The sequence below is a fragment of the Streptomyces sp. NPDC005774 genome, from assembly GCF_042871645.1.
GTDB lineage: Bacteria > Actinomycetota > Actinomycetes > Streptomycetales > Streptomycetaceae > Streptomyces > Streptomyces pratens.
Genome location: NZ_JBIAIV010000005.1, coordinates 168,368 through 225,620, shown reverse-complemented (window position 1 = coordinate 225,620; position 57,253 = coordinate 168,368). Strand labels below are relative to the sequence as shown.

The following is a 57,253-nucleotide window of genomic DNA, read 5'->3' as shown; positions in this document are numbered from 1 at the left end:
TGCGCCTCATCGGCGTACACGCACCCCACCCGTGGCAGCCGGGGCATGACCAGTGGCCCGAAACGGGCCGGTACCGCCACCGCGTCGCAGCCCATCGGCGCCGTCATCCCGTCGGGAACGGGCAGGCGCAGGAGCGGTGCGGCCGGGGGGTGCAGCTCGCGCTGGAGTCGTACCAGCGTGTTCAGGCTCAGGGTCCGGGCGCCGGTCACGCCCACCCCCCGTCCCGGCGGTACTGGCGCGGGGCCGTGTGCTGACAGGGGGGAGGTGCGGGCGAAGCGGTCGGGGCCGTTTCGCGGTGGTGCCGCTGCTCGGGCTCCTCGCCCTCGTCCTGGTCGCCGGCCGGGCCCGGCTTGGGACGCTCGCCCCAGCCGAGGTCGTTCTGCGGCCCGTCGGAGGGGCGCGGTGTGTCGGCCTTGCGGGGCAGCTCGGCCCAGACCAGCAGCCCGGGGCCCTGCTCGTGGGCGCCCCAGGCGTGACACATGGCGTCGACGAGGAGCAGGCCCCTGCCGTGCTCCTCCTCCGGCTGCTGCCGGGTGTTCGCACGGGGCCGGCCGGGGGCGCAGCCCTCGTCCCGTACGGCGATGCGCACCAGGTCGTCGCCGTCGTGCAGCTCGCAGACTATGTGGCTGCTCGCCGTGTGCACGATGGCGTTGGTGACGAGTTCGGAGACGACCAGAGCCGCTGTGTCGCAGGTGTCCTCGCACACCGACCAGCCGGTCAGCCGGGCCCTTGTCAGGCGTCTGGCCTGCGCGGGAGAACCCGGGTGGGCGGCCAGTTCGAAGCGGAACCGGCGCTGGACAACAGCCCTTGCGGGGTCGGCGGCTCCCTGAGCGGGGCCGAGACCGAAGGGGCGCGCAGCGGCGTCTGTTCCTAAGGGCACGGACGGAATCACGCTTGCCACTATCGCCCCGCCGTGCACACTTGGCAAGTGTCACTCTGGAAAATCCAGAGTGCTGTGTGACGGTCTGGGCGGCCGTGGCACACTGCTCGCAACAGCATCCCGCGCGGCGCCAGTTGAGGTCATCGAAGAAACATTCGATTGATCTCGGATTGGCGCCGCAGGGCTGTCAGGGCTGTCAGAGCCCTCGGCTTCGGGAACGTCAGGAAGTCCTTTTCGTGGAGGTGGAGCGTGAGCGAACCGCGGTCCGCGCCGACGGTCGGCCAGGTCGTCCTCGGCCGGCGCCTGCTGGATCTGCGGGAAAGCGCCGGCCTCAAACGTGAAGAGGCCGCACGCGTCCTGCGCGTCGCCCCCGCCACGGTCCGGCGCATGGAGATGGCCGAGGTCGCGCTCAAGATTCCGTACCTCCAGCTTCTGCTGAAGGCATACGGGGTCTCCGACAGCGAGGCCGACGCCTTCGTACAGCTGGCGGAGGACGCCAACCGGCCCGGCTGGTGGCAGCGCTTCCACGAGATCCTGCCCGGCTGGTTCTCGATGTACGTCAGCCTCGAGGGCGCGGCTACGCTCATCCGCAGTTACGAGCCCCACTTCGTCCCCGGTCTGCTGCAGACCGAGGACTACGCACGCGGCGTGCTGCACTCGGGCGCCATCGGGCAGACCCGGCCCGAGGACATCGAGGGGCACGTCGCCCTGCGCATGCAACGGCAGGATCTGCTCACCCGTGACGACGCGCCCCGGCTGTGGGTCGTCATGGACGAGACGGCGCTGCGCCGCCCGGTCGGCGGCCCGGAGGTGATGCGTGCCCAGATCGACAGACTCCTCGAGGCCACGAAGCTGTCCAACGTGACGCTGCAGATCGCCCCGTTCGCCAGTGGGCCGCACCCCGGCACGTACGGGCCGTTCGTGCTGTTCCGATTCGGCATGCCCGAACTGCCGGACATGGTCTACAGCGAGTACCTGACCGGCGCCGTCTACCTGGACGCGCGCACCGAGGTGGCGACCCACCTCGAGGTCATGGACCGCATGGCGGCGCAGGCCGCTACAGCACATCGCACGAAGGTGATCCTCAGGGATCTCCGCAAGGAGCTGTGAATGAACCACATCAAACCTCTGTCCCTGTCCTTGTCCTCCCCCCTGCCGGTGCCCCCGTTCCGGGCCCGCACCGGGGGGATCTACAACGGCATGCCCGCGCGCGAGCTGGGCAGCGAGGGCTGGCACAAGCCGTGGAGCGGTGGCAACGGCGGCAACTGCCTGGAGGCGATGAAGCTCGACGACGGCCGGATCGCCGTACGGCAGTCCACCGACCCGGACGGACCGGCGCTCATCTACACCTCGGCCGAGATGACGGCCTTCATCGAAGGAGCCAAAGCGGGAGAGGCGGATTTCCTGCTGTCCTGACCCCTGCCGACCGTCCTACCGTTGCTTCCCGGCGTACACCCGATGTTGCCTGTTCCCCTTTCGTCTCCCTTCTCCCTACCGACTCCCCGCTGAGTACGCATTCCCGTCCCGCGCGCAGCACTCCGTTCCGGGTGTCCCCGCCCGCTCCGCTCACCACACCGGCTCGGCACTGAAATTGATCACTAACAGTTGCAGACACTTATGGAGTTCGTCATGACCGGGCAGCAGCACCCCGTCGAGATCGACACGAGCAAGCCGCACACCGCGCGGATGTACGACTGGTACCTCGGAGGCAAGGACAACTACCCCGTCGACGAGGCCATGGGCCGGCAGATGCTCGCCCTCGACCCGAGGGTGCCCGTGATGGCACGGGTGAACCGCTCCTTCATGCAGCGCGCCACGCGCTGGCTCGCCGGCCAGGGCGTACGCCAGTTCCTCGACATCGGCACCGGCATCCCCACCGAGCCGAACCTCCACCAGGTAGCCCAGGAGATCGCACCCGACGCGCGCGTCGTCTACTGCGACAACGATCCGATCGTGCTGGCCCACGCCGGCGCGCTGCTGCGCGGCACCGACGAGGGCGTGACCGAGTACCTCCAAGCCGATGTGCGCGATCCGGAGAGCATCCTGGAGGGTGCGCGGAAGATCCTCGACTTCGACCGGCCGGTCGCGCTCTCCCTCATCGCGCTGCTGCACTTCATCTCCGACGAGGACGGCGCCCACGAACTGGTCGGCCGACTGCTGGCCGATCTGCCCTCCGGCAGCTACCTGGTGGTCTCCCACGCGACGCCCGACTTCACCCCCGAGGAATCGAAGGCGGCCACCGAGAAGCTCAAGGCCGCGGGCGTCACGCTGGCCCTGCGCTCCCGCGAGGAGTTCACCCGCCTCTTCGCCGGCCTCGAGCTGGTCGAACCCGGTGTCCAGGTGCCCCAGCTGTGGCACCCCGAACTGGGCGAGCCCGTGCCCGGCCAGGACGACGGGGTGATCCCGGGATACGGGGCGGTGGGGCGCAAGGCGTAGGCCCCGGGGAGTCCGGGGAGTCCGGGCGGTCCGAGGGGCGGGCGTTCCCCGTCGGTGCGCGTCACGCCGTCATCGGACGGTCGTACGGGCCGATGGGGGCCGGGAGCCGGGTGGTGCCGTCGGTCAGATGACGGTCGACGGCCGCCGCCACCGCCCGGCCCTCGGCGATCGCCCACACGATCAGCGACTGCCCGCGGGCGGCGTCACCGGCCGCGAACACACCCGGCACGTTCGTGGCGAAGCCGGCGTCGCGCGCGATCGTGCCGCGCGGCTCCAGTTCCAGGCCGAGCCCGGCGACGAGCCCGTCCCTCCGGTCGGGCCCGGAGAAGCCGAGCGCGAGGAGGACGAGACCGGCGGGCAGGACACGCTCGGTGCCCGGCCGGGCGCGGCGCTCCACGTCCACCCCGACCAGGTGCAACGCCCGGACCCGCCCGTCCGTGTCGCCGGTGAGACGCAGAGCGGACGCCGCGAACAGTCGTGCGTCGGAGTCCTCGGCCGCCTCCGGTGCCGTCCGCAACACGCCGGCCTCCTCGTGCGCGGGGGACAGCCGGTACAGCTTCGGGTACGTCGGCCAGGGCTCGGCGTCCTCGTCGCGCTCGTCGCCCGGCCGGTCGTAGATGTCCAGCTGCGTCACCGACGCGGCCCCCTCCCGCACGGCCGTGCCCAGGCAGTCGGCGCCCGTGTCACCGCCCCCGACGATGATGACATCGCGGCCCGCGGCGGACAGCGGGGACGTCTCCAGGTCCCCCTCGCACACCCGGTTGGCCAGCGGAAGATACTCCATGGCTTGGTGAACACCGGTCAGTTCCCGTCCGGGAACGTCCAGTTCCCGCCACGCGGTCGCGCCCGTAGAAATCACCACGGCGTCGTAACGCGCCCGCAGTTCGGCAGCGTCGACATCGCGCCCGACCGTCGTGGACGTACGGAACTTCGTCCCCTCGGCCCGCATCTGCTCGATGCGCCGCTCCAGATGACGCTTCTCCATCTTGAACGCGGGGATGCCGTACCGCATCAGCCCGCCGATCCGGTCGTCCCGCTCGTACACGGCGACCGTGTGCCCCGCCCGGGTCAGCTGCTGGGCCGCGGCCAGTCCGGTGGGACCCGAGCCGATCACGGCAACCGTCCGGCCGGAGAGCCGGTCCGGCGGGGCCGGCCCGGCGAAGCCCTCCTCCCAGGCCCGGTCGGCTATGGCGCACTCGACGTTCTTGATGGTCACGGCGGGCTGGTTGATGGCGAGCACGCATCCCGCCTCGCAGGGCGCCGGACACAGTCTGCCGGTGAACTCGGGGAAGTTGTTGGTCGCGTGCAGCCGCTCCGCCGCGGCCCGCCAGTCGTCGCGCGCGACCAACTCGTTCCACTCGGGGATCAGATTGCCCAGCGGACAGGCCTCGTGGCAGAAGGGGACACCGCAGTCCATGCAGCGGTCGGCCTGCGGACCGACGAGGGGCAGCAGCGCGCCGGGGACGTAGACCTCGTCCCAGTCCCGGACCCGTTCCCCGATGGGCCTGCGCGGCCAGTCCTGGCGCGGCGTGGTCAGGAACCCCTTGGGATCGGCCATGGCCGTCTTCCTTGCGTTCTTCCTTGCGTGCGCGAGGGACAGGCCATTCGTGTTCGGACGGCACTCCTCGGGGGCCGGGAGCCTTCACCCCCGGCGTCTCTTGATCTCTCCGGACCTGGCGCTCTCCGGACTCCGGTGTTCTCCGGCCACGATACGACTGCTCGCGCCCGCCCGCAGGCCCGTCGGCGGTGCCTTCCATGCCGTCCGTGCTTTCCGCGCGTCGTCAGGTGAGGGCCAGTGCGTACGCCACCGCGGCACCCGCCGAGGCGACCGTGCGCACGTGGTTCCACCGCGTCCACTCGCGCACGTACGCGGTGCAGTACGCGGCGGCCTCAGCGGTGCCCGGATCGAGCCCGGCCAGCGCGTCGTTGCGCGGCACGTTCGCGACCACGGTGACCCCGAACCCGCCGAACAGGTACAGCGTGCTGCCGGCCAGCAGCCACGCCGCGCCCTCGTCCGGCCCTGCCACCAAGGTCGTCACGGCGATCGCCGCGCACAGCAGCGCCGAGCCGAGGAACACCAGCATGAAGGGCGCCCGCACCGCGGCCACGTTGACCGACTGCATCGCCGCCACGCCCCGCGCGGGCGGCAACGCCGCGAGCCCTCTCATCACGAACGTCGAGAAGGCGCAGAAGACTCCCGCCACCAGACCGGTTCCGAGTACGCCCAGCACCGTCAGCACGAAGTACGGTCCATCCATCACGTTGTCGGCTCCCGCCCGTCCCCGGCCGGACATCCTCCCGCCGGTCACTGTCACCACCAGTGAAGCCGGACCCGGACCCGGCGCCCATGGCCGAGCGTCGCGGGGCCCTGCGCGGTAGTCCAGCCGGCCCGCGCATCATGGCAGTGTGCGATTCGAAGCGATCACCTGGGACCGGCTCGGCGACCTCCTCGCCGAGCGTGTGGCGACGCTGAAGACGTCCGACGACGGCCCCTGGCCGCGCGTCGCCTTCGACGGCGCCCCGGCCGCCCGCCCCGAAGATCTCGCCGAACGGGTCGCCGAGGCCCTGCGCGTCCGCGGGTGCCCCTCCCTCGTCGTGGGCGCGGAGGGCTTCCTGCGCCCCGCCTCGGTCCGGCTGGAGTACGGCCACCAGGACGTGGAGTCGTACTACGACGGCTGGTACGACACCGGCGCCCTCCGGCGCGAGGTGTTCGGCCCCCTCGAACCGGGCGGGAACGGACGGGTCCTGCCCGACCTGTGGGACCCCGTCACCGACCGGGCCACCCGCAGCCCCTACGTCCCGCTCCCACCCGGCGGGGTACTGCTGCTGCACGGCCCGCTCCTCCTGCGGCACTGGTTCCCCTTCGATCTGAGCGTCCACGTCTCGCTCTCCCCGGGCGCCCTGCGCCGCCGCACCCCCGAGTCCGGGCACTGGACCCTGCCCGCCTTCGAGCGCTACGCGCGGGAGACCGGCCCGGCCGGCACCGCCGACGTCCTGGTACGCGCCGACGACCCCCGCCACCCGGCGTGGCACGGCTGAGAGCCCCGAACAAAATGGGAGCCCGATCAGCTCGTGGCGTCATGGGGGTCCCCCCTGCTCGAGCGGAGCCGAGAGCTTGGGGGAGCGTGCGATCGCAAGGCGCCGGAAGGTCCTCGATGGGGGGAGGAGTCACTAGGGCCTTCCGGCAACGCGGCCGGGGGTCCCCCCTGCTCGCAGAGCTTGGGGGAGTGCGTGCCAGGCGCCGCGAGCCGGGCGCCCATTTCGTTCGGGGCTCTGAGACCGGGCGAAGGTGCGGGGCCCCGATCGCACGGCGACAATGAAGGACGCCGGTACTCGCGGTGCGACCCGCGCCGCGCCGGCCGTCCGGCACCGGGAGGTACCTCATGACCACCGCCGGAGACATCATGCACCGCGGCGCCCAGTGGATCCCCGCCCACGAGACGCTCGACCGCGCCGCCCAGCTGATGCGCGAGCTGAACGTCGGCGCGCTGCCCATCAGCGACGAGAACGAGCGCCTCTGCGGCATCCTCACAGACCGCGACATCGTCGTCGGCTGTGTCGCCATGGGCCACGATCCGACCAGGGTCACCGCAGGGGAGATGGCCAAGGGCACACCGCGCTGGATCGAGGCGGACGCCGACGTCGGCGAGGTCCTCCGGGAGATGCAGACCCACCGCATCCGCCGGCTCCCCGTCGTCGACGACAAGCGCCTGGTCGGCATGATCAGCGAGGCCGATCTCGCCCAGCACCTGACGGACGACCAGCTCGCCACCTGGGCCGAGAGCGTCTACGCCAGGGTCCCGTCCGGCTGAACACGGACCGTGCCGCGCCCCGGCTGGTTCCCGGCTGTGGAGGAACGGGCAACGGGCCGGAGCGTCAACCACGCCGGACAAGCCGGGCAACTGGGATGATCGCGGCGTGACGCGAAGCGACGGGTACCTGCTCGAACATCAGTAGACCGAGGCGCACCAGCAGAACGGGGCGGCGGGACACCTCGACGCCCTCGCCGACCTGTTCGACCCCACCACGTTCCGGAATCTCGAAGCGGTCGGCGTCGGCGCCGGCTGGCGCTGCTGGGAGATCGGCGCCGGCTCCGTGGTGTCCTGGCTGGCCAAGAAGGTCGGACCGACCGGCAAGGTGCTGGTCACGGGTGCCGACACCACCCGGCTCGCCCCGGCCGCCCGTCCGCCGGTGGAGGCGCGCATCCACGACATCGGCGCGGAGGAGCCGCCGACGGGCGGTTTCGACCTGGTGCACGCACGGCTCCCGCTTCTCGGCGTGGCGGACCGCGAACGTGCGGTGCGGTCCATGGTCAGCGCCCTGCGCTGCCGCGGGCGCCTCCTGGTCGAGGACACCGACCCCGCTCTGCAGCCCCTGGCCTGCCCGGACGAGTACGGCCCCCCCGAGCAGCGGCTTGCGAACCGGCTGCGGCAGAGCCTGCGCAAGCTCCTCGACGACCGCGGGGCCGACCTCGCCCGCGGCCGCGCACTCCCACGTCTGCTGCGGGAGACCGGCCTGAGCGAGGTACGGGCCGACGCCTACTTCCCGATCGCCGCCCCCGCCTGCGCGGCCCTGGAGTCCGCCACCGTCCGCCTGGCCCGGGACCGGCTCGTCACCGCGGGCGTCACCACCGCCCAGGACATCGACCGCCACCTCGCCGACGTCGCCGCCGGCATCCTGGACCTGGCAACGGCCCCGATGATCTCGGCCCGGGGACGCAAGCTCTGGAACCTCTCCGGCGGGCGGAGAACGGGGGCGGGGCGGCGGAGGTCGGCCGAGGCCGTCAGGCCGGTGGTGGCGGGCGGCCTCCCACCTGGCGCACCGCCAGCGCACCCGCCCTGCATCCCGCCGCCGCCGCATGTTCCGGATCGGCGCCCGCCATGAGGGTGGTGAGGAACGCACCCGTGAAGGCGTCGCCGGCGCCCGTGCTGTCCCGGGGTGTCGTCGCCACGGCGGGAACGCGGGCGCACACCTGGCCGGACCGGGCCAGCAGCGCGCCCCCGGCCCCCTGCTTGGCCACGACCAGCGGGACCCGCCGGCTCAGCCGCGCCGCCGCGTCGGCCGCCTCCGGCAACCCCGTGAGCAGGCACGCCTCGTCACGACTGGGCAGCAGGATGTCGACGCCCTCGACGAGGGACAGGAAGCGGCCGGCACCCAGCTGCGTGAGGAAACCGGCCGACGCCGGATCCAGGCTCACCGGCACCCCCCGCACGCGTGCCGCCTTCAGCGCCACCGCCACGAACGCCCGGCCCGGTTCGCTGAACAGCAGATACCCCGACAGATGCAGCCGGGCCACCCCGTCCAGCAATACGTCCGACCAGTCACCGGGTTCGAGCCGCAGTGAGGCCCCACTGTCGGTGAGGAAGGTCCGCTCGGCCGCCGCGTCCTCGTCGACCAGGCAGATCACGGTCCCGGTCGGCGCCTGCGGATCGACCACCAGCAGGGGACGTACTCCGCAGGCGGTCAGCTCCCGTGCGTGCCACGCCGCCGCGTCCTCGCCCACTCGTCCGAGCAGCCGCACCTCCGCGTCGCCCCAGCACGCCGCCCAGCAGGCCACATTGGCCCCCGCGCCACCGGGCACCGTCCGGATCGCCGCCGCGGTGTCCGTACCCGGGGCGAGCGACCCCCGGTGCCGGGCGACCACATCGGTGATGACGTCACCGACGACCAGCAGCGCCCCGGGCCGCGCCCCGGACCGGGCTCCGGCCCCCGCGCCGGAGTGAGCGCCGGTCGCCCCCGCCGCATGGCCCGCCCCGGCAGCGCTGCCGCCTCCGTCACCCGGGATCGACGCCGTCACGCCACCTCACGCCCCGGTCCAGGCCGTCGCGATGCGGGCCGCCAGCCGTACGTTGCCCCGGACCGCCGCCAGATTGGCGGCGAGGGAGGCGCCGTCGGTGTGCCGCACCAGGTGGCCGAGCAGGAACGGAGTGACCGCCTGACCGGTGACGCCTTCCTCCTCGCACGCCCGCAGCGCCTCGTCGAGCACCCGGGCGTGCAGCCCGGGATCCAACTGCTCCTTCACGGGAACGGGGTTGGCCACGATCAGCGCCGACCCGGGCCCGCCGAGGGCGTCCTGCGCCCGCATCACCTCCGCCACCTGCTCCGGCGTGTCCAGCCGCCAGTCCACGGGGTGCCCCGAGTCCGACAGATAGAAGCCGGGGAAGCGGTCCGTGCCGTACCCGGCGACCGCGACCCCCAGGGTCTCCAGCCGCTGCAGCGTCGCCGGTACGTCCAGGATCGACTTCACGCCCGCGCACACCACGGTGATCCTGGTCCGCGCCAGCAGCCCGAGATCGGCGGACTCGTCCTGGGTCACCGTCCACTCGCGGTGCACCCCGCCGAGTCCGCCGGTCGCGAACACCCGTACGCCCGCGAGCGCGGCCAGCAGGGCGGTGGCCGACACCGTGGTGGCACCGCTCGCCCCGGACGCCACCGCGAGCGGCAGGTCGCGATGACCGAGCTTGCGGACGCCGTCCTCATGGGCCACCCGCTCCAGCTGCTCCCTGTCCAGGCCGACCCGGGGCCGCCCGTCCAGCACGGCGACCGTGGCGGGGACGGCGCCCTCCTGCCGTACCGCCGCCTCCAGCTCCGTCGCCACCCGGAGATTTCGCGGCCGGGGCAGCCCGTGCGCGATGATCGTGGACTCCAGAGCCACCACCGGCCGACGGGCGGCGAGCGCCTCCCGCACCTCTTCGGACACCGTCAGGATCACGAGCCGTCTCCCGTCTGTCGCTCCTCCCTCATCCCTGGCGGGCCGGGCGGCCGGTCAAACCCCTTGCGAGCCACCGCGGGTCTCACGGAGCCTGGGGCACATGACGGAGAACACAGCACGTCTCGACCACGTCGTCCTCTGGGTGCGCGATCCGGTCGCGGCCGCCGGCTTCTACGAGAAGGCGGTCGGCCTGGAACCGGTCAGACTCACCGACTTCTCCGTGGGCGAGGCGCCCTTCCCCTCGGTACGGGTCAACGAGGAGACCATCCTCGACCTCATGCCGTTCGCCATGGCGGAACGCATGACGATGCTGCCCGGCGCCGCCGAAGCCTCCGGCCACCCCGTCAATCACGTCTGTCTGTCGCTGTCCGCCGACGACTTCGACGCTCTCCGCAGCCGTCTCGAGGAACAGTCCGTACCCATGACGGACCTCTCGCACGATTCCTTCGGCGCCCGCGGCCTCGCCAGGCGCAGCTTCTACTTCCGGGACCCCGACGGGAATGTGTTCGAGGCACGGCACTACGACTGACCACCTGTCAGAACAAGGGCTCCGGCAGCACACCCTCCAGGGCGAGCAGCCGGCGCTTGGTCTCCAGCCCGCCCCCGAACCCACCGATGCCGCCGTCCCTCTCCACGACCCGGTGACAGGGCACGACCACCGGCAGGGGGTTCGCTCCCATCGCCGTGCCGACGGCCTGGGCGCCTTCCGGCCGGCCGACCCGGCCGGCCAGATCGCCGTACCCCACGACCGTGCCGTACGGCACGCCGGAGGCCAGCTCGCTCAGGACCTCCCGGTGGAAGCCGGAGATCAGCGACCAGTCCAGAGGCAGGTCGAAATCGCGCCGCTCGCCCGCGAAGTACGCCTCGACCTGGCGTATCGCCTCGGTGAGCAGAGGGGAGCCGGGCTCCCCGACGGGCTCGGTGCCGAGCCGGGACGCCAGTCGTTCCAGCGCGCTGTCGCGCACCTCGTCCGTGGCGTGGAACACGATGTTGACCAGACCCTCACGGGTCGCGGCCAGCAGCAGCGGGCCGATGCCCGTCTCGACGACCGCCCACACGACCCGCCGCTCGTACCGCCCATGGCTGTCCATGCGCCCCACCGTACGGCCCGCCACCGACAACGCCGGACGCGAAGAGCGAGGGGCCGGAGGCGATCGGGCGCAAGGGGGGCACGAAGGGGCGGGGAGAGATCAGCCGCCCACCGCGTCCCGCACCACGTCGGGCTTGTTGCTGATGATCCCGTCGACCCCGAATCCGGCGGCCCGCCGGGCCGCGGCCGCGTCGTCCACCGTCCAGGTGAGGACCTCCAGAGGTGTGCTGTGCGGTCCCCGGAAGCCCTGGACGGCGGTGACGTAACCGGCGGACAAGGAGGTGTGCGAGGGGTTGATCTGGTCGGCGAAGTCCGCGTACACGGGCAGGTCCTTCACGGGAGGCGCACCGATGAAGCCGGTCTTCACCCCGGGCTTCAGCTCGTGAACCGTCCGCACGCTGTCTGCGCTGAAGCTCTGCACGACCAGCCGGTTGCTCAGATGCGCGCGGTCGAGCCACCCCTCATTGCTCAGGACCTTCAGGGTCTCGCCCTCGATGCCGGGGTACAGCTGAGGGTTCTTGATCTCCAGGAGCAGTTTCTGGCCGTGCTGCTCGAGCCGTCGGACGAACTGCTCCAGCGTCGGCACGCGCGTGTCCGCGAACGCGGGACCGAACCAGCTGCCCGCGTCCAGCCGGGCGATCTCCGCGGCGGTGAAGTCCTTCACCTTCCAGGGCGACCGGCCGGGGAAGATCTCCTCGACGTCCGTGGTCCGCGCCAGGCTGTCGTCGTGCAGGACGACGAGTTCACCGTCGCGGGTGCGCTGGACGTCGTTCTCCACCCAGTCGACGCCGAGCTCCGCCGCCTTGTCGGCGGCCGGGAGAGTGTTCTCGGGTGCGTACCCGGAGGCGCCCCGGTGGGCGACGACCAGGGGGAGTGTGTCACTGCCGGTGGCACGCGCGGGGGAGAGGGTGAGAAGGAGAGCGGCGGTTCCCAGGAGTGAGGTGATCGAGGCGGCAACGGTGCGTGCGTGCATGCGTACTCCTCGCGTCGAGCGGGCCGGGCCGTCGAGCGGGTCGGGCCATCGGCGGGAAGGCGGATCCTCGCCGGACGGCCGGATCCTCACCGGTCGGTCGGTGCCGGATGGTCGGATTATCACCCGGTCGGAATGTCACGGACAGCTCAACTCTGACATCAGAGAGTTGACGAAGGGCGGGCGCAGGATGACCACAAATTGAACAGGCCCGTCCCAACTGCGCACACTGGTGCCGCACAAGTGGGGCAAGGATGTGTTTCTTTTCCGGATGGCCGTTCGGCCATTCCGGTGAGGTCATACTCTCTGCGTCAACCCTGACCGCCAACGCGGTTCTGGGAGGGGGTTCACAACCGAAATTCCGGGACGCAAAGAGTGGAAGGACAGCCGCGCATGCAGAGCACGGTCGACGGATTCAGTTACGGTCTGGTCACACCGGTGGTGGCCTTCCTCATGGCCTGCCTCGGCGGCGCCCTGGGGCTGAGATGTGCCACCCGGCCGCTCGTCGTGGCCGGGTCGTGGCGCCCCGGCTGGCTCGCCCTGGGCTCGGCGGCCATCGGATCCGGCATATGGACGATGCACTTCATAGCGATGATGGGCTTCACGATCGAGAGCACGCCGATCCACTACGACCGCCTGATGACGTTCGCCAGTCTGGCCGTCGCCGTCGTCATGGTGGGGATCGGGATCTTCATCGTCGGCTACCGGGGTGCCACCGGAACGGCCCTGTTCACCGGCGGCACCATCACCGGCCTCGGTATCGCCTCCATGCACTACCTGGGCATGGCCAGCATGAGCCTCGACGGACAGCTGGAGTACAACACCTTCACCGTCGCCGCGTCCGTCGCCATCGCGATGGCCGCCGCGACCGCCGCCCTGTGGGCGGCCGCGCAGGCCAAGGGTTTCCTGTGGAGCGTGGGCGCGAGCGTCGTCATGGGTCTCGCGGTCACCGGCATGCACTACACCGGCATGGCCGCCCTGGAGGTCCACGTCCACGGGACGGCCGCCCCCTCCACGGGAGAATCCGCGGCCACGCTGCTCGCCCCCATGATGCTCGGCCCGCTCGCCCTCCTGGTCCTGGCCGGCATCGTGGTGATCTTCGACCCGTTGATGATCACGGGCCGGCCCGGCCCGGCACCCGTCGAGCACAAACCCGGCATTCCCGCCCACCCCCGGCGCCACTCCTCCCCGACGCGCCCGACACGCCTGCGCGCCCGCGGCCCCGTCGAGCACCGCGCCCGCACCCCGCAGAAACGCTGACCGGGACCCGTTGTCAGTAGGGGGTCGTACGGTGGGTGGCATGCGGCCCGTTTCCCAGATCGAACGCACGGTGGCGCCCTTCGAGGTCGTCAGCTCCTACCAGCCCAGCGGCGACCAGCCGACGGCCATCGCCGACCTCGCCCGGCGCATCGAAGCCGGCGAGAGGAACGTCGTCCTCCTGGGCGCGACCGGCACCGGCAAGTCCGCCACCACCGCGTGGATGATCGAGAAGCTCCAGCGGCCCACCCTGGTCATGGCGCCGAACAAGACTCTGGCCGCCCAGCTGGCCAACGAGTTCCGTGAACTGCTCCCGAACAACGCGGTCGAATACTTCGTCTCGTACTACGACTACTACCAGCCCGAGGCGTACGTCCCGCAGTCGGACACCTACATCGAGAAGGACTCCTCGGTCAACGAGGAGGTCGAGCGGCTGCGCCACTCCGCCACCAACTCCCTGCTCACCCGCCGCGACGTCATCGTGGTCGCCTCCGTCTCCTGCATCTACGGCCTCGGCACCCCGCAGGAGTACGTGGACCGCATGGTGCCGCTCCGCGTCGGCGAGGAATTCGACCGGGACGAGTTGCTGCGCCGTTTCGTGGACATCCAGTACACGCGCAACGACCTGGCCTTCACCCGGGGTACCTTCCGCGTCCGCGGCGACACCATCGAGATCTTCCCGGTCTACGAGGAGCTCGCCGTCCGCATCGAGATGTTCGGCGACGAGATCGAGGCGCTCTCCACGCTCCACCCGGTCACCGGCGAGATCATCAGCGACGACCAGCAGCTGTACGTCTTCCCGGCCTCCCACTACGTCGCCGGCCCCGAACGCATGGAGCGGGCCGTGGGCGACATCGAGAGGGAACTCACCGGGCGCCTCGCCGAGCTGGAGAAGCAGGGCAAGCTCCTGGAGGCCCAGCGTTTGCGGATGCGCACCACCTACGACCTCGAGATGCTCCGCCAGATCGGCAGCTGCTCCGGCGTCGAGAACTACTCGATGCACTTCGACGGCCGCCTGCCCGGCTCCCCGCCGAACACCCTGATGGATTACTTCCCGGAGGACTTCCTCCTGGTCATCGACGAGTCGCACGTCACCGTGCCGCAGATCGGCGCCATGTACGAGGGCGACGCCTCCCGCAAGCGCACCCTCGTCGACCACGGCTTCCGGCTCCCCTCCGCCCTGGACAACCGCCCGCTGAAGTGGGAGGAGTTCCAAAAGCGCATCGGCCAGGCCGTGTACCTGTCGGCCACCCCCGGCCAGTACGAGCTCTCCCGCTCGGACGGCGTCGTCGAGCAGATCATCCGCCCCACCGGCCTGGTCGACCCCGAGGTCGTCGTCAAGCCCACCGAGGGCCAGATCGACGACCTGGTGCACGAGATCCGCTCGCGCGTCGAGAAGGACGAGCGCGTTTTGGTGACCACGCTCACCAAGAAGATGGCCGAGGACCTCACCGACTACTTCCTCGAACTCGGCATCCAGGTGCGCTACCTCCACAGCGACGTCGACACCCTGCGCCGCGTCGAGCTGCTCCGGGAGCTGCGCAGCGGCGAGTACGACGTCCTCGTCGGCATCAACCTGCTGCGTGAGGGACTCGACCTGCCCGAGGTGTCCCTGGTCGCGATCCTCGACGCCGACAAGGAGGGCTTCCTGCGCTCCGGCACCTCCCTGATCCAGACCATCGGCCGTGCCGCGCGCAACGTCTCCGGCCAGGTCCACATGTACGCGGACAAGATCACCCCGGCGATGGAGAAGGCCATCGACGAGACCAACCGCCGCCGGGAGAAGCAGGTCGCCTACAACCGGGCGAAGGGCATCGACCCCCAGCCGCTCCGCAAGAAGATCAACGACATCGTCTCGCAGATCGCCCGCGAGGACATCGACACCGAGCAGTTGCTGGGCTCCGGCTACCGCCAGGCCAAGAAGGACGGCGGCGGGACCAAGGCCCCCGTGCCCGCACTCGGCACCAAGGCGGCCAAGGGCGCGAAGGGCAGGGCCAAGGGTGCCGAGCCGGTACCCACCGACCGGCCCGCGGCGGAGCTCGCCGAGCAGATCGAGGAGCTCACCGCGCGGATGCGGGCCGCCGCCGCGGACCTCCAGTTCGAGATCGCGGCCCGGCTGCGCGACGAGGTCTCCGAGATGAAGAAGGAGTTGCGGCAGATGCGGGAGGTGGGTCTGTCCTGACGGCGTCGTGTTCCGGCCCGGCGCCCGTCCGGCACGGGCTGTGTTGCAAGACCGACACAAAGTGCGAACCGGGGTGCGGCACCGTCGGTGCTCCTGCGTAGGGTTCTGGTCATCCGCGGTTTCGCGGCAACAGGGGAAAGTCCGAGAGGGGAATCAGCGCGTGACCGTCAACATGACCAAGGGTCAGGCCATCAGTCTGCAGAAGAACGACGGCGGCAGCCTGACCGCGGTCCGTATGGGTCTCGGCTGGCAGGCGGCCCCCCGCCGCGGCCTGTTCGGCTCGCGTACCCGGGAGATCGACCTGGACGCCTCCGCCGTCCTGTTCGCGGACAAGCAGCCGGTCGACGTCGTCTTCTTCCGCCACCTGGTGAGTGACGACGGCTCCGTGCGACACACCGGCGACAACCTCGTCGGCGGCGTCGGCCAGGGCGGCGACGACGAGGCCATCCTCGTCGACCTGTCCCGTGTCCCGGTCCACATCGACCAGATCGTCTTCACCGTGAACTCCTTCACGGGCCAGACCTTCCAGGAGGTGCAGAACGCGTTCTGCCGTCTCGTCGACGAGACCAACGGGGAGGAACTCGCCCGCTACACGCTGGCCGGCGGCGGCTCCTACACGGCCCAGCTCATGGCGAAGGTCCACCGCTCGGGCACGGGCTGGACGATGACGGCCCTCGGCAACCCGGCCAACGGCCGCACCTTCCAGGACCTCATGCCGGCGATCCTGCCGGTGCTCTGAGCGTCCGCAGCCCCGCAGCACCCGTAGCGCCGGCCGGCCCCGTCGGGGCCGGTGAGCGGCGCCCGGAGCGTCACCTGTGACGCGGTGAGCGGCAGGTCGCCGGCGGCACGTCACACACGGCAGAACACGAGCGACACGCGAAGCACGCGACACAGCGACACGCGAAGCACGCGACACAGCGACACGCGAAGCACGCGACACAGGGGGACGAGGGCGATGACGGCTGAGCTGGTGCGGGGACAGAACCACCCCCTCTCCCAGTCCCGTCTCGAGATCCGGATCTCAGCCGGCACGCCGGTCGTGACCGTGGCCGCGCTCGGCGACGAGGACGGCAGGATCCACGGGGCGGAGTGGGTGGCCCACCCGGGCGCGCCCACCCGGCCCGGCCTGGAGGTGTCGCGGCAGGCCGCGTCCGACCACCGGCTCGCGGTGGACCTGGACGCCCTGGCCGACGCGGTCCACCGCGTCGGCGTGCTGCTCGCCCTGCCCGCCGTCGCCGGCCAGGGCCCCACCCGCTTCGGCGCCGTCGCCGCGCCCTTCGTCGCGGTCACCGGGCTGGACGGCACCGAAGTGGCCAGCTACACCATCACCGGCCTGGAAGCCGAAACAGCCGTCATCGCCCTCGAGCTCTACCGGCGCCAGGGAGCCTGGAAGGTGCGCGCGGTCGGCCAGGGGTACGCCGGCGGCCTGGCCGAACTCTTCACCGACCAGGCACTGCCCCAGGCGCAGCAGCTCGCGGGCCACATCGAGGAAGCGGTCACCAGGGGCCTCGCCCGCTCCGTGCAGGTGCCACCGCCCCGCCCCTCCGAGAGCGACCGCTCACACCAGGCGACCGCCCCGGCCCGCCACCCCGACCAGAGCGCCGACACCGCGCCCCAGGGCGCCCCCGGCCCCGTGCCGCCCGCGTACGGCGGCCGGCCGGCCGGATCGCCGGGCCAGGGCGGACCGCAGCCGGCGTATCCCGGCGGAGCCGAGGATCCGTCCGCGGCGACGGCCGGCGGTCCGATCGACTACAGCCACCCCCGCCGGCGGAACGCGGCCCCGCCACCGCCCCCGCCGACCGCGCCCCCGGCCCCGCCGGGACAGCCCGCGCAGCCCGTCGCGGGCGACGCGACCGGCTGGTCCATGGAGGAGCGGCTCTACAACCAGGTCTGGGGCATGTTCGAGGACCTGGCCCGCACCGCCGCCGCCTACCGCAGCGCCGTCGACTTCGCCGAGTCCCGCATGGACAAGGAGCTGGAGCAGGTCCTGTCCGACCCGCGCAGCCGGGTCGGCGGCCAGGCCGACGCCGCGCGCGAGGCGGCCAGGGCCCGGCAGGCCCAGCTCGTCGACCGGGCGAGGGAGGCCCTCGACCGTGACCTCACCCAGCTCGTCGCCGAGGCCGAGGTCGTCGAACCCGCCCTGCCCCCGGCGTACGCCCGCTGGGACAACCCCGTCTGGCACGCCTACCGGGTGCCGATGGAGATTCCCATGGCGCTGCGCCTGGGCGACCTCCGGCTGCCCGAGGCCGACCGGATCCGCATCCCCATGCTGCTCCGGCTGCCGCTGGAGCGCGGCCTGTGGATCGACAGCGGCCGTACCGACACCCTGGACGAGTCGTTCACCGATACCCATGACATGCGGCGTCTCGCCATGGAGACGGCGGTGACCCATGCGGCACGCCTGCTCGCCGTCTACCCGGCGGGCGAGTTCACCGTGCACGTCGTCGACCCGGCTGGATCGGGCGCGCAGTCGTTGATACCGCTGACGCGGAGCGGTGTACTGGCGGCCCCGCCCGCCCGGGGCGCGGCGGGCGTCGCGGACGTCCTGGGCCGGCTCACGCAGCGGGTCGACCTGGTGCAGATGGCGTTGCGCGGCGGAGCCGCCGACGCGCTGCCGTCCGGCTTCGACACTTCCCAGCAGCTACTGATCGTCAACGACTTCCCGCACGGTTTCGACGACCGTGCCGTGAACCAGTTGCGTTACCTCGCCGACGAGGGCCCGTCCGTCGGCGTCCACCTGATGATGGTCGCCGACCGTGAGGAGTCCGCCGGGTACGGTCCGCTGCTCGACCCTCTGTGGCGCTCCCTGCTGCGGCTGACGCCGGTGGCCGACAGTCATCTGGCCGATCCGTGGGTCGGCCACGCCTGGACGTACGAGCCCCCGCTCGTGCCCCCGGGGAGCCAGGTCCTCCAGCAGGTGCTCACCCGGGTCGCCGAGGCCCGCCGGACATGGCGCCCCTGACCGCGAACCCGTGACCGTGCGTCCGTAAACGCCGCGGTGGCGTCCCATCTCCTGGACCATGCCCGCGTAAGACCGCCTTCCACCTGGCGCTTTGGGATTTCTTTTACCTCGCTCTTTACCAATCCTTGGTGATGGGGGTAAAGTTTTGCACACGGAGGGGAGTACTCCCCGTCTGTGCGGCGACCTCGTCAATACGGATCAGGCCTGATCCCGGGGCGTCGGCCCATAGGTCTGTTCCGGCGCTCACAAGTGCTGAAGACCTGGGTGGAAGAGACCTCCGGCAGCGACGACGCTGACATTTTCCGTGAGACGTATCTGCCGGAGGCGCAGTGGATGTTTCCTCGACCCTTTGGGTCCTTACTGTCCTGGGGCTTGTCGCCCTCATCTCGATCGACTTCTTCATCGGCCGCAAGCCGCACGATGTTTCCATCAAGGAAGCCGGGATCTGGACCATCGTCTGGATCGCCCTCGCCGTGATTTTCGGGCTCGGCCTGCTGGTCTTCGGCGGGGGGCAACCCGCGGGAGAGTTCTTCGCCGGCTATATCACCGAGAAGTCACTGAGCGTAGACAACCTGTTCGTCTTCGTCCTGATCATGGCGAAGTTCGCGGTGCCGTCGCAGTACCAGCAGCGGGTGCTCCTCGTCGGTGTGCTCATTGCCCTGGTGCTGCGGACGATCTTCATCGTCGCGGGCGCCGCGATCATCGCCAGCTTCTCGTGGGTCTTCTACATCTTCGGTGCCTTCCTGATCTACACGGCCTGGAAGCTCATCCAGGAGGCCCGTGCCGACGAGGAGGACGAGGAGTTCGAGGAGAACAAGCTCCTCAAGGCCGCCGAGCGCAGGTTCGGCGTGGCCGACCGGTACCACGGCACCAAGCTGTGGATCGAGCAGAACGGCAAGCGGGTCATGACCCCGATGCTGGTCGTGATGCTCGCCATCGGCACCACGGACGTGCTCTTCGCGCTCGACTCGATCCCCGCGATCTTCGGTCTGACGCAGGATCCGTACATCGTGTTCACCGCTAACGCGTTCGCCCTCATGGGTCTGCGGCAGCTGTACTTCCTCATCGGCGGTCTGCTGCGGAAGCTGGTCCACCTGTCCTACGGACTGTCGATCATTCTCGGCTTCATCGGTGTGAAGCTGGTGCTGCACGCGCTGCACGAGTCCGGGGTCCATGTTCCGGAGATCAGCATCCCGGTGTCGCTGGGCGTCATCTGTGGCGTCCTGATCGTCACGACGATCACCAGCCTCAGGGCCTCCAAGAAGCAGGCCCTGAAGGACCAGGCCGAGGCTGGCCGGGACGAGGGCACCGCCAAGGACAGCATCGACGCCTGACCCGTCCGTCCGGAAAGGGACAGGCAACCCCCGGGAGCGGGCGCGACGCGGAGTCGCGTACCGCTCCCTGCATCTGTCCGTCTCGTGCCGGACCACCACAACCGGTAAAAGGGCGGCCGGTCATGCTCGTCGCCGTCCGTCAAGGGCCGTCCCTCCGGTCAGTAGAGGAGATCATGCGCGACAACGACAACCTCGGAACGACAAGGCACACGCAAGGGATCGGAGCCGCCGGACAGCGGCGGGACCGCTCGCACGAACTGATATCCGGTGATGGTGTGGATGTGAAAATGATCAGCACGACGAGCGAGTCCACAGAGCGTCGAGTGACCGAAGGCCAGGGTTCCTTCACGTCTGAGAGCCGCGCATGATCGGTTGGTTCAGAACGATCGGCGAGCGGTGGACGAACCTGGTGCCCGTGCTCGCGGTGGTCCTCCTGGCCCTGACCTGGGGAAGCGAACTGTCCGGCGCGGTCATCGCCGTGGCGGTCGTGGTGCTGGCGGCCGCCGTGCTGGCCGCGGTGCACCATGCGGAGGTGGTGGCCCACCGGGTCGGTGAACCCTTCGGCTCACTGGTCCTCGCGGTCGCCGTCACGATCATCGAGGTCGCGCTGATCGTCACCCTGATGATCGACGGCGGGTCCGATACCGCCTCCCTGGCCAGGGACACCGTTTTCGCGGCCGTGATGATCACCTGTAACGGCATCCTCGGCCTGAGTCTCCTGGTCGGCTCGCTGCGGCACGGCACGGCCACCTTCAATCCGGAAGGCGCCGGCGCGGCGCTCGCCACGGTGGCCACACTGGCGGGCCTCACCCTGGTGCTGCCGACGTTCACCACCAGCAAGCCGGGCCCGGAATTCTCCGGGGTGCAGCTCACCTTCGCCGCGGTCACCTCGCTGATCCTCTACGGCTTGTTCGTCGCGACACAGACCGTCCGGCACCGTGACTACTTCCTGCCCGTGGTCAAGCCCGGCAAGCCCAAGCCGGTCGTGGACCCGGAGGACGACCACGCGGACGCGCCCTCCACCCGCACCGCCATGATCAGCCTCGGGCTGCTCGGCCTGGCCCTGGTCGGAGTGGTCGGCCTGGCCAAAGGCGTCTCGCCCGCCATCGAGTCCGGTGTCAAGTCGGCCGGGCTGCCCCACGCCGTCGTCGGTGTGATCATCGCGCTGCTGGTCCTGCTTCCCGAGACCATCGCCGCAGTGCGCGCGGCGCATCGCAACCGGGTGCAGACCAGTGTGAATCTCGCGCTCGGCTCGGCGATGGCCAGCATCGGCCTGACCATCCCCGCGGTCGCGATAGCCTCCCTCTGGCTCTCCGGCCCACTCGTCCTGGGTCTCGGCAACACCCATCTGGTGCTGCTCACCCTGACGGTGGTGGTCGGCGCCCTGACCGTTCGCCCCGGCCGGGCCACACCACTCCAGGGCGGGGTGCACCTGGTGATCCTCGCGGCCTATCTCGAACTGGCGATCAACCCGTAGTACCGACTTCGGAAACCGCCTCCGGGCGGGGACGTGTCCGGCGCAGACCCATGCTCCGGCACACCCCCACCCGGAGGCGGTTCCGTTGGCTCACCGGGCCCGGGTGGCTCACGGGGTCCGGGACAATCGCCTGCGGGACCGTGATAGACCGGTCCGAGCGGCGTCCCGGTGACGGCCGCCGCAACCCCCGACCTTTTCCGAACGGACCGGAGGAACTGTGCACCGCAGCCTGGCCGATGCCCCGATCATGATTCTCAACGGCCCCAATCTGAACCTGCTCGGGCAGCGTCAGCCGGAGATCTACGGCTCCGAGACGCTCACCGACGTGGAGGCACTGTGCGCCGGGGCGGCAGGCGCCCACGGAGGCACGGTGGACCTGCGGCAGTCCAATCACGAGGGCGAGCTGGTGGACTGGATCCACGAGGCGAGGCTGAACCACTGCGGCATCGTGATCAACCCCGGTGCCTACTCGCACACCTCCGTCGCTATCCTGGACGCCCTCAACACCTGCGACGGCCTGCCCGTGGTGGAGGTCCACATCTCCAACATCCACCGGCGGGAGTCCTTCCGGCACCACTCCTACGTCTCGCTGCGGGCCGACGGGGTCATCGCGGGATGCGGGGTGCAGGGGTACGTGTTCGCGGTGGAGCGGATCGCGGCGCTGGCCGGCGCCGGACGGGCACGGGCGTAAGCCCCGCCTCCTGAAATCCACCCCGGAGGACAGGGCTCACCCGGGCCGGTACCGGTGCCGTGCAGCCGGCCGCCGCTCACCAGCCCCGCGCGCGCCACTCGGGCAGCTGCGGGCGCTCGGCGCCCAGCGTGGTGTCGTTGCCGTGCCCGGGGTAGACCCAGGTCTCGTCGGGGAGCACGTCGAAGATCTTCGTCTCGACGTCATGGATCAGGGCGGCGAACGCCTCCGGGTCCTTGTGGGTGTTGCCCACACCGCCCGGGAACAGGCAGTCCCCGGTGAACACATGGGGATGCCCGTGCGGATCGTCGTAGACGAGGGCGATCGAGCCGGGCGTGTGGCCGACGAGATGGCGCGCGGTGAGTTCCACCCGCCCCACCCGGATCGTGTCGCCGTCGTCGACCAGGACGTCCGTCGGCACCGGAATGCCCTCGGCGTCCTCCCGGCCCGCGTGGGTGCGGGCCCCGGTGGCCGCCACCACCCGGGCAAGCGCCTGCCAGTGGTCGCCGTGCCGGTGCGTGGTGACGACGGACGCGATGCCGTCGTCACCGATCGTGCCCAGCAGGGTGTCCGCGTCGTTGGCCGCGTCGATCAGCAGCTGCTCGTCGGTGGCCCGGCAGCGCAGGAGATAGGCGTTGTTGTTCATGGGCCCGACGGCGGCCTTGGTGATCATCAGGTCCTTGAGTTCGTGCACATCGGCCGGTCCGCCGACCGTCACACGCCCGCTGTACGTCATGGCGGCCAGCCTATAGCGGGGGAAGGGCGGGCAGGGCGCCGGACGTCACCGTCAGCCCCGAGCCGTCACGGCGCCCGGCGAGCCAGCCGAGCAGCTCGGCGGCCGGACCCTCGACCGCGACCGGGTCGCCCGGCGCCCCACCGCCCGTGGTCCAGGTCCGGCCGTCGGCGGTGCTCAGCCGCGTCGTGGGCACATCCCGGTGGCCGCTGAACCGCGCCTTCAGGAAGCGGATCTCCCGCTCGGTGAAATCCGCCGGCAGATCCTCCAGATCGTAACCGATGCCGAGGTCCACGTGGTGCAGCTCCACCTCGACCCAGCGCCGGAAGGGCAGCCGCTCCGCCCGGTCGGTGACCCCGTTGCGCAGCTCCACCGTGCGCGACCAGTCTGCCGGGACCGTGCCCATCTCCTGGAAACGGGCCGCGCTCTCCCGTACGTCGGCGAGCTGGACGTCGAGGGGGCGCGGGGCGTCCCGCTCGATGTCGGCCTCCCGAGCGGCGGCGGAGACGTACATCGGGCGCCCCTCCAGGACGTTCACCAAGGCGTCCGCGTTGCGCGCGAGGTGAGCCAGTACATGTCCACGGGTCCAGCCCGGAAGCCGTGACGCCTGCGTCACAGCGGCGTTGTCCAGTGCGGCGACAGCGCGGAGCAGCCGTTCGGTCGCGCCGTGTACGGACGCCAGGTCATGGGCGTGATCAATCATGGTGCCGACCCTAGCCCCGTCACACCTTCGGGTGAAGGTGGTGAAGGAAGGCCGTAAATCGAATACACGTGCTATAAACTCGGGCGCGGCGTCGGGCATGCTGGAGAGCCGGGGATTGTTGTCAACCCGTGAATCCGACCGGCGTTGTCAGTGGCTCGCCCTAGTGTGAGAAGACACGGGGGCCTTGCCCCTGTCACCCCTCTCAGAAAGGTGCGGACCCGCGTGGCCGACCGTCTCATCGTCCGTGGAGCGCGCGAGCACAACCTCAAGAATGTCTCGCTCGACCTCCCGCGCGACTCGCTCATCGTCTTCACGGGCCTGTCGGGGTCGGGCAAGTCCTCGCTGGCCTTCGACACGATCTTCGCCGAGGGACAGCGGCGCTACGTGGAGTCGCTCTCCTCGTACGCCCGGCAGTTCCTCGGCCAGATGGACAAACCGGACGTCGACTTCATCGAAGGACTGTCCCCGGCCGTCTCCATCGACCAGAAGTCGACCTCGCGCAACCCGCGCTCCACCGTCGGCACCATCACCGAGGTCTACGACTACCTGCGGCTGCTCTTCGCGCGCATCGGCAAGCCGCACTGCCCCCAGTGCTCCCGGCCCATCTCGCGTCAGTCGCCGCAGGCCATCGTCGACCGGGTGCTGGAGCTGCCGGAGGGCAGTCGCTTCCAGGTGCTGTCACCGCTGGTACAGGAGCGCAAGGGCGAGTTCGTCGAGCTCTTCGCCGACCTCCAGAGCAAGGGCTACTCCCGTGCGCGGGTGGACGGCGAGACCATCCAGCTCGCGACCCCGCCCACACTGAAGAAGCAGGAGAAGCACACCATCGAGGTGGTCGTCGACCGCCTCACGGTGAAGGACAGCGCCAAGCGCCGCCTCACCGACTCCGTCGAGACCGCGCTCGGCCTGTCCGGCGGCATGGTCGTGCTCGACTTCGTCGACCTCCCCGAGGACGACCCCGAGCGCGAGCGCATGTTCTCCGAGCACCTGTACTGCCCGTACGACGACCTGTCCTTCGAGGAGCTGGAGCCCCGCTCCTTCTCCTTCAACTCGCCCTTCGGCGCCTGCCCCGAATGCTCCGGCATCGGCACGCGCATGGAGGTCGACCCGGAGCTGATCGTCCCCGACCCGGACAAGAGCCTCGACGAGGGTGCCATCCACCCCTGGTCGCACGGGCACACCAAGGACTACTTCGCCCGGCTGATCGGAGCCCTCGCCGACGCGCTGGGCTTCCGCACGGACATCCCCTTCGCCGGCCTGCCGCAGCGCGCCAAGAAGGCCCTGCTCCACGGCCACAAGACCCAGGTCGAGGTCCGCTACCGCAACCGGTACGGCCGCGAGCGCCGGTACACGACGGCCTTCGAGGGCGCCCTCCCCTTTGTCAAGCGCAGGCACAGCGAGGCCGAGAGCGATGCCGGTCGCGAGCGCCTGGAGGGCTACATGCGCGAGGTCGCCTGCCCCTCGTGCGAAGGCACCCGCCTCAAGCCGGTCATCCTCGCCGTCACGGTCCTGGGGAAGTCGATCGCCGAGGTCTCGGCCATGTCCATCAGCGAGTGCGCGGACTTCCTGGGCGCGATGAAACTCTCCGCCCGCGACAAGAAGATCGCCGAGCGAGTGCTGAAGGAGGTCAACGAGCGGCTGCGCTTCCTGGTCGACGTCGGCCTCGACTACCTCTCGCTGAACCGCGCGGCGGGCACCCTCTCCGGCGGCGAGGCCCAGCGCATCCGCCTGGCCACCCAGATCGGCTCCGGCCTCGTCGGCGTCCTCTACGTCCTCGACGAACCGTCCATCGGCCTGCACCAGCGCGACAACCACCGGCTGATCGAGACTCTGATCAGGCTCCGCGACATGGGCAACACGCTCATCGTCGTCGAGCACGACGAGGACACCATCAAGGTCGCCGACTGGATCGTCGACATCGGCCCGGGCGCCGGTGAGCACGGCGGCAAGGTCGTGCACAGCGGAGACCTGAAGGAGCTGCTCGAGAACACCGAGTCGCAGACCGGCCAGTACCTGTCCGGCCGGAAGGCCATCCCGCTGCCGGACGTCCGCCGTCCGCTCGACCCGTCGCGCCTCCTCACGGTGCACGGCGCCCGTGAGAACAACCTGCGGGACATCGAGGTGTCCTTCCCCCTCGGCGTGTTCACCGCGGTCACGGGAGTCTCCGGCTCCGGCAAGTCCACGCTGGTCAACGACATCCTGTACACCCACCTGGCCCGCGAACTGAACGGCGCCCGCAGCGTCCCCGGCCGCCACACCCGCGTGGACGGCGACGACCTGGTCGACAAGGTCGTGCACGTCGACCAGTCGCCCATCGGCCGCACCCCGCGCTCCAACCCGGCGACGTACACCGGCGTCTTCGACCACGTCCGCAAGCTGTTCGCCGAGACGGCCGAGGCGAAGGTCCGCGGCTACCTGCCCGGCCGCTTCTCCTTCAACGTCAAGGGCGGCCGCTGCGAGAACTGCGCGGGCGACGGCACCATCAAGATCGAGATGAACTTCCTCCCGGACGTGTACGTCCCGTGCGAGGTCTGCCACGGCGCCCGCTACAACCGGGAGACCCTGGAGGTCCACTACAAGGGCAAGTCCGTCGCCGACGTCCTGAACATGCCGATCGAGGAGGCCATGCACTTCTTCGAGGCCGTCCCGTCGATCTCCCGTCACATGAAGACGCTGTACGACGTCGGCCTGGGGTACGTCCGGCTCGGCCAGGCGGCCACCACCCTCTCGGGCGGCGAGGCCCAGCGGGTGAAACTCGCGAGCGAGCTGCAGCGGCGCTCCACCGGCCGCACGGTCTACGTCCTGGACGAACCGACCACCGGCCTGCACTTCGAGGACATCAGCAAGCTGCTGACCGTCCTGTCCGGCCTGGTCGACAAGGGCAACACGGTCATCGTCATCGAGCACAACCTCGACGTGATCAAGACCGCCGACTGGGTCGTCGACATGGGCCCCGAGGGCGGTTCCGGCGGCGGCCTGCTCGTCGCGGAGGGCACGCCCGAGCAGGTTGCCGGGGTCCCGGCCAGCCACACCGGCAAGTTTTTGCGGGACGTCCTCGGCGCGGACCGGATCAGCGACGCCGCCCCGGTGCGGGCCCCGCGCAAGACGACGGTGAAGAAGGCCCCGGTGAAGAAGACGGCAGCCAGGACCACCGCAGTCAAGGCCGCCGGGAAGGGGACGGTCCGGACGGCCAAGGCCTGACCTGCCCAACCCGGCACGAACGACCCGGCGGACCCGGATCCGTCCGGTCGGACCGTGCGAAGGCGATGGACGAGCCGTGCTCCGCGGGAGAACCCCGCGGAGCACGGGTCGAAGGCTCACGGCACTTACCGTCGCGTGCGGTCTGTCCGGCGGATCACACCTCGAACGGGGCCCAGCCGTCCAGTTCGTGGGCGTACGGCGGCTCCGCGCCCGCGCGTGAGCAGGTGATCGCCGCCGCGCGCGCCGCGAAGCCGAGCAGCTCCCGCCAGCCGTCCGCGCCCAGCGCGGCCGCCCCCTGCCCGCTGAGCGCGCCCCGGGCCGCCAGGCCGTGCAGCAGCGCCGCGTTGACGGTGTCGCCCGCGCCGATCGTGTCCACCACCTCGACCCGCTCACCCGGCACGGAGCACTCGCCGCCCTCCCGGGTGAACACGGTCAGCCCGTCACCGCCCCGGGTGACCACGACCGCCGCCGGACCGGCCGCCAGCCACCGCGAGGGCGTGCCGCCGAGCCACCGGGCGTCCTCCTCGGACAGCTTCAGCAGCGACACCGACGGCAGCCAGTTCAGGAACCGGGCCCGGTAGGCGTCGGGGTCCGGGATCAGCCCCGGCCGGATGTTGGGATCCAACGCGGTGAACACACCGCGCGCGTGGGCGGTGCGCATCAGCTCCTCGTACTCGGTCGCCCCCGGCTCCAGTACGAGGGAGCAGGTGCCGAAGGACACCGCACGGGTGTCGGCCGGCAGCGCGGCCGGCACCGTGAACAGCCGGTCCGCCGTCCCCTCCACGTAGAAGGAGTAGACCGCCGAGCCGTCCGCCGCGACCGTGGCGGCGGCGAGCGTCGTCGGCTCGTCACCGCGCTGCACCGACGACACCACCACGCCGGTCTCCCGCAGCCGGTCCAGCAGCGCCTCGCCGAAGGCGTCGCGGGACACCCGGGAGCAGAAGGCGGTGGGGGAGCCGAGACGGCCCAGCGCCACCGCGGTGTTGTAGGGGCCGCCGCCGAGCGCCGGCGTCAGCGCCGCGAGCGCACCCGCGCCCTGCGGTACCAGGTCGATCAGTGCCTCACCGGCTACGACGATCACGAGGAGTCCCTTTCGCGGGTTGTCGGGTTGCTGGGTTACCGGCTTGTCGGGTTGCCGGTCACCGGGTCTGCTGTGGTGGGTCTGCGGTGTGTGCCGAGGCCGTAGGGGCTACGGGGACTGGACAGGCCGCTCCGGGAGGTCCTGCGGGTCCGGGCAGCCACAGGACGTGCGGTGCACGAAGGTGCAGGAGAGCCGCTCGGTCCGAGCGGGCCGGTCCGGCGCGGCGAGCCGGTCCAGGAGCATCTGGACGGCACGGGCGCCGATGTCCCTGCTGGGCTGGGCGATCGCGGTGAGCCGGGGGGAGAACAGGTCCGCCCAGGCGAAGTCGTCGAAGCAGCACAGCGCGATGTCCCCGGGCACGGAGAGCCCGTGGGCGCGCAGGGCGCGCAGCGCGCCGATCGTCATGGCGTTGTTCCCGGTGACCAGCGCGGTCGGGGGAGCGCCGAGGGAGAGCAGGTCACCGGTGGCCCGTTCGGCGCCGGCCGACTCGGAGTCGCCGTGCACCAGGAGCCGTGCGTCGAACGGCAGCCCCGCACCCGCGAGGCCCTGCCGGTACCCGGTGATCCGCTCGGCGGTGGTGCTGAACCCGGGCCGCCCCGCGACCAGGGCGATCCGGCGGTGGCCGAGCCCGGCGAGGTGCGTGACCAGCCGGGCCGTCGGCTCCGTGTTCTCGGCGCAGACCTGGTCGAAGCGCGGGCCGTCCTCCCCGGGGCCCTCGACCACCCGGTCGAGGAACACGGCCGGTACACGATGGCGCCCGAGGTAGGCGAGCAGCCCGCGCGGCTGCGAGGAGGACGCGACGATCATGCCCTCCACCCGCCGCTCGTGCAGCAGCTGCACGACCTTGCGCTCGTGCTCGGGGTCGTCGTGCGGATCGGCGATGAGCAGGCTGTAGCCGTACTCCAGGGCGGCTGCCTCGACGCCCTGGAGGATTTCGGTGAAGTACGGGTTGCTGATCGCCGAGACCGCGAGCCCGATCGAGCGGGTCCGGGAGGTCACCAGCGAGCGGGCCAGGGTGTTCGGGGTGTAGCCGAGCTCCTCGACGGCGTCCAGGACCGCCTGGCGGGTGTGCGGGAGGACCGGCCGTGTGCCGTTCAGGACGTGCGAGACGGTCGCGACCGAGACCCCGGCGCACCGCGCCACGTCCGTCATGGTCGCCATCGCCCACTCCCTTCGCGTACCGGCCGACGCGGATGTCCCGCCGCGGCTCCGTGACGGGGAAGCTATCCCATCCGGCGGCAGACGTAAACGTTTGCGCAAGCGTTTACGTTTCTCGCGCGCACCGTGCCCCGGCCCACCGACCTCACCCGCTCCCCGCCCGGCGACCGGAGGGATCACCCCCGATAAGGTCGCCACGTACCGCCGTCCGACCAGTGGAGATCCCATGTCCGGCCGATCCGCCGCGAGCCGCCGTACCGTTCTGAGAGGCATGGCCCTCACCCCTGTGGCCGGACTCGGCCTCACCGCCTGCGGGGGAGGCGAGGAGAGGCCCTCGCCGCCGACCGGGCCCGTCGAACTCGGCGCGGAGAGCGAGGTCGCCCGGGGGAGCAGCAGGCTGTACTGGGACCACAACGTCGTCGTCAGCCGGGACGACGAGGGCTCCTTCACGGCGTACAGCACCCTCTGCACGCACGCGAGCTGCCCCATCAACCAGCTGAAGGGGACGAAGCTGATCTGCCCGTGCCACGGGAGCGAGTTCGACGCCACCACCGGCAAGGTGCTGCGCGAGCCGGCGGTGGCACCGCTGACACGGCTCTCCGTCGAGGTTCAGAACGGCACGATCATCGCGAAGCCGCAGACCTGAGCCGCAGGACTGAGCCGCAGGACTGAGGTCCGGCTCCGAGCCGGGCCTCAGTCCCAGTCCCAGCCGATCCCCACGTACCCCGAGCGCACGCGCGGCTCGACCAGGTGCACCGAGCGGTGCAGAGCACTGACCGCCAGCTCCTGACGGCCGCCGCGCGGTGCCGCCGCGGAGTGCTGGGTGAACCGGTGGCAGCGCGCCGGGAGCGCCCCGGCGTCGAAGCACACCTGGAGCGCGTACTGGCCGCCGGGGGAATCCGTCCCGTGCAGGTACTCGCGCGAGACGCCGGCCGTGCCGTCCTCGACGGCGTACCGGAACAGGAACGTGTCACCGGCCCGCAGCCGCGTGTCGAAGAGCAGCTCGGCCGCGAGCACACCGGTGTCCTGCTGCCAGCGGACGCGGCCGGTGCGGCAGTTCTCCAGGGAGTGCACGGTCATCCGGGCCGGTGCGGAACCGGGGTCGCCGTGGTGGACGGCCACGAAGCGGTCGATGCCGTCCCGGTGCGCGCACACGATGTGGTGGGACTCACGTTCCGCCAGCTCCCGGTGCGCCCCGATCCGGACCCGCTCGTGGTGTCCCAGGGTCTGCAGCCCACTGTCCCGTGGGGCGTCGAGCTCGGCCAGCAGCCCCGCGAGGACGCCCGAGGCCTCGAGCAGCGAGCGGTAGGAACGGCCCGCGGGGCGGTCGTCCGGCGTCTGCTCGTCGGACTCGGCGAGCAGACGGATCAGCGACTCCTCCGGCAACTCCAGAATCTCCTCCAGTGCCCGTACGGCCCGCAGCGACTCCGCGCGCTGCGGGCGACGGGCGCCCTGTTGCCAGTAACTGAGACTGGTGACCCCCACCTTCACGCCGTGGCGCGACAGATGGTGCTGCACCCGTTGCAGCGGCAGGCCGCGGGCGGCTATCGCGGCCCGCAGGGCGACATGGAAGGGGCCGCCGCGCAGGGCCGAGTCCAGTTTCGCGGTGGTGTCCGTGTCCGTGTGCGGTGTGGCGTGCGGCATGCAGGGGCCTTTCTCTGAATGTCCACAACGGCTGGTCAGGCCGTTCGCTCGGCGCACCCCGGGACCCTCCCCCGTCGGCGCGGACGGGTCTTCACATCCGTACGCCGCCGTTCAGGGCCCCGAGTTCCCCCGCATTGAAGCGTGTTGACCAATTCCCGACAACACCTGACGCCCAACAAGCGGACACCGCGCAGTGCGCACGCGTGGTACACACACGTCGGGGGCCGTGCCGACCCGAAGGCCGGCACGGCCCCTGACACCCTGCTGCGAAGGGCTTCCCTGCGACTTGCCCGAGACTTCCCTGCGACTTCCCCGTGATTCCCTACGACTGGCCGGACGTGTCCTGGCCGCTCCTCGGACGCGGACCCAGACGCTTGGCGCGCACGATGTCGGGGTCGCGTGGGTCGAGGGAGTCGAGGAGAGCGGCCGTCTCGTCCGCGTACCGGCGGGCGCGGGCGGCCGGCCGTCGTGATTTCTCGATCCGTGTCTGTCGCATTGTCCGACCAGCCCTCCGACTCGTGACCGCGTCCGCATACTGCTGGCATCCCGCCCGAGGGCCGGACCCCCCACATTCCCGCTTCCCACCGGTCATAACCGTTCCGGAGCAATGCCCGGCCGGTGGCCGCACGGCCCCGCCGTGGTGTCGGTCCCCGCCAGTAGGGTGTGAGACATGGCCGACCCCTCCAGCTACCGCCCCAAACCGGGTGAGATCCCCGACTCGCCGGGGGTCTACCGGTTCCGTGACGAGCACCGCCGGGTGATCTACGTCGGAAAGGCGAAGAGCCTGCGCCAGCGCCTGGCGAACTACTTCCAGGACCTCGCCGGGCTCCACCCGCGCACCCGCACCATGGTCACCACGGCCGTCTCCGTGGAGTGGACGGTGGTGTCCACGGAGGTCGAGGCGCTCCAGCTGGAGTACTCCTGGATCAAGGAGTACGACCCCCGTTTCAACGTCAAGTACCGGGACGACAAGAGCTACCCGTACCTCGCGGTGACGATGAACGAGGAGTTCCCGCGCGTGCAGGTGATGCGCGGTCACAAGAAGAAGGGTGTCCGGTACTTCGGTCCGTACGGGCACGCGTGGGCGATCCGCGACACCGTGGACCTGTTGCTGCGGGTGTTCCCGGTGCGCACCTGCTCGGCCGGTGTCTTCAAGAACGCCGCCCGCACGGGCCGCCCCTGCCTGCTCGGCTACATCGGCAAGTGCTCGGCGCCCTGCGTGGACCGGATCTCCGCCGAGGAGCACCGCGAACTCGCGGAGGAGTTCTGCGATTTCATGACCGGCCGCACCGGCACCCATCTGCGTCGCCTGGAACAGCGGATGACCGAGGCGGCCGAGGAGATGGAGTACGAGCGGGCCGCCCGCCTGCGGGACGACATCGGGGCGCTGAAGAAGGCCATGGAGAAGAGCGCGGTGGTACTCACCGACGCCACCGACGCCGACCTGATCGCGGTCGCCGAGGACGAGCTGGAAGCGGCCGTCCAGATCTTCCACGTGCGCGGCGGACGCGTGCGCGGCCAGCGGGGCTGGGTCACCGACAAGGTGGAGGAGATCACCACCGGCGCCCTCGTGGAGCACGCCCTGCAGCAGCTGTACGGCGAGGAGACCGGCGACGCCGTCCCGAAGGAGGTCCTGGTCCCCGCGCTGCCCGACCCGGTGGAGCCGGTCCAGCAGTGGCTCACCGGGCGGCGAGGCTCGGGCGTCTCGCTGCGGGTCCCGCAGCGCGGGGACAAGCGGGCCCTGATGGAGACCGTGGAGCGCAATGCCCAGCAGGCCCTCGTCCTGCACAAGACCAAGCGCGCCTCCGATCTGACCACACGCTCGCGCGCGCTGGAGGAGATCGCCGAGGCCCTCGGCCTGGACAGTGCCCCGCTGCGGATCGAGTGCTACGACATCTCGCACCTCCAGGGCGACGACGTGGTGGCCTCCATGGTCGCCTTCGAGGACGGGCTGGCCCGCAAGAGCGAGTACCGCCGTTTCCAGATCAAGAGCTTCGCCGGCCAGGACGACGTCCGGTCCATGCACGAGGTGATCACCCGCCGCTTCCGGCGCTATCTCGCCGACAAGGAGCGGACCGGCGAGTGGAGCGACGGCGAGGAGCCCGGTGCCGGTGCCGGGACCGAGGCCGGCGGTGAGGCGACCGGTGTGGACGGGACCCCGGGCCCGGACGGCACCGCCGGCGCCGAGGGTGTCCCCGGCCCGGACGGCACCGCCGGCGGTCCCGCCGTACCCTCCGCGAGCACGCTCACCGAGGACGACGGCCGCCCCAAGCGCTTCGCCTACCCGCCCCAACTGGTGGTCGTCGACGGCGGGGCCCCCCAGGTCGCGGCGGCCCGCCGGGCCCTGGACGAGCTCGGTATCGACGACATCGCGGTGTGCGGCCTCGCCAAGCGGCTGGAGGAGGTGTGGCTGCCGGACGACGACGACCCGGTGGTGCTGCCCCGCACCAGCGAGGGCCTCTACCTGCTTCAGCGCGTCCGGGACGAGGCGCACCGCTTCGCCATCGGTTATCAGCGCGTCAAGCGGGCCAAACGCTTCCGGTCCGGTCCGCTGGACGACGTGCCCGGCCTCGGCGAGACCCGCAAGCAGGCGCTGATCAAGCACTTCGGCTCGGTGAGGAAACTACGGGCGGCGACCGTCGAGCAGATCTGCGACGTGCCCGGCATAGGCCGCAAGACGGCCGAGACGATCATCGCGGCTCTTGCCGGAGCGGTCCCCGCCGGTCCCGCCGTGAACACGGCGACGGGCGAGATCATGGATGACATGGATGACATGGTTGATATGGATGGCATGGACGACGTGGAAGAACCCGGGAAGTCCGGGGCTTCTCCCGGGGAGCCCGTGTCCACGGGCGCCCCGGACGACCGACGGGGGCTGGAGAGATGACCGAGCACGAGACACGCCAGGACACTGGTCAGGAAGCGGCCCGGGAGAAGGGCGCGGATAAGGTCCGGGGCCCCGGCCAGGACGCAGGTCCCGGGACGCGGCAGGGCGACGGCGACGGAACAGGTGACGGAGCACAGGTGAGTACGGGCAAGGAAACAACCGGGGCCTCCGAGGCGGCGACCCCCGAGCTGGTGATCATTTCCGGCATGTCCGGGGCGGGCCGCTCCACGGCCGCGAAGTGTCTGGAGGACCTGGGCTGGTTCGTCGTCGACAACCTCCCGCCCGCGCTGATCCCCACCATGGTGGAGCTCGGCGCCCGCTCCCAGGGCAATGTGGCCCGGATCGCGGTCGTCGTCGACGTCCGCGGCCGGCGCTTCTTCGACAACCTCCGTGAATCCCTCGCCGACCTCGACACCCGGGGCGTCACCCGGCGGATCGTCTTCCTGGAGTCCTCCGAGGAAGCCCTGGTGCGCCGCTTCGAGTCGGTGCGCCGCCCGCACCCCCTCCAGGGCGACGGCCGCATCGTCGACGGCATCGCCGCCGAGCGCGAACTGCTGCGCGAACTGCGCGGCGACGCCGACCTGGTGATAGACACCTCCAGCCTCAACGTGCACGAACTGCGCGCCAAGATGGACGCCCAGTTCGCCGGCGACGAGGAGCCCGAACTGCGGGCCACCGTGATGTCCTTCGGCTTCAAGTACGGCCTCCCGGTCGACGCCGACCTGGTCGTGGACATGCGGTTCCTGCCCAACCCGCACTGGGTCCCGGAACTGCGCCCGTTCACCGGCCGCCACGAGGAGGTGGCGGCGTACGTCCTCAACCAGCCCGGCGCCAAGGAGTTCCTCGACCGGTACGCCGAGCTGCTGCGGCTGATCGCCGCGGGCTACCGCCGTGAGGGCAAGCGCTATGTGACCATCGCCGTCGGCTGCACCGGCGGCAAGCACCGCTCGGTCGCCATGTCGGAGAAGCTCGCCGCCCGACTCGCCGCGGAGGGCGTGGAGACGGTGGTCGTCCACCGGGACATGGGACGGGAATGACCGCACGTACCCCGCGGCTGTACCGGCTGCGCCGGGCGATGCCCGAAGGGCGCGCCGGACGGCCGGCCGAGATCCGCGGCGCCAGACCGCGACGCCGGGGTACCCAGCCCAAGGTGGTCGCCCTCGGCGGCGGCATGGGGCTGTCCGCCTCGCTCGCCGCGCTGCGCCGGATCACCGGTGACCTCACCGCCGTCGTCACCGTGGCCGACGACGGCGGCTCCAGCGGACGGCTCCGCGACGAACTGGGCGTACTGCCGCCCGGCGATCTGCGCAAGGCGCTGGCCGCGCTGTGCGGCGACGACGAATGGGGCCAGACCTGGTCCCGGGTCATCCAGCACCGCTTCCAGTCCAAGGGGGAGCTGCACGAACACGCGGTCGGCAATCTGCTGATCGTCGCGCTGTGGGAGCAGCTCGGCGACCATGTCCAGGCCCTGGACCTGGTGGGCCGGCTGCTCGGCGCGCACGGGCGGGTGCTGCCCATGTCCGCCGTACCGCTGGAGCTCCAGGCCCGGGTTCTGGGCCATGACCCGCAGCGCCCCATGGCCGTGGAGACCGTCTGCGGGCAGGCGACCGTCGCCCTCACCCCCGGCGAGGTGCAGTCCGTGCACCTCGTGCCGAACGACCCGCCCGCCGTCCCCGAGGCGGTCGAGGCGGTCCTGGACGCCGACTGGGTGGTGCTGGGCCCCGGCTCCTGGTTCTCCTCTGTCATCCCGCACCTCTTGGTGCCTGAACTGCTGGACGCGCTCATCCGGACCAAGGCGCGCCGGGTGCTCTCCCTGAACCTCGCCCCGCAGCCCGGAGAAACCGAGGGCTTCTCCCCGCAGCGTCATGTGGAGGTTTTGGGACGACACGCCCCTAAACTCGCCCTGGACGTGGTGCTGGCCGACGAGGCCGCCGTGCCCGACCGCGACTTGCTGACCGACGCCGCCAAGCGGCTCGGCGCCGCGGTCGAGCTGGCGCCGGTGGCCCGGCCCGACGGAAGCCCCCGGCACGATCCGGAGCTGCTGGCCGCCGCGTACGACCGTATTTTTCGGATGCATGGAAGGATCGGCCCATGGCGATGACGGCAGCGGTGAAGGACGAGGTTTCCCGGCTCCCCGTCACGCGGACCTGCTGCAGAAAGGCGGAGGTCTCCGCCGTTCTGCGGTTCGCCGGCGGCCTCCACCTGGTGAGCGGACGCATTGTGATCGAGGCGGAGCTGGACACGGCGATGGCCGCCCGCCGCCTCAAGCGGGACATCATGGAGATCTTCGGACACAGCTCCGAACTGATCGTGATGGCACCGGGCGGGCTGCGCCGCGGCTCGCGCTACGTCGTCCGGGTGGTCGCGGGCGGCGACCAGCTGGCCCGCCAGACCGGTCTGGTGGACGGACGGGGCCGCCCCATCCGCGGTCTGCCCCCGCAGGTGGTCTCGGGGGCCACCTGCGACGCCGAGGCGGCCTGGCGCGGAGCGTTCCTGGCGCACGGTTCCCTCACCGAGCCGGGTCGGTCCTGCTCGCTGGAGGTGACCTGCCCCGGCCCGGAGGCCGCGCTCGCCCTGGTCGGCGCCGCCCGCCGTCTGCACATCCCCTCCAAGGCACGTGAGGTCCGCGGCGTGGACCGGGTCGTCGTCCGTGACGGCGACGCCATCGGCGCCATGCTCACCCGGCTGGGTGCGCACGACTCGGTGCTGGCCTGGGAGGAGCGCCGGATGCGCCGCGAGGTGCGCGCCACGGCGAACCGGCTGGCCAACTTCGACGACGCCAACCTGCGCCGCTCGGCCCGCGCGGCGGTCGCCGCCGGCGCCCGGGTGCAGCGCGCCCTGGAGATCCTCGCCGACGACGTTCCCGAGCACCTCGCCGCGGCCGGGCGGCTGCGCATGGAGCACAAGCAGGCCTCACTGGAGGAACTGGGCGCGCTGGCCGACCCGCCGCTGACCAAGGACGCCGTGGCCGGGCGGATCCGCCGGCTGCTCGCAATGGCCGACAAGCGCGCCGCCGACCTCGGCCTCCCGAGCACGGAGGCCAACATCGGCGAGGAACTCGCCGACAACCTCGTCGGCTGACGCCCTCCCGCACGGAGCAGCCTCGCCGGCCACCCGGCCACCCGGCCACCCGGCCACCCGGCCATCCGGCCCATCCGGCCCGGTCGGTCGCCGGCGCCCCGCCGAGGGGGCTCTGCCGGGTCCCGCCGTCAAGGCTTCCCGACGCCCTGCCGACGAACTTCCGTCGCCGGACGAACCTCCACCGCCAAGCCCTCCGGCGTCCCCGCTCACGGATCGGCCGCAGTCGGCCGCAGGCCGGTCGGTGAGAAGGCGGGCGGGAGGTTCATCCGCGGGCTCCGGCACGGCGAGGGAACACCGGCAAAATCTTCCGCCCCTGGTCAAGTCGCCCTTGTGGACGGGCCGGACGGGGCCCCGGGTCTGGGCGGTCCGTACCCTACTGGCGGGTAAGGGTCGGCCTGTCGGGTATGGCCCGACTCGATGTCACGGGTGTGGCGCCGGAGAGGTAGGGTCGGGGGTGGTCGGGGACATCCCATACAGCTCGTCGGCGACTTGTGCCGGCGTACCAACGAGGAGATCGGTTCGTGACGATCCGCGTAGGCATCAACGGGTTTGGCCGCATCGGCCGGAACTATTTCCGCGCATTGCTGGAGCAGGGCGCAGACATCGAGATCGTGGCCGTCAATGACCTGGGTGACACCGCGACCACTGCCCACCTGTTGAAGTACGACACCATTCTGGGCCGCCTCAAGCAGGAGGTCTCCCACACCGCCGACACGATCACCGTCGACGGCAAGACGCTCAAGGTGCTTTCCGAGCGCAACCCCGCGGACATTCCCTGGGGCGAGCTGGGCGTCGACATCGTGATCGAGTCGACCGGCATCTTCACGAAGAAGGCCGACGCCGAGAAGCACATCGCCGGTGGCGCCAAGAAGGTCATCATCTCGGCTCCGGCCAAGGATGAGGACGTCACCATCGTCCTGGGCGTCAACCAGGACCAGTACGACCCGGCGAACCACCACGTCATTTCCAACGCCTCCTGCACCACCAACTGTGTGGCGCCGATGGCGAAGGTGCTCGACGAGAACTTCGGCATCGTCAAGGGTCTGATGACGACGGTGCACGCGTACACGAACGACCAGCGCATCCTGGACTTCCCGCACAAGGACCTGCGCCGCGCCCGTGCCGCCGCCGAGAACATCATCCCGACGACGACCGGTGCCGCGAAGGCAACCGCCCTGGTGCTGCCGCAGCTCGAGGGCAAGCTGGACGGCATCGCGATGCGCGTCCCGGTCCCGACCGGCTCGGTCACCGACCTGGTCGTCGAGCTCGGCCGCGAGGTCACCAAGGAAGAGGTCAACGCCGCCTTCCAGAAGGCCGCCGAGGGCGAGCTCAAGGGTCTCCTCGAGTACACGGAGGACCCGATCGTCTCCTCCGACATCGTCAACGCCCCGGCGTCCTGCACGTTCGACTCGTCCCTGACCATGGTCCAGGACGGCACGAGCGTGAAGATCATCGGCTGGTACGACAACGAGTGGGGCTACTCCAACCGCCTCGTCGACCTCACGGTCTTCGTCGGCAACCAGCTCTGATCGTGGAGCGGACCGCCTGATATGAGTGCAGGGCTCGGCCGGCGCGCCAACGCGCTGTCCGAGCCCTGACGCACGTATCGGAGCGATCGACCGCTTCCGATCACGAGTGATCACGAGTGATCACAAGCTCTTCTCCAGGAGTCCCTTCATGAAGACGATCGACGAACTCCTCTCCGAAGGGGTCGCGGGCAAGCGGGTCTTCGTCCGCGCCGACCTCAACGTGCCGCTGGACGGCACCACCATCACCGACGACGGCCGCATCCGCGCGGTGCTGCCCACCGTCAAGGCGCTTGCCGAGGCGGGCGGCCGTGTCGTCGTCGCCTCGCACCTGGGCCGACCCAAGGGCGCCCCGGACCCCGCCTTCTCACTTGCCCCGGCCGCCGCCCGCCTGGGTGAACTCCTCGGCGCCGACGTGGCGTTCGCGACGGACACCGTCGGCGATTCCGCCACCGCCACCGTCGCCGGCCTCGCCGACGGACAGGTCGCGGTCCTCGAGAACCTGCGCTTCAACGCCGGCGAGACGGCCAAGGACGACGCCGAGCGCGGCGCCTTCGCCGACCGTCTGGCCGGCCTCGCCGACCTCTACGTGGGCGACGGTTTCGGTGCGGTGCACCGCAAGCACGCGTCCGTGTACGACCTCCCGGCCCGCCTGCCGCACGCCGCGGGCTTCCTCATCGCCACCGAGGTCGGCGTCCTGAAGAAGCTCACGGACGACGTCCAGCGGCCCTACGTCGTCGCCCTCGGCGGCGCCAAGGTCTCCGACAAGCTCGCCGTCATCGACGAACTGCTCGGCAAGGCCGACCGCATCCTCATCGGCGGCGGCATGGCGTACACCTTCCTCAAGGCCAAGGGCTACGAGATCGGCACGTCGCTGGTCCAGGAGGACCAGCTGTCCGTCGTCACCGAGTACCTGGAGCGCGCCGAGAAGAGCGGTGTCGAACTGGTACTGCCGGTCGACACCCTGGTCGCCGAGGAGTTCCCGGACCTGAAGACGAAGGCGCCGGCCCACCCCGCCGCCGTCGCCGCGGACGCCATGCCGGCCGGCCGGATGGGCCTGGACATCGGCCCCGAGACCTGCACGCTCTACGCCTCGAAGCTCACCGACGCGGCCACCGTCTTCTGGAACGGCCCCATGGGCGTCTTCGAGCACCCCGACTACGCCGAGGGCACCAAAGCGGTCGCCCAGGCCCTTCTCGACTCCCCGGGCTACACCGTGGTCGGCGGCGGCGACTCCGCCGCGGCCGTCCGCATCCTGGGCTTCGACGAAAAGGCATTCGGCCACATCTCGACCGGAGGCGGCGCCTCCCTCGAATACCTCGAGGGCAAGACGCTCCCCGGCCTCGCCGCACTGGAGGACTGACCCTCAATGACCGCTGCTGAAAAAGGCCGCACCCCGCTGATGGCGGGCAACTGGAAGATGAACCTCAACCACCTCGAGGCCATCGCCCACGTCCAGAAGCTCGCCTTCGCCCTGGCCGACACGGACTACGAGGACGTCGAGGCCGCCGTCCTGCCGCCCTTCACCGACCTGCGCTCCGTGCAGACCCTCGTGGACGGCGACAAGCTGAAGATCAAGTACGGCGCCCAGGACATCTCGGCGCACGACGGCGGCGCCTACACCGGCGAGATCTCCGGCCCGATGCTGGCCAAGCTGAAGTGCACGTACGTGGCGGTCGGCCACTCCGAGCGCAGGCAGTACCACGACGAGACCGACGACATCGTGAACGCCAAGGTCAAGTCCGCGTACAAGCACGGCATCACGCCGATCCTGTGCGTCGGCGAGGAGCTGGCCGTCCGCGAGGCCGGCAACCACGTCGCCCACACCCTCGCCCAGGTCGAGGGCGGTCTGAAGGACGTGCCCGCCGAACAGGCCGAGTCCGTCGTGATCGCCTACGAGCCCGTCTGGGCCATCGGCACCGGCAAGGTCTGCGGCGCCGGGGACGCCCAGGAAGTCTGCTCCGCCATCCGCGGCAAGCTCGCCGAGCTGTACTCGCAGGAAGTCGCCGACCAGGTCCGCATCCAGTACGGCGGCTCGGTCAAGTCGGGCAACGTCGCCGAGATCATGGCGCAGGCCGACATCGACGGCGCGCTGGTCGGCGGTGCCTCGCTGGACGCGGACGAGTTCGTCAAGATCATCCGCTTTCGCGACCAGTGAGTAGGCGCTAGCCGCGATCCGTCGTACCCTTGCGGGGTCCAGTCCTGAACTGGGCCCCGCGTCGTCCCATCCGAATCCGAGGAAGTTGGTCCAGCCGTGGTTTTGGGGTTCTCGATCGCCCTGATCGTCTTCAGCCTGTTGCTGATGCTGCTGGTGCTGATGCACAAGGGGAAGGGCGGCGGTCTCTCCGACATGTTCGGTGGTGGCATGCAGTCCTCCGTCGGCGGCTCCTCGGTCGCCGAGCGCAACCTCGACCGGATCACCGTCGTGGTCGGGCTGCTCTGGGCCGTCTGCATCGTCACGCTCGGCGTCATGATGAAGTCGGGCTGACCCGAGCGGAAGACCCTGGCGGACAATCCGCCCGCATCGGGTGCGTATTCCCCACGTAAGGCCCCATGTCCGGTACGCGCAGCACAGTGCGGCCTATCATGGGGCTTGCGTCTGGGTGGGGGAGCGGTAACTCCAATCACTGGACGCGCGTTGGGCCTTACGTAGACTGAGGCGCTCGCAGTGAAGCGGAACGCCGACTCGCTTCGCCGCGCCATCACGCAGGGAGTTACGACCGTGGCAAGTGGCAACGCGATCCGGGGAAGCCGGGTCGGGGCGGGGCCGATGGGCGAGGCCGAGCGCGGTGAGTCAGCGCCGCGGCTGCGCCTCTCCTTCTGGTGCTCCAACGGGCACGAGACCCAGCCGAGCTTCGCGAGCGACGCGCAGGTTCCCGATACGTGGGACTGCCCCCGCTGCGGCTTTCCGGCCGGCCAGGACCGGGACAACCCCCCGGACCCGCCGCGTACGGAGCCGTACAAGACGCACCTCGCCTATGTGCGGGAGCGGCGCAGCGACGCGGACGGTGAGGCGATCCTCGCCGAGGCGCTCGCCAAACTGCGGGGCGAGGTCTGACAGTTCAATTCGGTTCGGTTCGGCCAGGAGTCGACGGCCGGCCGGGTCTGTGCGGCGTGCAGTCGGCCAGGCGGCCTGCGCCGCACCGTGCTGTAGCACCTGAGCCGCGCCCGCGTTGTGTCTGCGTTGTGCCGTGTTCATGTCCGGCTGTTCGCAGCCGGCTCCTTCTTCCCGCCCACGGCCCCGCCCTCAGCCCCGCCTCTCCCGCTTGTCCTGCCCTCAGCCCGGCCCGACGGACGTTCTGCCCGTCGCCCCGCTGAATGCCCGGGGGCCGGTCAGCCGTATCTGTTGTTGCGCCCCACGACGGCGTCACGACAGGTGATGTCCACCTCTGATCAATTAGGTTGGAACCGGCAGCGGGGCGGATACGCAGCACAGGCAGCAAGGAAGAAGGCTGAAGTCCGAGATGAACGCAGACGGCCGTACCAGGCTCGACCAGACTCCCGAGTGGACCGCACTGGCCAAGCACCGCGAGGAGCTCGGGAACCTGCGGTTGCGTGAGGTGTTCGCCGCCCACCCCGACCGGGGGACCGCGTACACGCTCCGGGTCGGTGACCTGTACATCGACTACTCCAAGCACCTCGTCACCGACGACACCCTGCGGCTGCTGCGCGAACTGGCCGCCGCCACCGACGTGTTCGGGCTGCGCGACGCCATGTTCCGCGGTGAGCGGATCAACACCACCGAGGACCGGGCCGTCCTGCACACCGCCCTCAGGGCGCCGCGCGACGCGGTGATCGAGGCCGACGGGGAGAACGTCGTCCCCGGCGTGCACGCCGTTCTCGACAGGATGGCCGCCTTCGCCGACCGCGTGCGTTCCGGCGAGTGGACCGGCCACACCGGCAAGCGCATCCGCACGGTGGTCAACATCGGCATCGGCGGCTCCGACCTCGGCCCCGCGATGGCGTACGAGGCGCTGCGCGCCTTCACCGACCGCGACCTCACGGTCCGCTTCGTCTCCAACGTGGACGGCTCCGACCTGCACGAGGCCACCCGCGACCTGGACCCGGCGGAGACGCTGTTCATCGTCGCGTCCAAGACGTTCACCACCATCGAGACGGTCACCAACGCCACCTCCGCCCGGACCTGGCTGCTCAACGCGCTCGGCGACGAGAGCGCCGTCGCCAAGCACTTCGTCGCCCTGTCGACGAACGCGGAGAAGGTCGCCGGCTTCGGCATCGACACGGCGAACATGTTCGAGTTCTGGGACTGGGTCGGCGGGCGCTACTCGTACGACTCGGCGATCGGCCTGTCGCTGATGATCGCCATCGGGCCGGACCGCTTCCGGGAGATGCTCGACGGGTTCCGCCTCGTCGACGACCACTTCCGCACCGCCCCGGCCGAGTCCAACGTGCCGCTGCTGCTGGGTCTGCTGGGCGTCTGGTACGGCAACTTCCTGGACGCCCAGTCGCACGCGGTCCTGCCGTACTCGCACTACCTGTCGAAGTTCACCGCCTACCTCCAGCAGCTCGACATGGAGTCCAACGGCAAGCACGTCGGCCGGGACGGGCGCGAGGTCCAGTGGCAGACCGGCCCCGTCGTCTGGGGCACGCCGGGCACCAACGGGCAGCACGCCTACTACCAGCTGATCCACCAGGGGACGAAGCTGATCCCGGCGGACTTCATCGGCTTCGCCGAGCCGGTCGCCGAACTGAGCGACGAGCTCAAGGCGCAGCACGACCTGCTGATGGCCAACTTCTTCGCCCAGACGCAGGCCCTGGCCTTCGGCAAGACGCCGGACGAGGTGCGCGGCGAGGGCGTGCCCGAGGCACTGGTGCCGCACAAGACGTTCAAGGGCGACCACCCCACGACCACGATCCTCGCGCGCGAGCTGACGCCGTCCGTCCTCGGCCAGCTCGTCGCCCTCTACGAGCACAAGGTGTTCGTGCAGGGCGCGATCTGGGACATCGACTCCTTCGACCAGTGGGGCGTGGAGCTCGGCAAGGTGCTCGCCAAGCGCGTCGAGCCCGCGCTCACCGAAGGCGCTGACGTGCCCGGCCTGGACGCCTCCAGCCGGGCCCTGGTCGCCACCTACCGGGAGCTGCGCGGCCGGAGCTGAGAGCGGAGCGGGAAGCGGGCGGCGCACTGTCGTCCGCTTCCCGTAGAATCCCCCGTCGATCATGGTGCCAGTCATTGCGGCGAACGTTCGGGGGCGCTCAAGTTGGGACGTACACGCGGGAGTTGGACAGGCGGCAGGCTCAGGCCCACGTCGTTCCTGAAGCCCCATCAGATGGCGCGGGTGCTCTTTCACCCCGCATGGATCCCCGAGTCGCTGGATCCGTCCATCGAACGGCTCAAACGGATCCGGATCATCGCCGGACTGGTCGCCACCCTCGGTGTGTACACCTTCCTCGCCGGCGGATTCGACGTCACGGAGCTGCTGATGAACACGCTGACCGCGGCCGTGGTCCTGCTGTTCATCACCCCGCTGACGGTCGGCGTGATGCTTCTGGTGTGGCGGCGCACCGGCACCGTACGGGAGCTGCGGGTACCGCTGGCCGGCGCGTTCAAGCTGCTGCTGCTCTTCGTCTGCGCCCTCGCCGTCCCGGTGCTGCTGGCCTGGGTGGTGCTCGGGCTCGGGGGAGACGACCTGGTGCTGTTCCTGGCCCTCTGCCTGGTGATTCTGTGGCTGGTCGTCTTCGTCTTCGCCGGGGCGCTGCGGGTCTCCGGGAACTTCTTCGGCACGGGTGCCGTACACCGCTCGCTGCCGGCCCTGCTCGCCGTCGTCACCTGCTGGCTGATGTCCCTGCCGGACCTGATCACCGGTGATCTGAAAGGGCTCGGTCTTGCCCTGGGCATCGTCTTCATCCTGGCCGCCCCGCTGACGGTCACCGGGATCGCGCTGCTGGAACTGCGGCGGCTCAAGCGGCGCTACGGCATCCGGCTGGCGGACCACCCGGCGGCCCAGGGCCCGTTCCCAGGACTCGTTGGGCCGCTTCCGGTACCGGCCCCGGCATCGCACCCGGCTTCTGGCCCGGTCCCCGCCCCGGCCCCCGCGCCCGGTCCGGGGCAGCCGCACATCCCGGTGCAGGGCAACCCCTATGCCTACCCGCAGCCCCCGTACGCCCTGGGCACCCCTGGCAACCCGTACGCCCCGCCCGCGCAGAACCCCTACGTGCGCTGAGCCGCCGAGCTCCTGGGACCGTCGGACCAGAGGTATCGCCACGGCCGGGCGCCCTGTCCTGCCCACCCCGGCACTTCGTCACGCGACCGCGCTCAGCGTGTCCGCGAGGCGGCGCCGGGCCGCGCGGGCGGCCGGGAGGGCGGCGAGGACGGCGGCACCCAGCACCGCGGCGGCACCGAGCAGTACCAGGAGCGCGGGGGAGGGCTTCCGGGCGATTCCGGCGCCGATGCCGCTCGACCGTCCCTGGGCGTCGATCAGCCAGTGCGCCAGCGGCAGCCCCAGCCCCATGGCGACGAGCACGGCGGCCAGTGCCGTGCAGGAGACGGCCGTGACCGTGATCGCGGTGATCTGCCGCGGCGAGAGGCCGATCGCCTTGAGCGCGAGCAGGTCCCGTTCGCCCTCGCGGACCGTGCCGCCGATCATGGTGAGCAGCTCGATCAGCCCGATCAGCGCGAGTACGGCGATCAGCCCGACGACGACCACGCGCAACGGGGGCAGCCCCTCGGCCGGGTTCGTCACGGCATGCACGTCGAGCAGGCCGTCCCCGGCCCCGGCCAGCCGCTCGGCGACGGCCCCGGGGTCGGCGCCGGGAACCAGCCGGAGCTGGTAGAGATCGGGCTCCAGAGCGGGGTCGTTGCCGCGCAGGGTGTCGAGCGAGGTGGAGACGACCCGTCCGGCGTTCTCCGGCTCGATGCTGCGGCCGACGATGTGCAGGACCTGCGGCCGGTCGCCGACGGTCACCCGCACCCAGTCACCGACCCGTACGTGCAGCAGGTCCAGGAACCCCTGCCCGGCCACCGCCTCGTCGGGCCCGTGCGCGGCGCGGCCCTCGGCCAGGGTGAACGGGTAGGGCTCCTGGCGGGTACCGAAGCCGCGCAGCGCGATCGTGGCGGTCTGGCCGGGGACCAGGGCAGCCACCTCCACACCGGGGTGGGCGGCGGCGACCTGCGGATCGCTTTCCAGCAGGGCGCGGGCCTCCCGGTCGCCGAGCGAGGCGTCCGCGCGGACGCTGAGCGCGGCGGGCAGCCCCATCCGCTCCGGGCTGCTCCCGAAACGGTCGATGGTGGTCCACGCGCTCAGCGCCGTCACGATCAGCAGCAGCGGCAGTGCCAGCCTGGCCACCGTGCCCAGGGAGCGCGGGCGGCGGGTGAACGCCTTGTGCCAGCCCAGGACCAGCGCGGGCGGCACCCGGGCGCCGAGCGCCCGTCGTGCCACGCCCGTCAGCCGGCCGGCCTCGGGCGCCGCCGGCCTCGGCACCGGTACCGGCGGCACCCGGCCCGCCCGCCACGCCGCGAGTCCGGTGGTGGCGCCGATGAACAGCACCGCACCCACGGGCACCACGAACAGCGCCACGGTGTGTCCCGGCAGCCCCTGCCACACGCCGACCGCGTCTCCGAGCCGCCCCGGTGCCCCGCTGCCCAGCGCCTCGGTCAGCGCGGCGGCCGCCACCGCGCCCAGCAGGGCGTAGCCGAGATGCTGGAGAAGGAAGACGCGCACGACCTGTCCCGGGGTGAAGCCGATCGCCTTGAGGACGGAGATGTCCCGCAGATGCCCCCGGATCCGGGTGCTGATCGCCCCGTGCACCGCGAACCCGGCGGCGACCAGCGCGCCGAGCCCGAACAGGCCCAGAACCTGGCCGAGCAGCCTGTTGTCGCCCTGCGCCTCGGCCCGCGCCTGCTGCCAGGTGGCGACCTCCCCGATGGCGCCGGCCCCCAGCACGGTCACCGCCCGCTGCACCACGTACCCGGTGTCCTCGGGGTCGGTCAGCCGCAGCCCGGTCACCTGGCCGTCGGGGTCGGTCACGGCCGACGGCAGGGCCCAGACCAGACCGGACTGTTCCCCCGGCCGGTAGCGCGGCTCGGCACTGTCGGCGACGCCCACCACGGTCAGGGTCCGCGCGGTGCCGGGCAGGGTGAGGGTGTCGCCGGGCGTGGTGAGCAGGGCACGGGCGAGGGTGCTCTCCAGAACCACGCCGTCGGGCGTCGCGGGGTCCAGCCAGCGCCCGGAGGTGATCAGCGGGCGGCCGGTCCCGGGCCGGCCGACGGTGCCGCGCAGTTCGGCGGCGGCCCGGCTGCCACGTGCGGCGAGGGTGACGGCGGCCGTGGGGTAGGGGCCGGCGACGGACTCCACGCCGTCCAGGTCCGCCAGCTTCGAGGCGTCGGCCGGGGCGGTGGTGTGCAGCGTGACATGCGCGCCGTGGGCCTGGGCGAAGGTCCGCTGCCAGGGGTTGGTCGCATACCCGAACAGGGCGGTGGCCAGCAGCAGCGACGCGACGATGCCCGCGGTGGCCAGGACCAGGAACAGTGCCTCACCGCGATGCGTGCGCAGATCGGAGTGCGCCCAGCGCAAGCTCGCTCGCACCGGCGTCAGCCCCTTCGCCGGCGCCGGCCGCCCGGACCGTCGTACATCCGCATGCCAGTCCTTCGTCAGTCCCTTGTCGGTGGTCGGTCCGTCGTCGGTCCGTCGTCGGTCCCTTGCCGGTCCCTCGTCGGCCCCGTGTTCCGTGCCGGGAATCAGTTCCCGGCGCCTCTTTGCTCAGCTCCCGGCCGCCTCGCGGTGCAGTCCCCGGTCGGTCCCTGGTTCAGTCCCTGAGCTCCAGCACCCCGGACGTTCCCCGGCCGGGCGACGGTGTCCCGTCCAGTTCCGCGTCGTCGGCGATCCGGCCGTCGAAGAAGCTGATCACCCGGTCCGCGGCGCTCGCCAGCCGGGCGTCGTGCGTGACCAGCACGATCGTCTGCCCGCGCCGGTGGAAGCGGGACAGCAGCCGCATCACCTCGCGGGTGCCCCTGCTGTCCAGGCTGCCGGCGGGTTCATCGGCCAGCAGCAGCGGCGGGTGGTTGACCAGGGCACGGGCCAGCGCGACCCGCTGCTGCTCACCGCCGGACAGCTCGCCCGGCATGCTCCGCTCCTTGCCCGTCAGGCCCAGCTCGGCCAGCAGTTCCTCCCGCCCGGCGCGGGCCTTCCTCGGCGGGGTCCCGGCGAGCAGCGCCGGCAGCTCGACATTGTCGGCGACCGACAGATTCGAGACGAGGTTGAAGAACTGGAAGACGATCCCGATGTGCTTCCTGCGCTCCACCGCCCAGCGGGCCTCGCTGTAGGCGTCGGTGCGCTCGCCGTCCAGCCAGATGCTGCCGGCGTCCGGGCGCTGGAGCCCGCCGAGCAGATGCAGCAGGGTCGACTTACCGGCGCCGGACGGACCGGTGACCGCCACGAACTCGCCACGTGTCACCCGCAGATCGACCCCGCGCACCGCGTGTGCCGGGGCTCCCTCGCCGTGGTGCGTCTTGACCAGGCCTTCGGCGCGCAGCACGGGAGCGGGGCTCTCGCTCACTCCAGCTCCTCCAGCTCTTCCTGGCACCGCTCCAGCCAGTCGAGGTCGGCCTGCAGGTGCAGCATCGCGCCCTCGATCAGCAGATGGGCGACGCGGTTGTCCCGGTCTTCGGCTGCGGCCAGCTTCGACAACTGCCGCATGGTGTTGAGGTACTGGCGCCGCTGGCGGTTGATCAGGGCGATCCGGTCGGCGAGGCCGGTCTGCGGGGCGAGGGCCAGCTTCATGAAGAACTCGTCCCGCACCCGCGGCTCGTCCGCGGTCTCCCCGAACCAGGCGCGCAGCGCCTCCCGCCCGGCGTCGGTGAGGTGGTAGACCTTCTTGTTGGGCCGTCCGGCCTGCTCGACGTCCTCGCCCTCGATCAGCCCCGACTTCTCGAGGCGGCCCAGGGTGACGTAGATCTGGCCGACGTTCGGCTGAGGGTACGCGGAGCCCAGCAGTTGCTCAAGGTCCTGCTTCAGCTCGTAGCCGTGGGCCGGACCGCGGGCGAGCAGGGCCAGCAGGGACTGCCGCACTCGTGCTCTCCTCCCCGCGTCCTTCGTGCCAGGTGCGGCGCGCCCGGTTCCGTCTCCCGCGCGCCTCACGCAATGTGCCGCACGCCCTAGTATCGCCGATACCTAACAGGTATACATGGCCACTGACCCCGGCAAGGATGCCGGGTGCGGGTGCACAGGGAGGAACCTATGCGGTGGATCCATGCCGCCGGTAGGGGCCTTCTCGTCCTCCTCGTGCTCCTGACCGTGGGCGTGGTCTCCGGGGCGCGGGCCGACCGGGCCACTCCCGGCGACGGGCGCGGCCCGCTCACCCTGGCCACCGCAGGGGACCTCACCGGCTATCTCGGCCCCTTGCTCGACGGCTGGAACCGCACCCACCCCGGCGAGGAGGTCACGCTCGTCGAGCTGCCCGACTCGGCCGACGAGACCCGCGCGCAGATGATCACGGACCTGCGCGATCCCGGCCACGGCCGCTTCGACGTCCTCAACATCGACGTCAGCTGGACCTCGGAGTTCGCCGCCGGCGGCTGGATCCGCCCGCTGCCGCGCGACCGCTTCCCGCTGGAGACCTTCCTGCCGGGCGTCGTGGACACCGCGACCTACGACGGCCGGCTGTACGCCGTCCCGTACGTGACCAACGCCGGACTGCTCCTGTACCGCGCGGACGTGCTCGACGCCGAGGGCGTGGCGCCGCCGCGCACCTGGGCGGACCTGGAGCGGGCCGCGAAGACCCTCGCCCCGGAGTACGGACTCGACGGCTACGCCGGCCAGTTCCTGCCCTACGAGGGCCTGACCGTCAACGCGGCCGAGGCCGTCTACTCGGCGGGCGGCACCATCCTGGGCGACGAGGGCGAGCGCGTCACCGTCGACTCCCGGGCGGCCCGCGAGGGCATCGGGTTCCTCGCCCGCGGGGTCCGCGACGGCTGGATCCCCCAGGAGGCGCTGACCTACAAGGAGGAGGAGTCCAAGCAGGCCTTCCAGGACGGCAGGCTGCTCTTCCTGCGCAACTGGCCCTACGCCTACGTCGCCGCGTCCGCCCAGGGCTCCGCGGTCGCCGGGAAGATCGGCGCCGTACCCCTGCCGGGGCCGGACGGGCCGGGCACCAGCGTCCTCGGCGGCTCCAACCTCGCCGTCGCCGCCCACGCGCGGCACCCCGACTCCGCCGCGCGGCTGATCGCGTACCTCACCAGCGAGCCGGTCCAGCGCCAGGTACTCACGCGCGGCGCGCTGCCGCCCGTACGGGCCGCGCTGTACGACGATCCCCAACTGGTCCAGCGGTTCCCGTACCTGCCCACGCTGCGCGAGAGCGTGCTCGCCGCCGCCCCGCGCCCCAAGAGCCCGCGCTACGACCAGGTGAGCCTGGTCGTGCAGGCGGTGGTGCACGACGCGATGACGGGGCGGCAGACGCCCGAGGCTGCGGTGCGACGGCTGGCGCGCGAACTCGCCGCCGTCTCCGCACGCTAGCCGCGCCGTACGGGACCCGCACCCCGCACCCCGCGCCCGCACCCCGCGCTCCGGGACCCGCACCCCGGGGGCCGTGTCCGTCCGGCCCAGGGTTTCTCACCCGGATATCCATCTCCAGTTACCTGTTAGGTAACGCGGACGTCTCAACGGTGACCGGTATGCCCAAATCGATAACGATTCATCCATGGCAACCTCCGGGTAGCTTGCGCCCGTTCATTGACACCTCCACGACACGCCTACCTAACATGCATGCATAACGGCGATGACGCCGTCGGCCCGGGAGCCCCGGGTCTCCGCACGCACAGACAGGTCGACGTGATGAGCACCAAGCACATCGACACCCACCGCTGGTGGCGCGACGCAGTGATCTACCAGGTGTACGTCCGCAGCTTCCTGGACAGCACCGGTGACGGCATCGGCGATCTCGCCGGGGTCAGGGCGGGCCTGCCCTACCTGAAGAAGCTGGGCGTGGACGGGATCTGGCTGAGCCCCTTCTACCCCTCGCCGCAGCACGACCACGGCTACGACGTGGCCGACTACTGCGACGTCGACCCGGTCTTCGGCGACCTCGCCGAGTTCGACCTGCTGGTCGGGGCCGCCCGGCGGCTCGACGTCAAGGTGCTGCTGGACATCGTCCCCAACCACTGCTCCAGCGAGCACCCCTGGTTCCGCGAGGCACTCGCCGCGGCCCCCGGCAGTCCGGAACGCGCCCGCTTCCACTTCGCCGACGGCCGCGGTCCCGACGGCGCCGAGCCGCCCAACAACTGGCACGCCATGTTCGGCGGGCCCGCCTGGACCCGCGTCACCGAACCGGACGGCCGGCCCGGCCAGTGGTACCTGCACATGTTCACGCCCGAACAGCCGGACTGGAACTGGCGCAACCCCGAAGTCGCCGCCGACTTCGACCGCACCCTGCGGTTCTGGCTGGACCGGGGCGCCGACGGCTTCCGCATCGACGTCGCCGCCGGACTCTTCAAGCACCCGGAACTGCCCGACTCCCCGGACCCGGAGGCCGACGCCCGTACCCGCGACTCGGTCAACCCGCTGGCCTGGAACCAGCCCGAGGTGCACGAGGTGTGGCGGCACTGGCGCGCGGTGTGCGAGGAGTACACGCGGCGCGACGGCCGCGAGCGGCTCCTGGTCGGCGAGGTCTCCGTCCCGAGCGCCCGCGAACACGCCGAGTACGTGCGCCCCGACGAGCTGCACCAGGCCTTCTTCTTCGACCTGCTCGGCGCACCCTGGGACGCCGACGCCTTCCGCAAGGTCATCTCCGAGGCCATGCAGGACATCGCCGGCACCGGCTCGACCGTCACCTGGGTCCTCAACAACCACGACCAGGTCCGCACCGTCACCCGCTACGGCGAACCCACCCCCCAGGGCAGCGGCCTCGGCGCCGCCCGCGCCCGCGCCGCCGCGCTGCTGATGCTGGCGCTGCCCGGCGCCGCGTACGTCTACCAGGGCGAGGAACTGGGCCTGCCCGAGGTCGTCGACCTCCCCGACGACGTGCTCACCGACCCGATCTTCCGCCGCACCGGCAGCCGCGCCCGGATCCGCGACGGCTGCCGGGTGCCGCTGCCCTGGTCGGGACAGGCCTCCCCGTTCGGCTTCACCTCCGGCGCCGAGGGGGCCGCCCCCTGGCTGCCGCAGCCCGAGTGGTTCGCCGAACACGCCACCGACCGCGCCCTCGCCGACACCCGCTCCTTCTGGCATCTCTACCGCGACGGCCTGCAACTGCGCTCCACCCTGCCGCAGCTGGGCGAGGGCACGCTGCGCTGGCTGGAGACCCCGCCCGACGTCCTGGCCTTCACCCGCGCCGACGACCTGGTGTGCGCCGTCAACTTCGGCACCGCCCCCGTACCCGCCCCGGTCCCCGGCACCCCGCTGCTCGCCAGCGGCCCGTGCCCGCCCGGAGTCCTGCCCGGCTCCACGGCCGCCTGGTGGATCAGCGGCTCCTGAAGCCGGCTCACTTCACATATCACGAAAGATCCTGAAAGACCCCGGAAGATCCCGAACTCATTTCCGAGCATTTCCTGAAGGGACATCAACGATGATGCGACGACGTACCACCCTGCTCACCGGCTGCACCGCCCTCGTGCTCGCCCTCGGCGCCACCGCCTGCGGCTCGGGCGAGCCCGTCGCGGCCGGCGGCGGCGACAAGGCGCTCGGCGGCCAGAGCGTCTCGGTCGCCGGCGTCTGGTCCGGCAGCGAGCAGAAGAACTTCCAGAAGGTGCTGGACGCCTTCACCGAGAAGACCGGCGCCACGACCCAGTTCGTGTCCACCGGCGACAACGTCTCCACCGTCGTCGGCAGCAAGATCGAGGGCGGCAACGCCCCCGACGTCGTGATGGTCCCCCAGGTCGGCGTGTTGAAGCAGTTCGCCGAGGAGGGCTGGCTCAAGCCGCTGGACAAGAAGGTCCAGGGCACCGTGGAGGCCAACTTCGCCGAGGTGTGGCAGAACTACGGCAGCGTCGACGGCACGCTCTACGGCCTCTACTTCAAGGCCGCCCACAAGTCGACCGTCTGGTACAGCCCCGAGGCCCTGGAACAGGCAGGCGTCACCCCGCCGAAGACCTACGACGCCATGCTGAAGGACGGGCGCACGGTCTCCGACTCCGGCCTCGCCGCCTTCTCGGTCGCCGGACAGGACGGCTGGACGCTGACCGACTGGTTCGAGAACGTCTATCTCTCCCAGGCCGGGCCCGAGAAGTACGACGCCCTCGCCGCGCACGAGATCAAGTGGACCGACCCGACGGTGGTCGAGGCGCTCACCACGCTCGGCGGCCTCTTCAAGGACAAGCAACTCATCGCGGGCGGCCAGAAGGAAGCCCTGAACACCGACTTCCCCGGCTCGGTGGAGAAGGTCTTCGGACCCCAGCCGGACGCCGCCATGGTCTACGAGGGCGACTTCGTGGCCGGCGTCGCCAAGGACCAGTTCGGCAAGGACATCGGCACCGACGCGAACTTCTTCCCGTTCCCGCCGGTCGGCGACGGCGAGGCCCCTGTGGTCAGCGGCGGCGACGCGGCCGTGGTGCTCAAGGACGGCAAGAACGCCGAGGCCGGCATGGCGCTCCTCGAGTACCTCGCCACACCGGAGGCCGCCGCCGTGTGGGCCGAGGCCGGCGGCTTCCTCTCCCCGAACAAGGAACTCGACCTCTCCTCCTACGGCGACGACGTCACCCGCGCCACCGCCGAGTCACTGATCGAGGCCGGCGACTCGGTCCGCTTCGACATGTCGGACCAGGCCCCGGCGGCCTTCGGCGGCACGAAGGGCGCCGGCGAGTGGAAGATCCTCCAGGACTTCCTGCGTGACCCGTCCGACCCGAAGAAGACCGCGGCCGAGCTGGAGAAGGCGGCGGCCAAGGCGTACGGGAACTGACGGCCATGACCGCCACCCTGGTGAAGGAAGCGAGCCCGCCGGCTCCTTCCCACCCCGATCGTGCCCGCCGCCTGCGCCTGCGCAGGCGGGGGCGGATCGTCGCCGTGCTGTTCGTGCTGCCCGCCCTGCTCCTGCTGGGCGCGCTGGTCGTCTACCCGGTGCTGTTCTCCGTCGGCCGCAGCCTCTTCGACGCCTCCGGCACCCGGTTCGTGGGCGGCGGGAACTACACCGAGATGTTCCGCGACCCGACCACCCTCAAGGCCGTCCGGAACACCGCGATCTGGGTCGTGATCGCCCCCACCCTGCTCACCGGACTCGGCCTGATCCTGGCCGTGCTGGTGGAGAAGATCCGCTGGGCCACCGCCTTCAAGCTGCTGCTGTTCATGCCGATGGCGGTGTCCTTCCTGGCGGCCGGCATCATCTTCCGGCTCGCCTACGACGACGACCCGGACAAGGGCGTGCTGAACGCCGCCGCCGTCACGGTCCACGACACCTTCAAGGGCAGTTCCTCCTACCCGACGGCCCGCGCCCGCGAGGCCGGCGGGGGCGGGGGTGCCGGACCGGGCCTGACCAAGGAGGCCGACGGGGCCTACACGACCGGCGCGGACCTCTCGCCGGGCACCGTCACCGCCCTCGGCCTGGTCGGTGTCGCCCCCAAGGACCTGCCCGACGACGCCGCGCCCGCCCACCCGGCGGCCACCCGTCAGGAGGCGGGCGCCGACGAGGTCCGCGGAGTGGTCTACCTCGACTTCACCCCCGGCGGGGGAGGAGAGCCGGGCGTGGTCGACCGGGAGGAGAGCGGACTGCCCGGGGTGACGGTCGAGGCGGTCCGCGACGGACGCACCGTGGCGAGCACGACGACCGCCGCCGACGGCTCGTTCCGCTTCACCGGCCTGGACAGCGGCTCGTACGCGCTCAAGCTGCCCGCCGCCAACTTCGCGCCCCCCTACGACGGCATCTCCTGGCTCGGACCCACCCTGGTCACCCCGGCGATCATCGGGTCCTACCTGTGGATCTGGACCGGGTTCGCGATGGTGCTGATCGGCGCGGGACTCTCGGCCCTGCCGCGGGACGCGCTGGAGGCGGCGCGGATGGACGGCGCGAACGAGTGGCAGATCTTCCGCCGGATCACCGTCCCGCTGCTCGCACCGGTCCTCACCGTCGTCTTCGTGACCCTGGTGATCAACGTGATGAAGGTCTTCGACCTCGTCTACATCATCGCCCCCGGACCCGTGCAGGAGGACGCGACCGTGCTCGCGACCCAGATGTGGCTGGTGTCGTTCGGCGGCGGAAACGACCAGGGGATGGGCAGCGCGCTCGGTGTGCTGCTCCTGCTGCTGGTCGTCCCCGCCATGGTCTTCAACGTCCGCCGCTTCCGAAGGAGTCAGCGTTGACATCTCCCCCAGCTGAAGCAGGGGGATTCAACCCTCACGGGTTGAGCTTTCTGCTTCATCGACAGCAGCCGACCCGAACAAACGGCAGGGGCTGGTGTACCAGCCATCGGTCTTACGCCAGCTCCACAGACCTGACATCGCGCCGGCCCGGCGGTAGACCCGGCCGACTTGGTTCTCGCCGACCGGGCAATTCGGAACCTATCACCCATCTGGAGGCCATGGCTGCCGGACGACGAACCGCCCTGGCGGCGATTCGTCTTTCCCTGCCCTGCTCCGCAGGGCTCCGATTCATCCCCGCCCCGAAGGATGGGGTTTCCTCGGAGGAGATCCGATGAACGCGATCCGGCGCGGCCTGGGCAACGCCGTGGTGCAGGCGTTCCTGGTCGTGATCGGCCTGGTGTGGATGACCCCGCTGGCCGGCCTGTTCCTCTCCTCGCTGCGGTCCGCCGAGGACACGGCCAAGGGCGGCTGGTGGACGGTGCTCGCCGGCCCCGGACAGCTGTCCTTCGACAACTACACGGCCCTGCTGAAGAACTCGGGGATGACGCAGGCGTTCTGGAACACCGTGCTGATCTCGGTGCCGACCACGGCCCTGGTCGTGATCGTCGCGGCGCTCGCCGGATACGCCTTCGCCTGGCTGGACTTCCCCGGCCGTGACGCGATCTTCCTGCTCGTGGTGGCGCTGTTGGTGGTCCCCGTACAGATCGGGCTGCTGCCGGTCGCCAAACTCTTCGGCCAGCTGGGGCTGTTCGGCACCATCCCCGGTGTCGTGCTGTTCCACGTGGCGTACGGGCTGCCGTTCGCGGTGTTCCTGCTGCGGAACTACTTCGCCGAGATACCCAAGGAGATGCTGGAGGCCGCCCGGATGGACGGCGGCAGCGAGTGGCGCATCTTCACCCGGCTGATCCTGCCCGTCGGGCGGCCGGCGATCGCCAGCCTCGCCATCTTCCAGTTCCTGTGGGTCTGGAACGACATGCTGGTCGCCCTCCTCTTCGCCGACAGCTCCTCGCAGCCGCTGACGGTGGAACTCCAGTCGCAGATCCGCCAGTTCGGCAGCAACATCGACGTACTCGCACCGGGCGCTTTCCTGTCCCTGGTGGTGCCGGTCGCCGTGTTCTTCGCCTTCCAGCGGCACTTCGTGCAGGGGGTGATGGCGGGTTCGGTGAAGTGACGTACACCGGCCCGCCCGGACACCGTTCCGCACGACACGCACGGACCCCCGCTTCCTGACGAAGCGGGGGTCCGTGCGTGTCGTGCGCTGCGCGCGTTACGCCAAAGCCGGCGGATACAGCGCCCGCGGCAGCTGCGAGGCCGCCGCCGCGTCCAGCAGCCACAGGGTGCGGGCCCTGCCGTACGCGCCCGCGGCCGGGGCCTGGACCTCGCCCGCACCCGACAGGGCGATCGCCGCGGCCTCGGCCTTGTCCTCACCGGCCGCCAGCAGCCACACCTCCCGGGCCGCACGGATCGCCGGCAGGGTGAGCGTCACCCTGGTCGGCGGCGGCTTGGGCGCGCCGTGGACGCCGACCACCGTGAGCTCCGTCTCCCGGACCGCGGGCAGCTCCGGGAAGAGGGACGCCACATGCGTGTCCGGGCCGACGCCCAGCATCAGCACGTCGAACTCCGGCACGCCACCACGGTCGGTCGGGCCCGCCGCACGGGCCAGTTCCTCGGCGTACGCGGCCGCCGCCGCGTCCACGTCGGTGCCGTGCGGGCCGTCGGAGGCGGGCATGGCGTGCACGCGCTCCGGGTCCAGCGGCACCGCGTCGAGCAGCGCCGCGCGGGCCTGGGTGACATTGCGCTCCGGGTCGCCGTCCGGCAGGAACCGCTCGTCGCCCCACCACAGGTCGATCCGGCCCCAGTCGACCGCGTCCCGGGCGGGCGCCGCCGCGAGCGCGGCCAGCAGGCCGTTGCCGTTGCGGCCGCCGGTCAGGACCACGGACGCCGAACCCCGCGAGGCCTGCGCGTCCACGACCCGGGTGATCAGCCGGGCCGCAGCGGCCTGGGCCATCAGCTCCTTGTCCCGGTGCACGACGAGCTGCGGTGCCGTACTCACTTCGCCACCACCCTGTTCACCGGTCCCTGCGCCGTCGCCGCGCCCCGGGAACCTTCCGCAGCCGCTTCGACGGGAGCGGGACCCCCGGCTCCTTTGGCCGGCGACTCACCCGCCGACCGCTTCCCGGAGTCACCCGACAGCTCGGACTCCCGCGCCGGCTCCTTCGGAGTCCCCGACGCCTCGTCCAGCGCCCGCGACACCTCGTCGAGCGCGCTCGACGCCTCGGTCAGCCCGCGCGACACCGCCGCAAGCCGCTCGCCCGACGGCGCCTTCGACGCCCCCGGATCCGCCGCCGACCTGTGCGCCGAGCTTCTCAGCCGCTCGACCCCGTACCGCAACGCCGACGCGTAGGTGTCGTCCGGGTCCAGCCGGCGCAGCTCCTCCGCGATCAGCTCCGAGGTGTCCCGGCGCTTGAGCGCCACCGCACGCTTGGGCTGGCCCTGGATCGACAGCGTCGCCAGCGAACCGTCGGCCCGGTCCAGCACGATCGGGCCGCAGTCCGTTGTCAGACGGACCGCCGTGAGCCCGGGACCGGAGGACAGTGAACGCTTCACCGGGACGTCCAGCCGGTCCGCGAGCCACATGGCCAGCAGCTCACAGCTCGGGTTGGACTCCTCGCCCTCCACCTCGACGGCCTGCACCTCGCAGGTCACCTGGTCCAGGGCCGCCGCCAGCATCGAACGCCAGGGTGTGATCCGGGTCCAGGACAGGTCGGTGTCGCCCGGGGTGTAGGAGTCGGCACGGGCCGTGAGTTCCCGTACCGGCTGTTCGCCGGCGTAGGTGTCGGTCACCCGGCGCTGGGCCAGCGCGCCCAGCGGATCGCCCGCCGGGTCCAGCGGGGCGTTGACCGGCCACCAGACCACCACCGGGGCGTCCGGCAGCAGCAGCGGCAGCACCACCGACTGGGCGTGGTCGGCGACCTCGCCGTACAGCCGCAGCACCACCGTCTCGCCGGTGCCCGCG

General features: G+C 71.2%; 51 protein-coding genes and 1 pseudogene (2 of these 52 cut by a window edge). 33 read left to right on the top strand and 19 right to left on the bottom strand.

The genetic code is table 11. From position 1 onward, the window contains the following. Together ACFYQA_RS07595 and ACFYQA_RS07590 are read right to left on the bottom strand one after the other, a co-directional pair. Window positions 1–209, bottom strand: partial view of a hypothetical protein gene (locus ACFYQA_RS07595; RefSeq protein ID WP_388912912.1) — the start only. 220 nt of this gene lie to the left of the window's left edge; 209 of the gene's 429 nt are visible here — the first part of the coding sequence; its start codon is at window positions 207–209; its stop codon lies off the left edge, out of view. Further along, complete coding sequence (locus tag ACFYQA_RS07590; protein ID WP_388912909.1) at window positions 206–928, bottom strand: ATP-binding protein; 723 nt, start codon at window positions 926–928, stop codon at window positions 206–208. The genes ACFYQA_RS07595 and ACFYQA_RS07590 overlap by 4 nt, the downstream gene beginning before the upstream one ends. A gap of 201 nt (window positions 929–1,129) precedes the next feature. Between ACFYQA_RS07590 and ACFYQA_RS07585 the strand changes: the two genes are divergently transcribed. From ACFYQA_RS07585 to ACFYQA_RS07575, 3 genes are all read left to right on the top strand, one after another. After that, window positions 1,130–1,990 (top strand): helix-turn-helix transcriptional regulator, encoded by an 861-nt coding sequence (locus ACFYQA_RS07585; protein WP_388912906.1) that lies wholly within the window; start codon window positions 1,130–1,132, stop codon window positions 1,988–1,990. 90 nt (window positions 1,991–2,080) lie between these two features. Beyond that, window positions 2,081–2,296 carry a DUF397 domain-containing protein gene (locus tag ACFYQA_RS07580; protein ID WP_095534118.1) on the top strand — a complete coding sequence of 72 codons (216 nt, stop codon included), beginning with the start codon at window positions 2,081–2,083 and terminating at the stop codon, window positions 2,294–2,296. Between the two features lie 213 nt (window positions 2,297–2,509). Further along, on the top strand, window positions 2,510–3,316 hold the full coding sequence (locus tag ACFYQA_RS07575) for an SAM-dependent methyltransferase (protein ID WP_388912903.1): 807 nt from the start codon (window positions 2,510–2,512) through the stop codon (window positions 3,314–3,316). A gap of 61 nt (window positions 3,317–3,377) precedes the next feature. On the opposite strand, the gene ACFYQA_RS07570 is transcribed toward ACFYQA_RS07575, so the two are convergent. After that, on the bottom strand, window positions 3,378–4,874 hold the full coding sequence (locus ACFYQA_RS07570) for a glutamate synthase subunit beta (RefSeq protein ID WP_388912900.1): 1,497 nt from the start codon (window positions 4,872–4,874) through the stop codon (window positions 3,378–3,380). Window positions 4,875–5,097: 223 nt separating this feature from the next. Further along, on the bottom strand, window positions 5,098–5,577 hold the full coding sequence (locus ACFYQA_RS07565; protein WP_388912897.1) for a DUF1772 domain-containing protein: 480 nt from the start codon (window positions 5,575–5,577) through the stop codon (window positions 5,098–5,100). A 145-nt stretch (window positions 5,578–5,722) separates the two neighbouring features. Here ACFYQA_RS07565 and ACFYQA_RS07560 point away from each other — a divergent pair, with 145 nt between their 5' ends. The 3 genes and pseudogenes from ACFYQA_RS07560 to ACFYQA_RS07550 form a co-directional block, all read left to right on the top strand. After that, complete coding sequence (locus tag ACFYQA_RS07560) at window positions 5,723–6,355, top strand: uridine kinase (RefSeq protein ID WP_388912895.1); 633 nt, start codon at window positions 5,723–5,725, stop codon at window positions 6,353–6,355. A 344-nt stretch (window positions 6,356–6,699) separates the two neighbouring features. Further along, window positions 6,700–7,128 carry a CBS domain-containing protein gene (locus tag ACFYQA_RS07555; RefSeq protein ID WP_386398582.1) on the top strand — a complete coding sequence of 143 codons (429 nt, stop codon included), beginning with the start codon at window positions 6,700–6,702 and terminating at the stop codon, window positions 7,126–7,128. A 106-nt stretch (window positions 7,129–7,234) separates the two neighbouring features. Further along, window positions 7,235–8,038, top strand: a pseudogene (locus ACFYQA_RS07550) (SAM-dependent methyltransferase); the annotation flags it as partial. A gap of 61 nt (window positions 8,039–8,099) precedes the next feature. Here the strand turns inward: ACFYQA_RS07550 and ACFYQA_RS07545 are convergent. Continuing rightward, window positions 8,100–8,990, bottom strand: coding sequence for a carbohydrate kinase family protein (locus ACFYQA_RS07545; RefSeq protein WP_388913032.1), 891 nt, complete (start codon window positions 8,988–8,990; stop codon window positions 8,100–8,102). 129 nt (window positions 8,991–9,119) lie between these two features. Then, window positions 9,120–10,028: a pseudouridine-5'-phosphate glycosidase gene (locus ACFYQA_RS07540; RefSeq protein WP_388912893.1), complete on the bottom strand. Its 909-nt coding sequence runs from the start codon at window positions 10,026–10,028 to the stop codon at window positions 9,120–9,122. Between the two features lie 100 nt (window positions 10,029–10,128). Here ACFYQA_RS07540 and ACFYQA_RS07535 point away from each other — a divergent pair, with 100 nt between their 5' ends. Beyond that, entirely contained in the window at window positions 10,129–10,557 is a 429-nt protein-coding gene (locus ACFYQA_RS07535; protein WP_388912891.1) for a VOC family protein, read from the top strand. A 7-nt stretch (window positions 10,558–10,564) separates the two neighbouring features. Here ACFYQA_RS07535 and ACFYQA_RS07530 read toward each other — a convergent pair whose 3' ends face one another. After that, on the bottom strand, window positions 10,565–11,119 hold the full coding sequence (locus tag ACFYQA_RS07530) for a methylated-DNA--[protein]-cysteine S-methyltransferase (protein ID WP_388912889.1): 555 nt from the start codon (window positions 11,117–11,119) through the stop codon (window positions 10,565–10,567). Window positions 11,120–11,218: 99 nt separating this feature from the next. Further along, window positions 11,219–12,091 carry a glycerophosphodiester phosphodiesterase gene (locus ACFYQA_RS07525; RefSeq protein ID WP_388912887.1) on the bottom strand — a complete coding sequence of 291 codons (873 nt, stop codon included), beginning with the start codon at window positions 12,089–12,091 and terminating at the stop codon, window positions 11,219–11,221. Between the two features lie 390 nt (window positions 12,092–12,481). On the opposite strand from ACFYQA_RS07525, the gene ACFYQA_RS07520 reads away from it, so the two are divergent. The 8 genes from ACFYQA_RS07520 (at window position 12,482) to aroQ (ending at window position 21,991) form a co-directional block, all read left to right on the top strand. After that, on the top strand, window positions 12,482–13,348 hold the full coding sequence (locus ACFYQA_RS07520) for an MHYT domain-containing protein (RefSeq protein WP_388912885.1): 867 nt from the start codon (window positions 12,482–12,484) through the stop codon (window positions 13,346–13,348). 40 nt (window positions 13,349–13,388) lie between these two features. Beyond that, entirely contained in the window at window positions 13,389–15,527 is a 2,139-nt protein-coding gene (gene uvrB, locus ACFYQA_RS07515; protein ID WP_388912882.1) for an excinuclease ABC subunit UvrB, read from the top strand. A 160-nt stretch (window positions 15,528–15,687) separates the two neighbouring features. Next, window positions 15,688–16,266 carry a TerD family protein gene (locus tag ACFYQA_RS07510; protein WP_257849634.1) on the top strand — a complete coding sequence of 193 codons (579 nt, stop codon included), beginning with the start codon at window positions 15,688–15,690 and terminating at the stop codon, window positions 16,264–16,266. A 216-nt stretch (window positions 16,267–16,482) separates the two neighbouring features. Continuing rightward, a complete protein-coding gene (locus tag ACFYQA_RS07505; RefSeq protein ID WP_388912878.1) occupies window positions 16,483–18,489 on the top strand; it encodes a TerD family protein in 2,007 nt (668 codons plus the stop codon). A gap of 329 nt (window positions 18,490–18,818) precedes the next feature. After that, on the top strand, window positions 18,819–19,823 hold the full coding sequence (locus tag ACFYQA_RS07500; protein WP_388912875.1) for a TerC family protein: 1,005 nt from the start codon (window positions 18,819–18,821) through the stop codon (window positions 19,821–19,823). A gap of 173 nt (window positions 19,824–19,996) precedes the next feature. Then, window positions 19,997–20,191 carry a hypothetical protein gene (locus ACFYQA_RS07495; RefSeq protein WP_388912872.1) on the top strand — a complete coding sequence of 65 codons (195 nt, stop codon included), beginning with the start codon at window positions 19,997–19,999 and terminating at the stop codon, window positions 20,189–20,191. After that, window positions 20,188–21,300 (top strand): calcium:proton antiporter, encoded by a 1,113-nt coding sequence (locus ACFYQA_RS07490; protein WP_388912869.1) that lies wholly within the window; start codon window positions 20,188–20,190, stop codon window positions 21,298–21,300. The genes ACFYQA_RS07495 and ACFYQA_RS07490 overlap by 4 nt, the downstream gene beginning before the upstream one ends. A 217-nt stretch (window positions 21,301–21,517) precedes the next feature. Continuing rightward, the gene (gene aroQ, locus ACFYQA_RS07485) at window positions 21,518–21,991 is read left to right on the top strand and encodes a type II 3-dehydroquinate dehydratase (RefSeq protein WP_388912866.1); all 474 of its coding nucleotides are present in this window, start codon (window positions 21,518–21,520) and stop codon (window positions 21,989–21,991) included. A gap of 76 nt (window positions 21,992–22,067) precedes the next feature. On the opposite strand, the gene ACFYQA_RS07480 is transcribed toward aroQ, so the two are convergent. Together ACFYQA_RS07480 and ACFYQA_RS07475 are read right to left on the bottom strand one after the other, a co-directional pair. Continuing rightward, entirely contained in the window at window positions 22,068–22,724 is a 657-nt protein-coding gene (locus ACFYQA_RS07480; protein WP_388912863.1) for an MBL fold metallo-hydrolase, read from the bottom strand. Between the two features lie 10 nt (window positions 22,725–22,734). Next, complete coding sequence (locus ACFYQA_RS07475) at window positions 22,735–23,424, bottom strand: maleylpyruvate isomerase family mycothiol-dependent enzyme (protein ID WP_388912861.1); 690 nt, start codon at window positions 23,422–23,424, stop codon at window positions 22,735–22,737. A gap of 222 nt (window positions 23,425–23,646) precedes the next feature. On the opposite strand from ACFYQA_RS07475, the gene uvrA reads away from it, so the two are divergent. Then, complete coding sequence (uvrA, locus tag ACFYQA_RS07470; protein ID WP_388912858.1) at window positions 23,647–26,622, top strand: excinuclease ABC subunit UvrA; 2,976 nt, start codon at window positions 23,647–23,649, stop codon at window positions 26,620–26,622. Window positions 26,623–26,776: 154 nt separating this feature from the next. On the opposite strand, the gene ACFYQA_RS07465 is transcribed toward uvrA, so the two are convergent. After that, entirely contained in the window at window positions 26,777–27,703 is a 927-nt protein-coding gene (locus tag ACFYQA_RS07465) for a carbohydrate kinase (protein ID WP_388912855.1), read from the bottom strand. 108 nt (window positions 27,704–27,811) lie between these two features. Beyond that, entirely contained in the window at window positions 27,812–28,864 is a 1,053-nt protein-coding gene (locus ACFYQA_RS07460) for a LacI family DNA-binding transcriptional regulator (RefSeq protein ID WP_388912852.1), read from the bottom strand. Window positions 28,865–29,087: 223 nt separating this feature from the next. Between ACFYQA_RS07460 and ACFYQA_RS07455 the strand changes: the two genes are divergently transcribed. Beyond that, a complete protein-coding gene (locus ACFYQA_RS07455) occupies window positions 29,088–29,507 on the top strand; it encodes a Rieske (2Fe-2S) protein (RefSeq protein WP_386398540.1) in 420 nt (139 codons plus the stop codon). A 47-nt stretch (window positions 29,508–29,554) separates the two neighbouring features. Here the strand turns inward: ACFYQA_RS07455 and ACFYQA_RS07450 are convergent, their stop codons facing one another. After that, on the bottom strand, window positions 29,555–30,505 hold the full coding sequence (locus tag ACFYQA_RS07450; RefSeq protein ID WP_388912849.1) for a hypothetical protein: 951 nt from the start codon (window positions 30,503–30,505) through the stop codon (window positions 29,555–29,557). 322 nt (window positions 30,506–30,827) lie between these two features. Continuing rightward, the gene (locus ACFYQA_RS07445; RefSeq protein ID WP_388912847.1) at window positions 30,828–31,001 is read right to left on the bottom strand and encodes a hypothetical protein; all 174 of its coding nucleotides are present in this window, start codon (window positions 30,999–31,001) and stop codon (window positions 30,828–30,830) included. Between the two features lie 174 nt (window positions 31,002–31,175). Here ACFYQA_RS07445 and uvrC point away from each other — a divergent pair, with 174 nt between their 5' ends. The 11 genes from uvrC (at window position 31,176) to ACFYQA_RS07390 (ending at window position 44,181) form a co-directional block, all read left to right on the top strand. Next, complete coding sequence (gene uvrC / locus ACFYQA_RS07440; protein ID WP_388912845.1) at window positions 31,176–33,392, top strand: excinuclease ABC subunit UvrC; 2,217 nt, start codon at window positions 31,176–31,178, stop codon at window positions 33,390–33,392. Continuing rightward, the gene (rapZ, locus tag ACFYQA_RS07435; protein ID WP_388912843.1) at window positions 33,389–34,429 is read left to right on the top strand and encodes an RNase adapter RapZ; all 1,041 of its coding nucleotides are present in this window, start codon (window positions 33,389–33,391) and stop codon (window positions 34,427–34,429) included. Before uvrC ends, rapZ begins: the two co-directional genes overlap by 4 nt. Next, on the top strand, window positions 34,426–35,493 hold the full coding sequence (gene yvcK, locus ACFYQA_RS07430; protein WP_388912839.1) for a uridine diphosphate-N-acetylglucosamine-binding protein YvcK: 1,068 nt from the start codon (window positions 34,426–34,428) through the stop codon (window positions 35,491–35,493). The genes rapZ and yvcK overlap by 4 nt, the downstream gene beginning before the upstream one ends. Continuing rightward, window positions 35,484–36,473: a DNA-binding protein WhiA gene (gene whiA / locus ACFYQA_RS07425; protein ID WP_332426615.1), complete on the top strand. Its 990-nt coding sequence runs from the start codon at window positions 35,484–35,486 to the stop codon at window positions 36,471–36,473. The genes yvcK and whiA overlap by 10 nt, the downstream gene beginning before the upstream one ends. A gap of 521 nt (window positions 36,474–36,994) precedes the next feature. Continuing rightward, window positions 36,995–38,002 (top strand): type I glyceraldehyde-3-phosphate dehydrogenase, encoded by a 1,008-nt coding sequence (gene gap, locus ACFYQA_RS07420; protein ID WP_388912835.1) that lies wholly within the window; start codon window positions 36,995–36,997, stop codon window positions 38,000–38,002. Window positions 38,003–38,150: 148 nt separating this feature from the next. Further along, entirely contained in the window at window positions 38,151–39,362 is a 1,212-nt protein-coding gene (locus ACFYQA_RS07415) for a phosphoglycerate kinase (RefSeq protein WP_386398522.1), read from the top strand. Between the two features lie 39 nt (window positions 39,363–39,401). Beyond that, a complete protein-coding gene (gene tpiA / locus ACFYQA_RS07410; RefSeq protein WP_388913029.1) occupies window positions 39,402–40,157 on the top strand; it encodes a triose-phosphate isomerase in 756 nt (251 codons plus the stop codon). Between the two features lie 96 nt (window positions 40,158–40,253). Beyond that, window positions 40,254–40,487 carry a preprotein translocase subunit SecG gene (gene secG, locus ACFYQA_RS07405; protein ID WP_386398519.1) on the top strand — a complete coding sequence of 78 codons (234 nt, stop codon included), beginning with the start codon at window positions 40,254–40,256 and terminating at the stop codon, window positions 40,485–40,487. Between the two features lie 234 nt (window positions 40,488–40,721). Then, a complete protein-coding gene (locus tag ACFYQA_RS07400) occupies window positions 40,722–41,057 on the top strand; it encodes an RNA polymerase-binding protein RbpA (RefSeq protein WP_332426609.1) in 336 nt (111 codons plus the stop codon). 406 nt (window positions 41,058–41,463) lie between these two features. Then, the gene (pgi, locus tag ACFYQA_RS07395) at window positions 41,464–43,116 is read left to right on the top strand and encodes a glucose-6-phosphate isomerase (RefSeq protein WP_388912830.1); all 1,653 of its coding nucleotides are present in this window, start codon (window positions 41,464–41,466) and stop codon (window positions 43,114–43,116) included. 171 nt (window positions 43,117–43,287) lie between these two features. Further along, on the top strand, window positions 43,288–44,181 hold the full coding sequence (locus ACFYQA_RS07390) for a hypothetical protein (protein WP_388912827.1): 894 nt from the start codon (window positions 43,288–43,290) through the stop codon (window positions 44,179–44,181). A 78-nt stretch (window positions 44,182–44,259) separates the two neighbouring features. Here the strand turns inward: ACFYQA_RS07390 and ACFYQA_RS07385 are convergent, their stop codons facing one another. The 3 genes from ACFYQA_RS07385 to ACFYQA_RS07375 all read right to left on the bottom strand — a co-directional run bounded on the left by ACFYQA_RS07385 (window position 44,260) and on the right by ACFYQA_RS07375 (window position 48,024). Then, a complete protein-coding gene (locus tag ACFYQA_RS07385) occupies window positions 44,260–46,542 on the bottom strand; it encodes an FtsX-like permease family protein (RefSeq protein ID WP_388912824.1) in 2,283 nt (760 codons plus the stop codon). Window positions 46,543–46,762: 220 nt separating this feature from the next. After that, complete coding sequence (locus ACFYQA_RS07380) at window positions 46,763–47,512, bottom strand: ABC transporter ATP-binding protein (RefSeq protein ID WP_386398508.1); 750 nt, start codon at window positions 47,510–47,512, stop codon at window positions 46,763–46,765. Continuing rightward, entirely contained in the window at window positions 47,509–48,024 is a 516-nt protein-coding gene (locus ACFYQA_RS07375) for a PadR family transcriptional regulator (protein ID WP_388912820.1), read from the bottom strand. The genes ACFYQA_RS07380 and ACFYQA_RS07375 overlap by 4 nt, the downstream gene beginning before the upstream one ends. A 168-nt stretch (window positions 48,025–48,192) precedes the next feature. On the opposite strand from ACFYQA_RS07375, the gene ACFYQA_RS07370 reads away from it, so the two are divergent. The 5 genes from ACFYQA_RS07370 (at window position 48,193) to ACFYQA_RS07350 (ending at window position 55,408) form a co-directional block, all read left to right on the top strand. Next, window positions 48,193–49,467: an ABC transporter substrate-binding protein gene (locus ACFYQA_RS07370; protein ID WP_388912817.1), complete on the top strand. Its 1,275-nt coding sequence runs from the start codon at window positions 48,193–48,195 to the stop codon at window positions 49,465–49,467. A 318-nt stretch (window positions 49,468–49,785) separates the two neighbouring features. Next, window positions 49,786–51,423, top strand: coding sequence for a glycoside hydrolase family 13 protein (locus ACFYQA_RS07365; RefSeq protein ID WP_388912808.1), 1,638 nt, complete (start codon window positions 49,786–49,788; stop codon window positions 51,421–51,423). A gap of 91 nt (window positions 51,424–51,514) precedes the next feature. Then, complete coding sequence (locus tag ACFYQA_RS07360; protein WP_388912805.1) at window positions 51,515–52,843, top strand: ABC transporter substrate-binding protein; 1,329 nt, start codon at window positions 51,515–51,517, stop codon at window positions 52,841–52,843. A gap of 5 nt (window positions 52,844–52,848) precedes the next feature. Next, on the top strand, window positions 52,849–54,237 hold the full coding sequence (locus ACFYQA_RS07355; RefSeq protein ID WP_388912802.1) for an ABC transporter permease subunit: 1,389 nt from the start codon (window positions 52,849–52,851) through the stop codon (window positions 54,235–54,237). Between the two features lie 331 nt (window positions 54,238–54,568). After that, window positions 54,569–55,408, top strand: a complete 840-nt coding sequence (locus tag ACFYQA_RS07350; RefSeq protein WP_388912799.1) for a carbohydrate ABC transporter permease — start codon at window positions 54,569–54,571, stop codon at window positions 55,406–55,408. Window positions 55,409–55,504: 96 nt separating this feature from the next. Here ACFYQA_RS07350 and pgl read toward each other — a convergent pair whose 3' ends face one another. Then, complete coding sequence (gene pgl, locus ACFYQA_RS07345; protein WP_388912796.1) at window positions 55,505–56,290, bottom strand: 6-phosphogluconolactonase; 786 nt, start codon at window positions 56,288–56,290, stop codon at window positions 55,505–55,507. Then, on the bottom strand, window positions 56,287–57,253 hold the 3' portion of the coding sequence (gene opcA / locus ACFYQA_RS07340; protein ID WP_388912793.1) for a glucose-6-phosphate dehydrogenase assembly protein OpcA. The gene runs 269 nt beyond the window's last position; the window shows 967 of its 1,236 coding nt (coding positions 270–1,236); its start codon lies beyond the right edge, outside the window — the gene reads right to left on this strand; its stop codon occupies window positions 56,287–56,289. Before opcA ends, pgl begins: the two co-directional genes overlap by 4 nt.

Excerpts from the sequence above, each read along its gene's own strand:
- ACFYQA_RS07580 (WP_095534118.1), top strand. The coding sequence starts at position 2,081 with ATGCCCGCGCGCGAGCTGGGCAGCGAGGGCTGGCACAAGCCGTGGAGC.
- ACFYQA_RS07575 (WP_388912903.1), top strand. The coding sequence starts at position 2,510 with ATGACCGGGCAGCAGCACCCCGTCGAGATCGACACGAGCAAGCCGCAC.
- ACFYQA_RS07570 (WP_388912900.1), bottom strand. The coding sequence starts at position 4,874 with ATGGCCGATCCCAAGGGGTTCCTGACCACGCCGCGCCAGGACTGGCCG.
- ACFYQA_RS07555 (WP_386398582.1), top strand. The coding sequence starts at position 6,700 with ATGACCACCGCCGGAGACATCATGCACCGCGGCGCCCAGTGGATCCCC.
- ACFYQA_RS07535 (WP_388912891.1), top strand. The coding sequence starts at position 10,129 with ATGACGGAGAACACAGCACGTCTCGACCACGTCGTCCTCTGGGTGCGC.
- ACFYQA_RS07530 (WP_388912889.1), bottom strand. The coding sequence starts at position 11,119 with ATGGACAGCCATGGGCGGTACGAGCGGCGGGTCGTGTGGGCGGTCGTC.
- ACFYQA_RS07525 (WP_388912887.1), bottom strand. The coding sequence starts at position 12,091 with ATGCACGCACGCACCGTTGCCGCCTCGATCACCTCACTCCTGGGAACC.
- ACFYQA_RS07520 (WP_388912885.1), top strand. The coding sequence starts at position 12,482 with ATGCAGAGCACGGTCGACGGATTCAGTTACGGTCTGGTCACACCGGTG.
- uvrB (WP_388912882.1), top strand. The coding sequence starts at position 13,389 with ATGCGGCCCGTTTCCCAGATCGAACGCACGGTGGCGCCCTTCGAGGTC.
- ACFYQA_RS07505 (WP_388912878.1), top strand. The coding sequence starts at position 16,483 with ATGACGGCTGAGCTGGTGCGGGGACAGAACCACCCCCTCTCCCAGTCC.
- ACFYQA_RS07495 (WP_388912872.1), top strand. The coding sequence starts at position 19,997 with ATGCGCGACAACGACAACCTCGGAACGACAAGGCACACGCAAGGGATC.
- ACFYQA_RS07490 (WP_388912869.1), top strand. The coding sequence starts at position 20,188 with ATGATCGGTTGGTTCAGAACGATCGGCGAGCGGTGGACGAACCTGGTG.
- ACFYQA_RS07480 (WP_388912863.1), bottom strand. The coding sequence starts at position 22,724 with ATGACGTACAGCGGGCGTGTGACGGTCGGCGGACCGGCCGATGTGCAC.
- ACFYQA_RS07475 (WP_388912861.1), bottom strand. The coding sequence starts at position 23,424 with ATGATTGATCACGCCCATGACCTGGCGTCCGTACACGGCGCGACCGAA.
- ACFYQA_RS07460 (WP_388912852.1), bottom strand. The coding sequence starts at position 28,864 with ATGGCGACCATGACGGACGTGGCGCGGTGCGCCGGGGTCTCGGTCGCG.
- ACFYQA_RS07455 (WP_386398540.1), top strand. The coding sequence starts at position 29,088 with ATGTCCGGCCGATCCGCCGCGAGCCGCCGTACCGTTCTGAGAGGCATG.
- ACFYQA_RS07450 (WP_388912849.1), bottom strand. The coding sequence starts at position 30,505 with ATGCCGCACGCCACACCGCACACGGACACGGACACCACCGCGAAACTG.
- ACFYQA_RS07445 (WP_388912847.1), bottom strand. The coding sequence starts at position 31,001 with ATGCGACAGACACGGATCGAGAAATCACGACGGCCGGCCGCCCGCGCC.
- uvrC (WP_388912845.1), top strand. The coding sequence starts at position 31,176 with ATGGCCGACCCCTCCAGCTACCGCCCCAAACCGGGTGAGATCCCCGAC.
- rapZ (WP_388912843.1), top strand. The coding sequence starts at position 33,389 with ATGACCGAGCACGAGACACGCCAGGACACTGGTCAGGAAGCGGCCCGG.
- yvcK (WP_388912839.1), top strand. The coding sequence starts at position 34,426 with ATGACCGCACGTACCCCGCGGCTGTACCGGCTGCGCCGGGCGATGCCC.
- whiA (WP_332426615.1), top strand. The coding sequence starts at position 35,484 with ATGGCGATGACGGCAGCGGTGAAGGACGAGGTTTCCCGGCTCCCCGTC.
- ACFYQA_RS07415 (WP_386398522.1), top strand. The coding sequence starts at position 38,151 with ATGAAGACGATCGACGAACTCCTCTCCGAAGGGGTCGCGGGCAAGCGG.
- tpiA (WP_388913029.1), top strand. The coding sequence starts at position 39,402 with ATGGCGGGCAACTGGAAGATGAACCTCAACCACCTCGAGGCCATCGCC.
- pgi (WP_388912830.1), top strand. The coding sequence starts at position 41,464 with ATGAACGCAGACGGCCGTACCAGGCTCGACCAGACTCCCGAGTGGACC.
- ACFYQA_RS07390 (WP_388912827.1), top strand. The coding sequence starts at position 43,288 with ATGGCGCGGGTGCTCTTTCACCCCGCATGGATCCCCGAGTCGCTGGAT.
- ACFYQA_RS07370 (WP_388912817.1), top strand. The coding sequence starts at position 48,193 with ATGCGGTGGATCCATGCCGCCGGTAGGGGCCTTCTCGTCCTCCTCGTG.
- ACFYQA_RS07365 (WP_388912808.1), top strand. The coding sequence starts at position 49,786 with ATGAGCACCAAGCACATCGACACCCACCGCTGGTGGCGCGACGCAGTG.
- ACFYQA_RS07360 (WP_388912805.1), top strand. The coding sequence starts at position 51,515 with ATGATGCGACGACGTACCACCCTGCTCACCGGCTGCACCGCCCTCGTG.
- ACFYQA_RS07355 (WP_388912802.1), top strand. The coding sequence starts at position 52,849 with ATGACCGCCACCCTGGTGAAGGAAGCGAGCCCGCCGGCTCCTTCCCAC.
- ACFYQA_RS07350 (WP_388912799.1), top strand. The coding sequence starts at position 54,569 with ATGAACGCGATCCGGCGCGGCCTGGGCAACGCCGTGGTGCAGGCGTTC.